The organism is Ruminococcus sp. XPD3002, from assembly GCA_900119535.1.
In the GTDB taxonomy this organism is placed as follows: Bacteria; Bacillota; Clostridia; order Oscillospirales; family Ruminococcaceae; genus Ruminococcus; species Ruminococcus flavefaciens_H.
In genome coordinates, this window is sequence record FPJT01000009.1 from 115,344 (window position 1) to 158,145 (window position 42,802).

Below are 42,802 nucleotides of genomic sequence, written 5' to 3' on the forward strand. Positions count from 1 at the left end.
GTTCTACAAGAAATCGGGAATACAGCCTTCGATAGTAACTGTATATAACGAAAAATGGAATGAGCGTTACGGCGACCTTGAAAGCTATGCATATGACAGGTATCTCGATGAATTTGACGATGAAATGCACTGGCTGATAGTGTATTCGATCCCGAAGTATGACGGTTCGGAGAACTGGTCATGGGAAGGTATGCAGGGCGATGATACGGACAATGTCCTCGATGCACATGTTACAGCTCGTTTCACAAATTCGATGCAGAATAAACTGGAAAACTCCAACAGCGATGTGGGACAAGCAATAAATGATTCGCTTCAGATGATACTTCCTGATGTAAAGAAACCCGGCATCTTTTCCGCATTGGGAAAAATGGTGCCAAGTCTGCTCGTTTTGCTTTTTGTTACATTCCATGCCTACATTATGACGGGTATCGGTAAGCTTAAGTACAGGCGAGCTGTACTTGATGAGGATGACAGCAGCTACTATTCAGGCGGTTCCGGTTATACAGCTGACAGGTTCGGAACGTCATCGGGATACGGCTCATCCGACAGATTTGGAACATCGTCAAAGTACGGTACATCGGACAGCTTCGGAACATCATCGAAGTATGGTACATCCGACAGATTTGGAACATCGTCAAAGTACGGTACATCGGACAGCTTCGGAACGTCATCGAAGTATGGTACATCCGACAGCTTCGGAACGTCATCAAAGTATAGTACATCAGGCGGTTATGAAACTCCTGTGAAGTATAGCTCGGATGATGGACTTACATGTTCTTACTGCGGAGCAAAATATCACAAGGGCGACAAGCGGTGTCCAATGTGCAAGACAAAAATAGACGATTTTTAAGGTGATTTAATGAAGGATGATCTTAAGAAAAAACTGAATAAAAGGTTACATCCGGCGCTTCTTCCCAGGAAGAAGCGCTTCCTGTTATTAATATTCACAGGTCTGCCTGCGGGTTTTGTGTATGCATTGATAAGCGGCACTGGTGTGAAACTGGCGGCTTTATTTACTGCACTGGCAGGAGTAGTAGTATTGGGAGGCTTTGCACTGGAGATAGTTTCGGAGAAAGGTCAGAACAACAAAAAAGCCGCTATAGAAAGCGGCGAGTACTACACAAGTGATAAGTGGCGTGAGAAGTACGAAAAATACGCAGGTTCACATGAATTTGAAACAGTAAGGACAAAGACCATGAAGGCGGACCTTGACAGGCGCTTTCTGAGACCTGCGGGAATTGTCTTTATACTGTTCTCACTTGTTTTCTTTCTTCCCTCTGTGTTCTGGAAAAGCGGGGATATCGCCATTAACGTGATACTTGCGGTAACAGGCGGCATTTTCCTCCTGTGGGGGATAATGAAGCTTAAGCGTACTCCTGTGAGGGCGTTTCTACGTTCCTGCGGAGATGAACTTCCCTATATCGAACGCTCTTACCTGAACGGCAGGATGCTTTCATTTCACTATAACGGACTTAAAAGCGAAAACAGCGGTATCAATATCGGCGGAAATTACACAGTTGTTTACAATCAGACTGAGATACGCGCGATAGATAACCGCTGTATAAAAGATGTAAGTAAAAAGATACGCCATATAAAGAACTACAAGGGCGGTATCTATGCAGGTTCAGAAACCGAAAACTACCTGATGATCGGATATACCGATTCGGAAGGCAATGAGTTGAACTTCAGGATATGGATGAACGAATTCCAGGTAGAAATGGCTTATCGTGCCCTCAGTTCAGCACACTCCGAAACAAGCTATGATGAGCACATCAACAACGAGATCTGAACGTTCAGGCTTTATTAGCGGACTCTTTGGTGATCGCCTTTTCAGAATTATCATCTGTTTTGCTGAAAAGCAGCTTAAGGAATATCGGAGTTACGATGCTGGATACGATTATCAGAAGGATAACTGCTGTGAAGTAGGAAGAATCGATTATACCGAGTCCGAGACCTTTGTTTGTGATGATGAGTGCAACTTCGCCTCGTGTCATCATTCCGACGCCTATTTTAAGGCTGTCAAGCCATGAATAGCGGCAGAGCTTCGCAACAGTTCCGCAGCCTATTATCTTGCTGAGAAGTGCGACAACTACGAATCCCAGAGAGAATACTATCATGCTGGAGTCTACTCCGCTGAAATCGGTCTTAAGTCCGATACCCACGAAGAACATCGGAGCAAAGAACATATAGCCGTTGATGTTTACTCTGCGGTCGATATATTCAGCGTCACGGACATTGCAGAGGATGATGCCTGCAATATATGCACCTGTGATATCTGCGATACCGAAGTATTTTTCGGCAACATAAGCCATTGCAAGACACAGTCCCGTTGCGATGATAGGTATACGGCGTGTGTGTGTGTGGCGTTCGTCGTAGTACTTGAAAAGGCGATAAATAATATAGCCGAGTATTGCCGAGAGTACCAGGAAAAGCACTATCTTTCCCGTAACAAGGAGGGTGTTGCTGTTCGGATCCTTGAATCCGAGTACGAATGTGAGTACAATGATACCGATGATGTCGTCTATAATAGCGGCGCTGAGTATAGTTTGTCCCACGCGGCTTTTAAGGTAGCCCATTTCCTTCAGCACCTCTACGGTTATACCTACGGAAGTAGCTGTCATGATACAGCCGATGAAAACAGCCTTGAAGAACTCGTCACTTCCGAAAGAAGCGAATCCGTAAACTGCCATATACATCAGACTTCCGCAGACAAGGGGGACGAGTACTCCTATGCAGGCTATCAGCAGCGCGATAAGTCCCGACTTTTTCAGCTCCTGAAGGTTTGTTTCGAGTCCTGCCGAGAACATGATGAGAATAACACCTATCTCAGCCATTTTGTTGATGAAGTCGGTAGGCTCCACGATATTCAGCAGGCATGGTCCGATAATAAGACCTGCGATTATTTCTCCGACTACCATAGGCGCTTTACATTTTCTTGCGAGAAGGCCTCCGCCCTTTGCACATATCACGATGATGGCAAGGTCTCTGAGAATCTCATAGGTTTCCATTTTAAAGTTCCTTTCCTCATAAATAAAGAGAGCCTGTAAGCTCTCAACTAAGACTATTATAGTACGTTTTTTGATCTTTGTCAATATGTTCAGAAAGCGGCATGGATGTTTGTTGGTTATTCACAAAAAAGTTGTCTGAAAGCAGTAGTGTTGCCTTATTTTTTTATCCGGATATTATCAAAGGCAAAATTCTTTTTGGCTATGAAAAAGGCAGGTCACACAATGACCTGCCTTATATTTTTGAAAGTCATAAGAAACAGTGTTAGGTTATGCATCTTTCTGACCGGCGATAGCCTGACGCAGAAGGACCTCATCATATACGTTTATTTTTTTGTCATTGTTGAGGTCAGCGGCAGATGCAAGAGTTATTCCCGATTTATTGCCGAGAAGCCAGCTGTTAAGAGCTACACAGTCCGCAATGCCTATTTCCTTGTCGCAGTTGACATCACCTTTTTCAACCGCTTTCAGTACTACTTTAGTACGAAGATAATCCTGATTCTCATCATTAGAGTAAACACAGCAAAGTATTTCTCTTCCGTCATCCTGGGCATTTAGTCCGCCGTCATTCAGTCCGCTGTAAGTGTAATAACCGTCCGTAGAGCAGTCCACCCATGTTGTTACGCCGCCGACCGAAACGAAATCTGAAAAACATGTATATCTCTCATCGCCCTTTGGTTCTGCATCTGCACGGAAATTGACCGACTCATCGCCTATAACGAAATAAACTACAGAAGATATTTTATCTGTGAAATGCAGTCGCTGTTTTTTAGTCGGGAAGACGTAGTCAAAAGTCTTTACGGGAGAAACACATTCATCTGTAGTCTTGTCAAATGCAGTTACGTTAAGGGCGAATCTCTTTCCTCCAAGACTGTCATTTTCATCGTTCAGTTCTAAGATCTTTTCGTATATATTACAATAATTATCTGTGTCCTTATACGAAACGAGAACATTACCTTCTTCGTCAACTATTTCTATTTTGTACTCTGTCCAGGTCTTTTCGGTGTATATATCATAAAAATCCCATGAGACCTCACCGCACATCATTCTCATATCAAATAAGTCCCAACTATTCGGCTTGGGTTTAACGATATCATCTTTATAGACAAATGGCTTGGAACGGAAACTAAGAGAATAACCGTCCTCACTTACTGAAAACTCGGTATCATCTGCCGGACGTACAAGTGTCTCGTTAACGTAAACCTCAGTGTTCTGAGAAAGCTTGGCATCAGGATAATTTTCCTTATCTACGGTCAGTGTTCCGACAAATGTGTATTCCGCATCGATAAAGGGTACGTCTTTATACGGCACCCATTCTTTACCGTTCCATGATTCCCAGTGACAATCTGCATTATTCAGTCTGTCATCGCGAGCATAAATATCAAAGGAATCAGCTATCTGATCAGGATAGAACCAGTTTTGCAGAAAGAACATTGAAATGTCCACGTATTCTATAACATCGCCCTGAACTGTGTCAACATCTGTATCTGAGACAACAGTAACGTCATCTGCGGCAAAAGCAGTGAGCGAAGAGAGCGGAGCGAGTGCAAGGCAAGCTGACAAAAGTATTGCATTTAGTTTCATCATTATTATTCCTCCTTAAAATTTAATTCATTACTTATATTATAATCGAATTAAGTATGTGTTTCAATCGGTATAAGTGACAAATACTGACAGAGTTTTTTAAACATAATAGCTACTCCTGACTGCTGTTCATTCTTATCGTGAAAAAAGCGGGATTAACGGAAAACATCATGATTGTGCTATAATTAAATCGATTGTGTTATCTTTCCGCGGCTGATTCAGATATAATAATATCAGGGAAAATAAATCACACAGGAGGAATTTTATGAATATCAAAAAAACTGTTTCCGCTGCGGCTGCTGCTTTAATGCTGATGAATGCTGCATCATGCGGAGAAAAAAACACTTCCGAACCCGCTGCTTCATCCGAACAGCCTGAGACTTCCGCAGCTTCCGAGACTTCTTCGGAAACTACCTCAGCGGTTGAGGAAAACAGCGATGTACCTGAGATCTCGGGTTACGATCTGCTGTGGAATGACGAGTTTGACGGTGCGGAAATGGACGAGACAAAGTGGAATTACGAACCCCACGAGCCCGGCTGGACAAACGAGGAGCTTCAGGAGTACACCACTTCAACTGACAACGTTTTCGTCAGGGACGGTAAACTCGTTATCAAGGCGATAAAGTCCGAAAAAGACGGCAAGGACTACTATACATCGGGCAAGGTCACGGGACAGAACAAGACAGATTTTACCTACGGAAAGGTCGTTGTAAGTGCCAAAGTTCCCGAAGGACAGGGACTCTGGCCTGCAATATGGATGATGCCGAAGGATGAGAGCTACTATGGACAGTGGCCTAAGTGCGGAGAGATCGACATAATGGAAGTGCTTGGAAGCAGTGTGGATACTGCATACGGTACCCTTCACTACGGTGAACCTCATGCGGAACAGCAGGGGACATACGTCCTTGAAGGTACGGACTATTCCAAGGATTTCCACGAGTATTCGGTAGAATGGGAACCGGGAGAGTTCCGCTGGTACATCGACGGTGAACTCTACCACACCGTAAATGACTGGTTCACTGCGGTAGAGGGCGAGGACGAAAAGCCTTATCCTGCACCTTTCGATCAGCCGTTCTTTGTGCAGATGAATCTTGCAGTAGGCGGTACATGGCCCGGAGATCCTGATGATACCACTGATTTCGACAAGGCAGAGTTTGAAGTGGACTACGTAAGAGTTTATCAGAAACCGCAGTACGATACCAATGTTACAAAGCCTGAGAAAAACTACCGTGAACCTCTTGAGGACGGAAACTATATCTACAACGGAGATTTCGCTGAGAACGAGGACCTTACCGATGACGTGAACTGGAAATTCCTTCTGTTTGAAGGGGGCGAAGGTTCAGCAGAGATAAGCGACAATACAATGATAATCAAAACAGAGAATGAAGGTACTGTTGATTATTCGGTACAGCTGGTACAGCCTGAACTTCCAATGATAAAGGGTAAGAAGTACAGAGTCACATTCGATGCAAGAGCAGATGAGGAAAGAGATATAGTTGTATGTGTATCTGCACCGACTGCCGGATGGATACGCTATCTGGAAGACACAAAGCTCACTGTTCCCACAGAAAAGACCACTTTCACATACGAATTTGAAATGAAGGACAAGGATGATCCTAACGGACGCCTTGAATTCAATCTTGGACACAGAGGTTCTTCCGCAACTGTATACATTTCAAATGTCCGTGTTGAAGAGATAAGCTGACAAGTAAATATAAAATAAAGAGGGTACTGCCGGAGCAGTACCCTTTTCTATGGAGATTGTTTGAAAATGTCTTGTAAAAATCAAGCAATAGCAGCGCCGAGTGCCTTGCACTGAGCAACAGCATCGTCGTCGGGAGCTTCGTTTACTGTAAGTGAATCAGCAGCGATATCTGCTCCTGCATTCTTTGCATCGTCCTCCCAGTTACGCATCCATTCGCCGTCGCCCCAGCCGTATGAACCGAAGAGAACTACCTTCTTGCCTGCGAGACTGCCCTTTACAGCATCCCACATAGGCTGGAATTCGTCTTCCTCAAGAACCTCTGCACCCATTGCAGGGCAACCGAAAGCAAATGCGTCATAATTTGCAACTGAATCGGCATTGAAGTCAGAAGCGCTGATGAGCTCAGCCTCTGCACCCTTCTCCTTAGCTCCGTCAGCAACGGCATTTGCCATAGCCTCTGTATTGCCTGTACCGCTCCAGAAAACAACTGCGATCTTACTCATGATTAATTCCTTTCTGTTAGCCTTGGCTAACCCTTGATCAAAATAAAAAGTGCTGTATACACTTTAACATTGTTATTATATCAGATGCAGAAGGCTTGTTCAACTCCATTGCGGCTTCTTCTGCTCCATAAGGACTTTCGTTATTGCTCCGCAAATTAACTCTTGAAGAATTATACGAATGACAAGCAAGAAAAAACATGAGTTTGTCGTGGTGCAATACTGAAAAAAACTATATGCCCCGCTCATTTGAACGGGGCATATATGGATGAGAGAATGTTGGAAAATTTCCGTAGTCAGCTTAAGTATTATTCGTATCTCAGAGCATCGATAGGATCCATCTTTGCAGCCTTTCCAGCAGGATAGAGTCCGAAGAAGATGCCTGTGAGAGTTGAGAATATAAGCGAGATAACTATTCCGCCGATAGAAGGTGTAATAGATACGTTTCCGAGGAGATCCGCATAAGTCGGATCAGACTGGATAACGCTGTTTGCGATAACTGCAACGATCTCGCCGTTGAGGAGTCCTACGATGATTCCTATGATACCGCCGATAAGGCAGATGATAATAGCTTCTGTAACGAACTGTGATTTAATGGTACTCTTTTTAGCACCGAGTGCTTTTCGTATACCGATCTCACGTGTTCTCTCTGTAACGCTTACGAGCATGATGTTCATAACTCCGACACCGCCAACGAGAAGTGAAAGTGCAGCGATAACAGAGATGATAACTGTAAGGATAGAGATAGCAGATGACATAACCTTCATTACCTGTTCATTTGTAACAACTCTTACACCGCAACCCTTTATCTGCTCATACTGCTCATTAAAGTAGCTTTCCATTTTACTCTGTGCTTCGCTTGGAGTGAGAGAGTTATCAAATGTAAATACACAGTAATAGAAGTATTCATCATAATCTGATGTGCCCGAAAGCTCGCTTGCTATAGTGTAAGGAATGTACATAGGAGTTTTAATATCCTCTTCCTTAGTGTTTCCTGTACCCATACCCTGAAGCATTTCGTTATACTTGTAAACACCGACGATAGTGAATTCTACAGGGAGAGATTCGTTGACAGTGAGACTGATCTCCTGTCCGATAGGCTCTTCGTTGTCCTTGAAATACTGCTTTACGAATACATCTGAAACAACGCAGGTATGGCGGTCTTCAAGGCTGTCTCGGAAGGATATCTTTCTTCCTGAGAGCATTTTTACACTATAGTAATCAAAAGTACCTTCTGCACCACCGGTGAGAGAAACGTTTACTGTCTGCTTCTGTGAGTTGATAAGGTTTCCTTCACCGCCCTGTACATCCTGACCGAAATAGAATTCGCCGGGATATTTATCAAGGAATCCCTTGATCATATCCATTGTTATCCAGTCTTCAACATCGGGTTCTTCATCCGGATTATCAGGAGCAACTATTACTTCCATAAGGTTTGAAGCACCGAGATTCTGGAATGTATTGCTGAATGTAGAGCTGAGTGTATTACCGAGTGTAGTGATAGTTATAACGGCGCTGATACCGATGATGATACCAAGCATTGTAAGAAGCGAACGCATCTTGTTGGACCAGATAGAGCTCAGTGCCATTTTAAGGTTTTCCCAAAACTTCATTATGCGTTCACCTCCGTTTCCGTGCTGTCGGGATCCTTATATCCCGTATCGGAGACGATGTTTCCGTCGCTGATAGTGATGATACGATCAGTTTCAGCGGCAAGCTCCGGGCTGTGGGTGATGAGGACTATTGTTTTGCCCTCTTCCTTGTGGAGCTTATGGAAGATATCCATAACAAGGTGACCTGTTTTACTGTCGAGAGCACCTGTAGGCTCGTCGGCGAGTATTATAGAAGGATCGTTAGCCATAGCACGTGCGATAGCCACACGCTGTTTCTGACCGCCTGAAAGCTCATTTGGCTTATGGCTCGCACGATCGGACATTTCAACCAGTTTGAGAAGCTCGAGAGCTCTCTGACGGCGTTCCTTACGTGATTTTCCTGCATAGAGCATAGGAAGCTCAACGTTTTTCAGTGCATTTGATTTTGAGATAAGGTTGAATGTCTGGAAAACGAAGCCTATCTCCTTATTTCTTATCTGACTGAGCTGCTTATCGTTAAGACGGCTTACGTCAGTACCGTTAAGGTGGTATGTACCTTCGGTAGGTCTGTCGAGAGCGCCGATTATGTTCATAAGAGTACTCTTACCAGAACCGGAAGCGCCGACTATAGCTACAAACTCGCCCTCATGAACGGTTATATTCATGCCGTTGAGTATCTGAAGCTCATTAGGCTGACCTATATAGTAGCGTTTGATGATGTTACTCATCTCAATGACTCTTTTGCTCATAATTACTCACCGTCATCCTCAGCTTCCGTAGTTATAGCTTCATAGTAGCTTCCTGAAACTCTGACGCTCTTTCCGTCCTCGACATTCTTTGGATCAGTGAGGATGCGGTCGCCGTCCTTGAGTTCGGATGAAGAAATTTCAGTGAGATAAGAAGTCTCCATACCTTTTTCTACTTCGACCTTCTTAGCAGTGCATTTTGAGCCTGTACCCTCAGCGAGGTATACATAGCACTTGTCGTCCTCTTCGATGATAGAATCATAAGGAACAGCAAGAACATCGTCCTTTGATTCGAGAGCGATCTTTACCTTTGCGTTCATACCGATAAGAAGGCCTGATTCAGCATTGTCAACAGCGATCTCAGCTTCATAGCCGTTGTTCTTTGTTTCGCCTGTGATAGCGTTTGCGGAAGTGCTTGAGATGTTTATAACTCTTTCGACTTTACCGTTGAACTCCTTATTTCCTGTAGCGTTTGTAGTGATAACAGCGCTCTGTCCCTCGTGTACGCTGAGGATATCTGTTTCCTTGACAGTAACCTTTATGCGGAGTGAAGAAGTATCTTCAAGAGTCATGATAGCGTCTGTAGTAGGGATGCTTCCCTCTGAAACGCTGAGTGTAGTAACTATACCGTCCTTAGGAGCCTTTACTGTACACTTGTTGATCTTGTCCTGAAGCTTGTCGAGCTGAGCCTGAGTTGAGCTGTCTGTTTCAAACTTCTCTGCGTTGATAGTATCCTGAGCAGCCTGTACAGCCTGATCTCCGCTTGAAACAGCACGGTCATAAGCAGCATTTGCTTCGTCGATAGCGCTGTCGTAAGTGCTTAAGCTGTCGCCGAGAGTATTGTATTCGCTCTCAGCCATTTTGTACTGTTCATACAGTGCAGAAGCCTGAGCCTCGGCAGTTGCATCGCCTGTTGAGTAAGCAGCGTTGTAAGCCTGTTCATACTGTGAATAGAGCTCGTTCTTTCTGCTTTCAGCCTGATTGTATCTGCTGTAAGCCTTGTCACGGGCACTTATTGCGTTGTCGATAGCACGCTGAGCAGCGTTGACAGCAGCATCTCTGTCTGACTTTGCAGTGTTGAGAGCACGCTGATTGATCTCGTGGAGACTCTGCTGTTTCTCGCCTGTCTTGTCAAAGCTTGCCTTAAGGTTGTCGTACTCTGTCTGAAGATCGGAGCTGTCGAAGACGCATAATACGTCGCCCTCCTTGACGCTGCTGCCGACCTCAACGTTCAGCTGCTTGACCTTTGTATTAAGGTCGCTTGTGATCTTTACTTCGTTTGAGCCCTCAACTGAACCTGTAACGTTGATATAGTTCTCAACTGTCTGGTGCTCGAGCGTGTAAGCTCCTGATGTAGGACCGAGGTCAACGGTCTGTGAAGCGCAGGAAACTGCGCCTGAAAGCATTAAAGCAGAGGCAGAAACTACAGCCAGTGCCTTTAAGATGTACTTATTGTTCATACGAACAATTCTCCTTTCCAAATCCAACATTCGTTTTAACATTAGTTTTAATGTATGAAGCGCTATAGTTCAAACAGTTCGCAGTTCGTTGATGCTTAGTGTAATATGAACTAATATCATTGGTACGATTTGTAAGAACTGCTGAAAAACCAACGCAAATTGTATCATACGCTTAATACACTAATATATTAGCACATAAATTCAGTTTTGTCAATAATTATTTGCATAAGAATTTCTGAAATATTTCTTAAGCTAAAAAAATATAACTTTAAGAATTGTCAATGAAAGGATAATATTTGTGCGTGTGTAACGGATGAAGATTGAAATGGAACTGCCTGAATGTGAAATGTGACGAATAATAACATTTTAGAATTTTAATATTACTTTTTTGTAATATTAAAGGAATCCCCCTGAAAGATACGAAATAATCGTTCTGACAGGGGGAAACTGTATTAATCTGTTATTTTTCTTGCCTCGATATAGAAGCGCTTGTCGTCAGCGTGTCCCATAGAGAAAGTCTTGCGCGGGAGAGCGCCGTCCTTGATGACTGTCGGGAAGAGCTGTGACTTATCCATGTCTGGGAGTATGAAGGCGATACCGTTATGCTTTGCAGCAAGTGACTTTACGTTCTCTTTACCGTGGATATAGTCTATCTTACCGCCCTTTGACTTTATGTATCCGTCAAGGAAGTTCTGGAGTGAGCCTACAGAGAGGTTCGATGAGGTCTTTCCGATGAAATACTTCTTTTCACCTTCTGAAGTACAGCAGGTGAAATACTGCTCGGATGCATTTTCGCTGAGAGCAAGAGCAGAAGTCATCTCACTGATGAGCCCGTTTACGTCAACATCGTATACAAGGCGGTGTATAGCCTCGAATTTCAGAGCGTCGCTGTGGAGGTTCACTATCTCGGCAAGAGCATATCTTGCAGGGTGGTTGGAGAAGTCCTTGTCGGGAGCGGACTTCTTAAGCTGTTCGTAGTATTCCTTAGCAGTTGCAAGGGAGTGGTTTCCGTCGCCCATAGCGTAAAGGAGTACAGGTGTATTTTCAAGGCCGTACTTCTTATTGAATACATCGGGATCAGCAAGTGAAGCAAGAGCCTTGTCGATGCACTCCTGAGTATCCTTGTCAACGAGATAACCGCTGATGCTTCCACCGTTCTGCATGAGCTCAGTTGAATAGAGCTGCTTCATATCTGAAGGCTTAAGCTGGCCGATGACCTTATCCTCGGGATCGTCAATAAGTATCATTATGTGTGGAAGCTCCAGTGCGGCACCCTGTCTGACCTTAAGACGGGGAGGTATACGCTCGACTACAGTTGCCTCGGTAGCACGAACCTGTGAAGTGCTTCCCTTTGAGAAGTCGTACTGTTCAAGGTCGATAGCACCTACGATACCCTTACGGATTATGCCGTTGCTCTGAACTCGCTCAACGTAGATCATTGAGTCTTTATACTTGTCGAATATGTTTTTTGCGAGGTAATCATCCATAGCGGAATGAATCTTGTCGATACGCTGAGCGACATCTTTATCCTCCAGGAAGATCTCGGGAAGGATGAGACGCAGTGTGGAGCGGGCATCGCCTACTTCTTTTTCGGCAGCCTCCCAGTATTCGGGTTCGCTTGTGTACTGATCGCATGCGATAACGGACCATTTATGCATGTCGGCAGTACTTTTCGGGATAAGGATATCCGCAGAGTGGAAAGCAGTTGAATTCATATATATTACTCCTTTACAGAATTTATGAACGAGTTTAGTTCTCGGTTGAGCATGGATACAGGAAGTCCCACAACGTTGAAATAGTCGCCGAAAATGGACTCGATAAGAAGTGCGCCCTTACCCTGTATACCGTATCCTCCTGCCTTGTCGAAGGGTTCTCCCGTGGCGATATATCTTTCGATATCATCATCGGAGAGCTCCAGGAAGTTAACGTCCGTAGAGCAGCTGAATGTGCGCTTGTTGCCCTTATATATAAGAGTGCATCCTGTAATTACACGGTGGGACCTGCCCGAAAGCAGCGAAAGGAACTCGCGGCACTGAACTTCTCCTACAGGTTTTCCGAGGATGAAGTCATCCACGATAACAACAGTATCGCAACCTATGACAAGGGCGTCAGGGTACGAAGCAGCGGCAGCCTCGGCTTTAACGCAGGACAGGTATTCGGAAGCCTTGTCGGGCTGTATTCCTTCGGGGAGAGTCTCGTCGGCGTCAGTTGAGACAGCAGTGAAGCTCTCGGTTATAAGCTTCATAAGCTCGCGTCTGCGCGGAGATGCAGAGGCAAGTATAATATCCATAACATCATTCCTTTGTTTCTAAGATCCTACAAAACATTTTAACATATTACATCATTAGTGTCAACAGAAAAAGTTAACGGAAATAGAAACTTATTTCCGCATATAGTTGACAGTGCTTTATTAAAATGATATAATTGAACTCAAATAAGGAGGATAACATATGATAAAAAATAAAAAACTGACAGCCGTACTTATTATATATACGGTATTGTTCTACGGTGTATGGGCGTGGTTCGAGCTGTTTGCTGCTGAGAAGCTGTCAGCGCATTTCGGAACGGAGTTCATGACCGAGCTTGCAAAGTGCGGAGTAAAGCTTGCAGTATGGGCACTGCCTGCATTTATACTGATAAAGATTTTCAACAAGAACATGTATATAAAGATGCCGAATATGTTCAGCAATCGGTTTATGGCAAGGTGGTGGCTGCTGTTTGCGGCAATGGTGGGATATTTTCTGTTTGTATCCTACAGGGCACACGGCACTGTAAAGCTTGCCGACAATATCCGCTGGGAGATGCTGATACCGTATATTCTGGTTGGACTGTCGGAAGAACTGGTATTCCGCGGCTGGCTTCTCAACGCCACTATGAAGGAATCGGACAAGCTGATACTTCCCGTAGCAGTAAATGCAGTGATGTTCACCCTGATACACTTCCCGATATGGTATCATATGGGCGTTCTCGAACAGAACCTGACGCATTTCCTGTTCCTTCAGATCATCGGACTGAGTGTACTTTTCAGCTGGACATTCATACGAAGCAGGAATATAGTTTTTACTATGCTTCTTCACTCGGCGTATGATATTCTTGTACTGCTTTTTCTGGGTTCGTGATAAAAACTTTCAGCCTGACAGGCTGCTCCGCAGATCATGTATGGAGCGTCCTGTCAGGCTGTTATCGTTATATAGGTTTTCAGGTGGTCTCTTCGGGAACGAGGTCTGCACGTACAGTAACTCTGCTTTTACCGCTGAGCGTACATGTAAAGAGCGTAAGATCCCATTCTTCCGACTGACCGCTGAACATCTGGGTGATATCTTCACCGTCAATGACTTCGGTATAAGCAACGGTGTAGATGTATTTTTTTCCGAGTGTATTTGTGAATACTATCCGGTCTCCTGAAACAAGGTCATCAATCTTGCCGAAATGCGAATAGAAGTTGTGTGCGGCGATGATGAGGTCGTTTGTTTCTGCCGAACCGCTGTACCTGCATGGCGAGATATTGAGCTTATCGTAGCTCCAGTCGCTCATTACGGGAAGTTCAAGTCCGAGGGAGGGGAGACTGATATATCCGCAGTAGGAATTTTTGTCGATAACGATACCTGCATCAGACTTGCTTTCGGGTTCGTCTTTTTCGTATTCTGCGAACAGGTCCTCTTCGGTGCTTGGCGGAGTGGCTTCGGTGATATCGACGTATTCATCGGGTATCTTGTTTTTCAGTATCTCGATAACGCTTTCGGAAGCATCTGCGGCGTCTTTACTCTGACGGACGTTGTGCCAGCAAAGCAGGAATGCTGAGAGGATGCATAATACTCCCAGTGTTACGACTAAGATCCATGAATTACTTTTCATCGTTTTTCTTTCTGCCGCGGAGTGAGATACCTGCGCCTATAAGCAGGATACCGCCTAATGAAAGAGGAAGTACAGGCCACCAGAGCTGTCCTGTCTGAGCCAGTTTTCCGCTTGTTGTGGTAACTGTTGTCTGCGGAGGCGGTGCTGTTGAAGAGGGGACGGTCGACTTCGGAGGCTCTGTTGTTCCGGGAGGAGGCGTTGTAGTCTCAACATTTGTAGTAACGGCAGTTACTGTAGTTTCAACGTGAGGTATGGTAGCCTCGGGAACTGTTGTTGTGACTTTTTCGTCTCCGCCGTCAACTACTAAGTTCGGGTTGTAGGAGTTCTTTATAAGGTACTGAGTCTGGTTGTAATCGATAATAACTTCGTAATGAACGGGTATCTCCCTTTCGACTACCAGCCACTCGGACATTTCGTCCAGAGTATTCCACGTATATTTCCAGTCGTTTTCTTCGCTGAGAGTTACGGTATCGTTAAGAGCACCGTCCTTATAGAGGTCAACTGTGATGTCCACGGGACGCTTCAGATAGGAGTCGTCATCGTCCACCCATACCTTTTTGACAGTGTATACTCTTGCTTCACCGCTGAGTGTAGCGTAATAGAACTTAGGGTATGCATCATAGCTGAAATCAGTATCCGAGCCGTCAACATCGATAAGCAGAGTAGAAGGAACGTAGTATTTTTCGTTGACGCGGGTAGTCTTACCTCGTGCAAGATAGAGACCGTTATCAAGTCCGTCGAATACGAGTTCGCCCTGAGTATCGGTAGTTCCGACCGCTGTAGGGGCAACATCTGCGGCTACGATATAGCTTTCGATAGTTTTAGCGGCAGCGTTTACTCTTTCGGCTGACATATCTCCGAGACTTATAAAAATGTTATTAAGTTCGGGGATGAATTTTATTTTATTGCCGTTTCGTTCGCCTACCCGATACAGAGTCCACTCCATACCGTTTAAAATAGTATCATCCTGTCTGCAGGAAAGGGTTATCTTTTTATTGCTTTCCGCTGCTGTCTCGTATGGGCGGAACATGGGAACAATAAGCAGGATCCCTGCTATAATTGACAAAGCAGATAAAGCTTTTTTATTTTTGACCTGCATCTTTTTCACCGTGCCTTTCATTAATGTCTATATATTTTTTTACAGTATATCCTGACATATACTTTTTATTTTTATATTTGCCTTGTTTTATCCAGACGAGGATAAGGATAACTATCAGAGGAATGATAATAAACGGAAGTGTGGTCATATTATCGATGATAACAGCATCCGCAGGTATCCTTACAACTTCATGGTTCTCGTCCTCGGCAGTTACTGTATCCACACGGCGTCCTCTTACGAGAAGTCTGTGGGTATTGATGCCGTAAGGAGTACAGGTCATCAGAGTTACTATATCCATATCGGGTTCTGCCCTGAGAAGGCTGTTTTCCGTAGGGAGTACCACGTTTATCTGGTCTATTTCGTAAGTATACACCTCATCGAGGATAGTGATACTGAATCTGTCGTCTTCTGTAAGCTGGTCGAGGTCGGTAAAGAGCTTTGCTGAAGGAAGACCTCTGTGAGCTGATATTACCGAATGGTGACCGATCTCACCGATAGGGAGATACGAACCCTGAAGATGTCCTACCGCAACGTTGAGCACCTCGGGACTTGTACCGTGGTATATAGGGAGATATACGTTTATCTTAGGTATCTCGATATATCCCATGATGCCTGTGCCTGTGATATCAAGGATATCTTCATAGCCTGAAACATTTTCGTAATCGGCAAGAGGATCTGCAAGTTCGTCAAGAGCAGAATTGTATTCCCTTGCCTTTTCGAGCAGTTTCTCCTTCTCCGAGTTATCGAGGTTTCCGACGGCTTTGTTGTAGTTATCGATGATCTGAGTCTGAACTCTTGCATTCCACCAGTTGCTGAAAGCTGGATAAAAGAAAACTGCAACACCGATGAGCATTATAACGACAAGAAATATCGTTATGAGGATATCCGATCGCTTTTTTTTCATTTTAACCACCTGCATCCTCAAGGAAGTGCGGCTGATCGAAAGGAAGCATTCTGAATTCGACGACTCCGAGGATATTCTCATCGGGCACACAGCCGAAAGCGGAATATCTGCTGTCCACGGATAGTTCGCGGTTATCGCCCATTACGAACCAGCGGTTTTTCTTGACGGTGTATGGGAATTCGATGTCACATTCGCCGAGAGCCTGGGCTGAAACGTAAGGTTCATCGAGTGTTTCACCGTTAAGTTTTACTGCACCGTTTTCGTCGATATCAATGGTGTCACCTGCAACTGCAATAACTCTTTTAAGGAGCAGCTTCTTATTATAATAGAGAGCGATTATGTCTCCCCGTTCTGCTGTTCTGAATTTATTGCAGAGGACTATCTGTGAATTGGAAAGCACAGGTTCCATGCTCGAACCTGTGACTCTGACCACTGGCAGAAAGACCTCCGACAGAATTATAGCTGCTGCAGCGGTAACTGCCAGAGAACTGACTGTACTTTTCAATGTTTTGAAAAATCCTTTTTTATAACGTATCCTGTTAAGTTCGCGTTTGAACTGATCGGCGGAAGGTATGTCTTCGAGAGAATTAAATCTGTTCATTGTCTTCACTGGGAGCAGATTCTGCGATCAGGAGCTTTGCCCTGAGTGCAGTATTTTCTTCTTTCAGTTCGTCTACTTCTTTTCTCAGAAAGTAAAGCATCTCAATAAGCTCATCCTTTTTTGCTTTGCGAAGTTCTTTATTAGTCATACATACCTCCGATGGGATAACATATATAAAAATAGAAATTCTCTTTACCCATTATACAACCAAAGGGCGGATAAAGTCAATCAAAGTGGGAAAAACACTTTGTTAAAATTAAAAAAACTGTCAAATCTGATAAAAACGAGAGTGATGAGTTGTGCACATTCACGTTGCGGAATGGTACAAAATGTATGTTTAATGTTTTTATATACCAATTGTAATACTAACTAAAAGGCTTGTAAAGTCAACTGCATAGCACTATATATACTATTTGTAAATAATCTGTGCGCGTAGACAGATTGTAAATTGATTTTTGGTGAATCGGAAAAACATATAGTCATGTTGCACAACAAGCGGCGTTTCTATTGGTATGTAATGCATTAAATTCGGTCGTAAACGTAAAAAAATGCCAAAATAAATTGACAAAACATAGCGTCGGTGATATAATGAAAAAGTAATTTAAGGGGGAACAAGTAAACAATCTGTAGTAAAACTTTAATCGTTCAGCTTTTTGTTGATGAGTAAACAAAATCACGATTTCTACAAATTGTAAACAGTCTCTCCTAACATCATATTATTTTTATATAGGTGAACCACATGACTGATAAGGAATTCAAGAAACTTCGCCGCTCTGAACTGATAGAGATCATTTATGAGTATCAGAAAAATGAGGAGCAGATGAAAGAGGAGATAGATTCTCTCAGAGCCCAGCTTGATTCCAAAGAGCTTAAAATAAAGAATTCGGGTTCTATCGCAGAGGCTGTTGTAAGTCTTAATGAACTATTTGAAACAGCGCAGAAAACTGCTGATGATTATATCGATCAGGTGAAAAGAAAATGCACCGAAGAAATAACCGATGCAGCAAAAAAAGAAGCTGATGATATTTTGAGCAATGCCAGAAAAAAGGCCGACGAAATACTCGCTAAGGCTCGTAAGAATTCTTCTAAAAATAAAAAATAGACATATCAGAAAAAGGTAATGTTGAATGTCATTGAAAAAGAAAGCTGATGTCACGCTCCCATCTGTTGAACAGGTGGAATCAGAGCTTAATAAGATAAAATACAGGAAAAGATTCGTAAGGACTCTCATCAATACTCTTTCAGTGCTGATAGTCGTTGCAGCGGCTGCGGTCCTTGCATCTACTTTGCTTTTCCCCGTTGTTCAGGTTTCGGGAGACAGCATGAAACCTACACTGAATGACGGCGATATCCTTGTCACTGCAAAATCAAATAGCGTTTCATACGGAGACCTTTGCTGCGTTTCGTGGCAGAACAAAATGCTCCTGAAACGTGTTATCGGAAAACCCGGAGATGTCATTTCAATAGGTAATGACGGCAGTGTTTACGTTAATGATGAACTTATCGATGAACCTTATGTTATAGAGAAAAGTATGGGAAAATGTGATCTCACTTTTCCTTATGAAGTGCCTGATAACAAGTACTTCATTCTCGGAGATAACCGTTTGCTTTCTGTGGACAGCAGAAATGCAGACATAGGATGCATCGGTAAGGAACAAATAGTCGGAAAGGTCCTCTTCAGGATCTGGCCGATGAATTCAACGAAGGGAGGGACGGATTCTCAATGAAAAATAATTTTTATGAAGGAGTGAGTAAGAAGAGAAGCAGACGACGGCGCTTTACTTCGCTTGTACTGGTGCTTTCACTGTTTGTAACTTCCGGAGTTTCATGGTCGCTTCACGGCGTTGGTATTACAATGGCTAACGAGTCGGAATGCGGTCAGGAAGAACACAAACATACCGATGAGTGCTATGAAAAACAGCTTGTGTGCGGCCTTGAAGAGGATGAAAACCATATTCACAGCGATGAATGCTATGAAACCAAACTTGTCTGCGGCAAGACGGAACATGTTCATGATGAGGAATGCTATATTGATTCTGAAGGACGTGAACTGTTGAGCAATGACGACTTGGATGAGGTCGTTATCGAAGGTGCTGTTATCAATCCAAACGGCGATATAGTGATAGGCGATAATAAGGATGAGGAAAACAGTCAGGCTGAAGAAGCTGCTGTTGAAGCAGCAACCGAGTTTGCAGAATCGTCTCCTGAGAATGAGATAACTGCGACGGATATCGCTGCTGAGAATATTCAGCCAATGCTTCTTTCAGATTCTGTTGATATCCCGAGTATGTTCGCTGAGGGCGATTCAACAAGTCTTCCTCCTACTATTAATACGGTGGATAACATTGCAGAAGGTATCAAGTTCACACTGTTTGATTACGGCGACTCCAATTTGGAAGCCAAGACGAACAGCTATGAGTGGCAGTGGGTTGAGCCGGTAAAGAATGATGCAGGAGAAGTAATTGAACCGGGATACTGGACGCATCCAAAATGGTCAAGTGACAATGTGGATCGGAACGGCTGGAAAGATTACGGTATCAACAGTGGAAGAAATCCCGCAGATGATATCCTGTTCTTTGCTTATGGTACACCTGTAAGCAGATATTGTGGCGATCCTGATGTCCATAATATTAATGTACCTGTCTATGATGACGATGGTAATAAAATCGGATATCGAGTTACAGATTATTTGCCTGATAAAAACAGCTATGCAGGCGATTATAATGCCAATCCTCAGTATTCCGGAAACAGAGCTGTTCAGGGCATAGTGCAGTCTGATCTCGGAGCAGACGGTTATCCTCATATAGTAGGTTCGGATAACAGTCTCAAGTACCTCTTTTCTCCCGATACTACCGTAGACGGTGTGAATATGAGCGAATACAAGAAGGTATATAACGGAGTAAAAGATCAGGGCGTAAATCATCTGCTCAGGAAAGAGACAAGCGTAAACGGCGTAGATCATCTTATATTTAACAGTAACGAGAATTACGCTTACTTCAATAAGGATACCAATAATTTTGAAGTATACAACACCACTTTTGATATCGTCAATGACGCTCACCATAAAGCCGGTGATGTAAACAACATCAAGTTTGACACTAACGAAAATCCGATCAAATATGATAAAGACGTCAATCCCGGATTCAAGATAGGCTTCTTCCCGTTTGACGAATATGATGAGAGCAGAAAAGACCCTAACTATGACGGTAACGGTTATAATCATCATTTCGGAATGACTATGGAAGCTTCCTTTGTCAACAACAAGTTCGACAGAGTCAATGTCAAGGAGCCAATAACTTTTAAGTACAGCGGCGACGATGATATGTGGGTTTTTGTTGATGGAAAACTTGCACTTGATCTGGGCGGTATCCACGAGCCTGCAGGCGGTATGATAGACTTTTCAAACGGCCTTGTATGGACACAGGATAACGGCGCCGCAGGCGACGGAGTGCCCTTGAATGAATTAAGGGGCAGGCTTACTGATTCTGATCCTGATGCGGATAATTCACTTTATAGTTATTTTCTACAGCATTCACCCGAGCTCATCGATGGATATATAGTCTATGATGAGCATGGAAATAAGGTAGGCGAGAAAACTGCTGAAGATGCTTGGGATGAGCTTCCAAAGCCCATCAGCATAAATACTTCTCAGACGAGCAAAGATAAATGGATAGTAAAGCCCATAACGGATTATATACCGAAGTGGTATGAAAATGCCAATGGCGAACACGATATTAAAATGTTCTATCTTGAGCGAGGAGGCTGTTATTCAAACCTTGCAATGGAAATGAACCTTCCTACACTGAAGCCACTGTCGGTAACCAAGGATGTTGATTACAAGCAACACCTTGACAAGACATACGATAATACCTATTACTGGTTCCAGGTATATGAATGGGATAAGACAAATGAAACGTGGGTAATACCACAGAGCGAACATCCCGATTCTCCTTTTTATCTGAAAGACAACCGTTTCAAGATAAAGGCAGGAGAAAGAAAGAAGTTCGATGATCTCGGACAGGACAGAAAGTTCAAGGTCGTTGAAATAGGTTACGGTAACAATCCTCAGAACAACGGACCTGAAGTTGAGATGAGTTCCGAGGTATTTGAAAAGGTAACTGTCACAGATCAGAACAATGAGGAAACAACGCTTTCGATCATCGACGGTGCAGCCGAAACAGAAGGAGCTGCACTGAAGGATATGAACAGTTATAATTTCAAGAACACCATTCAGGAAGATTTTACCAATATAAACGTAAAGAAGAAATGGTCACCTAATCTTAAACCGGAAAGCTCGCTTAATGACTTTGTTGTAAAGTTCAAGATCATGCGTACCGACTCCGTTACAGGAGAGACCAAGCAGGTAGCGCTCAAGAAAGACGGCGTTAAGAAAAGAACGTTTACGATATCTTCACAGGAGTGGGACGAAGGTGTCACTATCACGAATCTTCTTTCACGCTATGGTGATCACATTTACACATACACTGTTGAAGAACTCAATGTTCCGAAGGGATACAAGGCTTCATACAGTGAAAGTACAGAAATTGTTGATGGCAAAGAAGTTAAAGTGCTTCAGGTGACCAACACAGACACAACAAAGACTGATATTTACGTCAAGAAGGAGTGGGAAAACACTTCTTCTAATGATAAGAAGGTAAAGCTTCGCCTGACACGTCAGAGAGTCGGTTATAAGGACAGCACTCCTACATGGGTAAAGGTAAATATCGTTGATGAAGCAGGTAATCTCATACAGAGCTACTCCACCGAACAGTATGACGGAGTGGATATTAAGAAATACAAGGGCGTATATGCAGGAGGAGCTGCGGAGATAAGGTGCAAACTTCCCGAGGGAGTTGAGGTCATTGATCCCGATAATCCCGTGAAGAGCCCGAGCACTCTCAGTGCAAAGTACGACGACGGATTTGTTGTTCTCGATAATCTTGCTCTGGAGAATACAGAAGATCCTGCAAGCACTGCTCCCAATGAAGTGACTATAAAGGTAACTTCAAACACGGCGAAGGATGTAAAAATGATACTGCATCATTCCTTCACACGGGGAGAAAACGGCTGGCTGCCCAACGGCAGTACCTTATCGTATACCTCTGATGCGGGAGCGTATGCTAAGCAGGATTGTCTTGAAGTAACGGACAGATACAAGGCATGGAGCGGCGCAAGACTTAATCTTGATCCGGCGCTGTTCAAGGTAAACAAGACATATACCTTCAGTGTGTATGTCAAGAGCCCGGCAGCAACGCGCTTTAAGATGACGTTCAATAACGGACTTGGTCATTTTGAGCCGATCACAGACCCGTTTGTTGACGCCCCGCGCAATGGATGGGTACAGCTTACAGGAACCATAAAGCTTCCTGCTGAGATCGACCCGTATGGTATGTACCTGCTTGTAGAGACTGTTCCCGTGGGGGATGATTATGATAATTATCCTTGTGAAGCGGATACCTTCTACATGGATGAATTCATAGCCATCGAAGGCAGAGACGGTATCAGAGTAAACAGTCCCGACAAGACAGACGAACCTGACGGTACAGTTGAGATAATTCCCGACAGAACGGTTTACAGTATTGCATTCAACGATACTATTGGTGACTGGGAGCCGAGAGCAGGCAGTGAAAAACTGACAAACGATCATAATAGCGGATTTGATTATATGGTAGTAGATAATAGAACCGCTGGCTGGCATGGTGCAAAATTGAATGTACCTTTTTTACAAAAGGGACATACATATCTTGTTGAAGCTACTGTTCAAGGAAATGGAAGTAGCAATATGAGGAATGTAGATTTAAAGCTTGATACAGTGGACCATCCCAATGGTAATGAGCAATATATTCTCATTGGTTCTGCGGCTGTAACGGATAGCAGTGCGCAGTATCCTAATTATGTAGTTAATCATATCAGTGGTTCTTTATTAGTTCCTTATTATGCTAAGCCAAATGAAATGAATATCTTCTTTGAAGCTAATCCCGCTAATAATCAGATCGATACATTTGGTTCGTTCAGAGTCCATAATATCACCATCACAGATGTCACCGAGCCGTTTATACCGCCTGCAATGGATGGCTATCATGTGGCAAACGGCAGGTATTATTCCGATAACAGCTTGTATGAATTAGAGCTTGAAAAGGCTTCGGTAACCAATCCTATGCATCTTCTTAGTGATTACACTCCTGACAGAATCAATAATGATGATCCAACTTCACCACTATGGGAAAGAGTTGTAACTCTTGATAACACTACCGGCTGGAAGTACTACTGGAATAATACGACTGATGATCGTAACCATCGTATAGATGAGGATGCACAAAACTACCTCTACAAGTACTACATCGAAGAGGTGTCTATCTACGATGAAGCAAAGGGTCAGTGGATAAATGTTACCAATGATGCAAAGCTTTTGACAGGTGAATCCAATGATACGGATAAAAGCTATCTCGTTTCCTACACAGGTAACGGTGTAGCAACAAATGATGCTGCTAATCCGATACTTATCAAAAACAAATACATATGGTACAAGCTGCCTGCAACAGGCGGAATAGGAGTAGACTTTATATATGCAATAGGTTTATTCCTTATGATCACAGGTTTAATTGGCGGTACAGCCTTAATAAGACGTGAAAGGAGGTCCGATTGATGTGGCCTTCTGATAACACATCAAAACAAAAGACGTCCGCTGACAAAAAATATATTTATAATGGAGGAAAATATTATGAGAAAAAATAGAAGAATAGCTGCTTTATTAACAGCCGGTTTATTAGCACTTACCCCTTGCGTTTCTGCTGGAATGATGTTTGCATCAGCTGCAGATGATAACTCAATCTCAATTACACCTGCAATAAAAGGAACACATAATTATGCCGCTTATCAGATTTTCAAGGGAACACTGAGTGGAACAGGTGCAGTTGATAATCCTGCTACAACAGATGTTGATGAGTCGGATCCTTATGTGCTTTCTGACATAAAGTGGGGCGATAATGCCGCTGATGATTTCCTTACAAAACTGAAGGCAGACACAGTATTTAATCTTGTTGCTCCTGCTGAAGAAGGCGGTGCTAAGACAAGCATATTTGCTGATGCAGAAAATGCAGAAGATGTTGCTAATGTTCTGGAGCAATATACCGATAACAGCGATGTAGCAATTGCGTTTGCAAAGTTTGCAGGCAATCACCTTAAGGGTGATGTTAAGGGTTCGGCTAATTCATCTCCTTATCAGATAGGTTCTCTTGCAGCAGGTTATTATCTTGTTGAGGACACAGCGACCATAACAGACGGTGAGAATGCTAATCCTCGTACTCTCAATATGCTCAGGGTAGCTGGTGCAGTGTCAATGACGACTAAGGAAGATCTTCCTACTATCGATAAGAAGATCGATGAAAAGGGTGGAATTGCTGCTAATACAGCAAGTGTTGGTGATGTAGTTCCATATATCATTACATCACATGTTCCTGATATGACGGGCTATACCAAGTACTTCTTTGAATTGAATGATACTCTTTCAAAAGGTTTAGATTATAATTCCGACAGTTTAAGTATAACGATTGGTAATAAAACATTAGTAGAAGGTACCGATTATACTATAGATACAGAAAAGGATGATTCAACTAATGTTACTTCGATTGACATTGTATTTAAGAATTTTATTCAGTATGATGATGACAATCTTGATATATTCTTCAATGAAGACGATGCAGGTACATATTATAAAGTTGATGGAAAATATACAACAACCGCACCTGATCCTCTGTCTTCTTCAGAGAAAAAGTATACTAAAGATACTGGTATAGTTGTTAAGTATACTGCAACAGTAAATGAAAATGCAGATATGACACAGACAGGTAATATCAATACCGCTCAGCTCACATATTCAAATAATCCTAATCAGGATGCAACAGGCGATCCAGGTAATCCTGATAAACCAAAGCCACCGGTAAAGGATGATCCTTCCACTCCTGATGTTGATGAGTCAGAGCCAGGCGATCCTACAGGTCAGACACCTGAGATCAAGACAGTAACATACGTTACACAGATCGACCTGACAAAGACAAAGGCTGATGGAACAACACCGCTTGCAAACGCAACCTTCACCCTTGAAGGCTACCTGAAAACAGTAGGCGTTGCATCAGGTAAGTATTATGTAGAAGATGCAAGCGGCACATTCTATCGTCTTGCTGACGGCACATACACAGAAACAGATCCTACCACTAATAGCAAAACAGCTTATGAGAGTACAAACAAGAAGTATAAGCAGGTTGAAGCATCAGCTATTCCACCAGCTTCTAAGATATCCAAGGAAGTAACAACAGGTACTGATGGAAAGATCAACTTTGCAGGACTTGGTGAAGGTACTTACACAATCACCGAGAAAGCAGCTCCTTCTGGTTTCAACATGCTTAAAAAGCCTATAACTGTTACTATCACAGCTTCAGGCGTTTCTATCACAGGTTGTGAATGGGGTTATGACTTGGTTGATGAAAATAACGCAACAATAGAAGCTGATTTTGAACAGGGCGATAAGGATGGCAATGCGTCTTATCTTCCACTGACAGTTAAGAATACCGAAGGTTCAACCCTCCCATCAACAGGTGGCGTAGGAACAAAGCTGTTCTACCTCTTCGGTGGAATGTTAGCAGTTGGTTCAGGCGTAGTTCTGGTAACAAAGAAGAGAATGTCATACGAGAAGTAAAAAACATTCATAACCACAAACCATAAACGCTAAATTGCAGCGGGAGGGGAAACTCTCCCGCTGCAAAGTCATATCCGAAACAAGGGATCATAAATGAAACGGAACATATTGAAATACCTGCTTATCTTCATATTTTTCTTAGGCATCGCACTATTGTTATATCCTGCGGTAAGCGACTATGTCAATTCGAGGCATCAGTCAACGGTGATACAGAGCTATCAGGATGCGGTGGAAAACATAGGCGACGATGAAAAGGAGCGGATGATAAAACAGGCTGAGGAATACAATAAAAGACTCGCTCAGACGGCAGGAGCATTTTATGATCCTGATCTTGTTGAAGGGTATATGGAAACGCTTGATATTACGGGAACGGGTATAATGGGTTATCTTAATATAGACAAGATAGACCTTGAACTTCCCGTATACCATACGGTCGGCAGGGATGTGCTCCAGGTAGCTGTGGGACACCTCCCAGGTACCAGTCTTCCCGTAGGCGGAAAAGGCACTCATACCGTACTTTCGGGACACAGAGGACTTCCGAGTGCAAAGCTGTTCTCGGACCTTGACAAAATGGAGATCGGTGACCGCTTTACAATAACGGTACTTTCCGAGGTCTATACATACGAGGTTGAACAGATAAAGACTGTTGAACCCTATGAGGTAGATGATCTTCAGATAGATCCCGAAAAGGACCTGTGTACGCTGTTTACCTGTACGCCTTACGGAATAAACACTCAGAGACTTTTCGTGACTGCTGTACGAGTTCCCACGGAAAAGATCGATGAGGTACGTGTTCATTACACTAATGAAGCCTACAGGGTAACACCTGCGATAGTTGCGCCGATAATGGCGGTGCCTGTTCTGCTGATACTATACATAATAATGCTGGTATCAGGAAGAAGGAGACGCAGGTCGGGAAGTAACGAACACAAGAATTGATGAACGTGGTATTTATGCCGGAAAAAAGCTCTCCGAAGCGCTTATAATGCTTCGGGGAGCCTTTTGTTTATCTTGCTTTAACTGTTATAAGAGTAACTTATGGCTTACAAATATTGAAATAGTCCGTCTGACGTGATATAATAGATGTATAGTTTTACGTAAAAACTGTTTAGGGAGGTACTAATCATGAAACGAACACTGGCACTTATATTATGTATGACCGCACTTGCTTCTTCGGGTACAGCCTATGCTGAAGACAATACAGTAAAAGCTGCAGATATCGATAAAACTGCATATGAGTACATGCTGAAGAATCCGAATTTTGACTTTGAAGCTGATACAGACGGGGACGGGATCATCAGTGAAAACGAACTTAAAGCGATGCCAAAGCTTCTTCTTGATCTTACGGGAGTAAAAGATATATCATGGCTGAAAAGAATGGATTCGCTGAATACTCTGTACCTCGAAAACGGAGATTTCACCGATCTTTCTTTCCTGACCGGGATGAGTTCGCTTAAAAGTCTGATACTATCCCGTGTACCTGTTGAAGACATAAGCTTTGTCAAGGACATGGAACTTGACGAGTTTGTCATTCAGCTTGATGATGATTATCCTCCTGAGAAGCTGTTTGATATTATCAGGTGGAAGGACTGTCAGGTGGATGAGGGATATGCTGCACTTGCGGGAGGACTTCCCGAAGGAATTATCGATTACGGATACGGCGAGAAAAATGATATCGTTTTCAAGATAGAGGATACTGAGATCGCAGATATTCTCTCAGGTACATCATCACCGTGGCGTTACGCATCTGCTCAGATATTCGGAAAGAAAGCAGGTACTACGAAGTACACAGTGGAATGCGGCGGCAAGGCAGTACATACGGGAACAATAACCGTTGCTCCTACGAAGAATACTTATGATCCTCCGCTGGAAGAACCGAAGGACATAAAAGTCTATAATGAGCTTTCAATTGTGATCGGTGACAGCATTTACAACCTCACTGAGAACGGCTGGGAGAAAAAATATGATGACGTTCTGTGCAGGACTGATCTGAGATATCTTAACCTTAAAACTCTGGCGACACCTAACGTTGATGTACTTGTTTTCAAAGACGGAAAAGTACTGATAGAGGATAAACCTGTTGAGCTCGGAATCGGAAAGATAGTGTATGCTGATAGGAGTTTCCTTGTGGACGAGAAGGGAAGTGCGTACATTCTCGAAAAGGACGAATCAGGCGAGTTCAGAACTTTCAAGGTCGGGGATAACTTCGAGTGCCCGATAAAGGGGACGGATAAGGGATATCTGGACAGATCGGGCAAGTTAGTATACGTTGACAGACAGGAAGAAAAAGGCTGGCCGACTTCCATAACATCGCCAATATCCGCTTTGAGCGATTATTTTGTGGACGATAAAAACATACTGTGGCATGTTGAACCAGGTGTTAAGGGAGCTATAGTTAAAAAGATAGCTGAAAATGTGGTATCGGTGGCATATACACATTATGACAACAAGTACTACGGTCCGCTTTATACCGATAAGGACGGTATCAGCTATACCCTTGAAAAGGGAACTGTCGCAGTACCTGACGGTATTTCTTCATCTTCCCGTACAGTACGTGTTTGCGGACTATTTATTCCTTACCAAAAAGGTCCGGTTAGTTATCAGACTGCCGGCGGTTCGGGCGGAGTAACATATGATTACATTATTTCAAATGACGATGTGATGTATATCAATAACGGCGAAAAGAAGAACTCAATAACCAACGTGGAGCGCTATATCAACTGCATTAATAACGAAAAAGGGAAAACTGTATTCTTCATGCGCAAGGACAATACGATCTGGCAGTATGATACATATACCGACGAATTTACCAAGACGGATATCACTGTTTCTGTATCAGATAAAAGGGGAGATATCAACGGTGATACTGCCCTGGACGGAAAGGACCTTGAACTTCTTGCACAGTTCATAACTCAGCCGCAGTCTACGGTCAGAGCAGAAGATATCAACGGCGACGGAAAGATAAATACATTCGATATCGTTGCCCTCAGACGCATGATCGCAGAGGCAAAATGATGTATACAAAGGAAGAGATAAGAGCGGTACGCTTTTACACAGGTGACGTCGAGGGCAGTGAACCTTTCTGGAGTGATCCGAAAGCGTATGTGGTGCTGAATTCGCTGTTTTTTGACGGGATCGGAACAGAAACAGCAAGGGCAGGTGAGGGAAAGTACCTTGATCCCGACATAATTGCGGATATTCCTCGACTTGCAGGCTTTTTCAACGCACTGTTCTCTGTATTCGGGAAGAACCGCTCCGAAACAGAAAGACATACTTTCCGTGTTGAGCGTTTTTCGGACTACTCGGTAATGAAGCAGAAAGGACACACAGTTTCTTTCACCTCCACATCCGAGGCAGGCTTTCTCAGCGAGTACCGTGACAGGACTGGTATCGCACTTATGAAGTTTATCATACCGCAGGGAACTCCATGTATACCGATGGGAGAGGTACTGAGCGAATACGTTAAATCCTCCGAGGCGGAGGTCCTTCTTCCGCCGTTTATGGAGCTTGATATTACTGAAAGTGCAGTGAGTCCCGGGAATATGTGCATAACCGACAGGAACGGCGCTCCTCCTGTAACGGAGTGCAGGGTGTTATGCGGAAAGTACCGCCGTATTACCGTGAACGAAAACAGTGATAAATACGGTGCAGAGGCAGGGATCAGGGTATTTAACGCACTGAACGAGGGCAGAGAACCTTCGGCTGAGGATATAGCCCTGTACATCGCATGGAAACGTGAATTGTTCACGGTATCAGAAAGGACAGATAATGACTAAAATAGACCTTATTACGGGTATACTCGGTTCGGGTAAGACCACATTCATACGCCGATATGCAAGACACCTTATTGACAAGGGAATGAGGATAGCTATACTCGAAAACGATTTCGGAGCGGTAAATGCTGATATGCTGATGCTTCAGGATCTGAAATGCGATAACTGTCAGCTTGCAATGATAACAGGCGGCGGTGATCCCGACTGTCACAGAAGACGTTTCAAGACTCAGCTCATATCACTGAGTATGCAGGGATTTGACCGTGTTATAGTCGAACCTTCGGGCATTTTTGATATGGACGAATTTTTTGACACCCTCCACGAACCGCCTATAGACAGCTGGTTCGAGGTAGGATGCATACTTACCGTTGCGGACGCCGAGACCGATGACATCCTAACCGATCAGATGGAGTATTTTCTTGGTTCAGAGGCGGCATGCTGCGGAAAACTTCTTCTCAGCAAGTGCAGGGAAGGGGACAGGGAGGTGGCTTCCGAGCGTATACTTGCACATATAAACCGTGCCCTTGAATTTATCCGCTGCGACAGAAGACTTTCTTCAAAGGACGTATTCTCTGCGGACTGGGAGAATATGACGGATGCGGACTACGAACTGCTGATGAATTCGGGTTATCGCAATTCGGCATACGTAAAGCAGTTCAGCTTCGAGGACATACACAGTGAAGTACACTACTTCATGAATATAAGAGTTCCTGAAAGCGAAGCGGAGAAGATGATAAACGGTATAATGGCGGATGAGCGCTGCGGAAAGATATTCCGCATAAAGGGCTCACTGCCTGCTGAGAACGGCGAGTGGCTGAGGATAAATGCCATGAAGGAAAACACCGTTATCAATCGTGTGCGAGAGGGGCAGGCAGTGCTTATAGTCATAGGCGACGATATCGACCGCAGTGCAGTTGACAGTCACATTGTTCCGCTCAATACCGACAGTGAATATATATCGATATGACATAAAAGATTGAGATCAATAATTCGGGGATCCAAAAGGCAGAGCCCTGCGATACGAAGTGCCATGCAAGAGAGGGCGTTCCCCGATGAAGCCATACTTTTTGATAAACTGAAGCCATAGCATTATGTCAATGCTATGGCTCAATTACAGTTTGCGGACTGAAAAAAATTTTTTCGGCTCACAATGAAAAAAGTCCCGGAAATGCCGATTTTTCGGGAGAAAAAATTTTTTGAAATTTTTTGTAACGAATCCTTGCTTTGTCCGTCTAACCTACAGAAGCAGGAAAGGAGGTGTGATGATTGGATAAAAAGACTGCAGAACAACTGTATGAGACCTGCTATATGAAAGTCTACTCTTATGTGATGACTCTTGCAAAGGACAAACATGCTGCTGAGGAGATAACGCAGGAGACCTTTTTCAAGGCAATGACTACTCAGCATACTTTCCGCGGCGAATCGGAATCGTATTCATGGCTTTGTGCTATCGCCAAGAACGCATTTATAGATTCAACAAGAAAGCAGTCCCGTTTACAGGAAGAACCTGATGAACCTCAGGCTGATATAGGTACCGATATCGAGCAGAGCATAACAGATCAGGATACATCATTCCGTATACATCTTCTGCTTCATTCAATGGAGGAACCATACAGGGAAGTCTTTGAACTAAGAGTGTTCGGGGAACTGTCCTTTACCCAGATAGGTGCTATTTTCGGAAAGACAGAGACCTGGGCGCGAGTCACCTATCATCGTGCCAGATTAAAGCTTAAGGAAAGGATGGATAAAAATGAAATATAATTGTGAAATGATACGTGATCTGCTTCCGCTTTACAAGGATCAGGCTTGCAGTAAAGCCAGTGCAGAAGCGGTTGAAGAGCATCTTGCAGAGTGTCCCGATTGTACGGGACTGCTGGAGGAAATGAACAGCTTCAACATCGAGGAAACAATAAAACAGGAACGAAACGACGTTATCAAAACTCAGGCGAAATACTTCAAGCGCAAGAGTGCGATCGTTGGAACAGTAATAGGTGCGGTATTTTCGCTGCCTATACTTATCTGCCTGATAGTGGACCTTGTATCGGGTTCGGGACTCAGCTGGTTCTTTATCGTGCTTGCGGCAATGCTGATACCTGCTTCGTTGATAGTAGTGCCGCTTATGGCTGAAAAAAATAAGGGACTCTGGACTATCGGCAGTTTTGCCGCAAGCCTGACCGTTCTGCTTGCCGTGTGCTGTATTTATTCTGGCGGAAGCTGGTTCTTTACCGCAGCATTTTCGGTAATTTTCGGATTAGCGCTGATATTTACTCCGTTTATCGTAAGAGCGGAGCCTGTAGCGAAACGACTCGGTAATAATAAGCTTTTCACTGTTGCTGCGGTCTATACTCTAACTTTTGTATTGATGATGTTAAGTATCGGACTTAGCTACGGTAAACCGGGATTCTTCCGTACAGCTGCAGCTTGCTCGCTGCCTGCACTGGTATACGTCTGGGGAATGTTCCTGCTGATACGTCTGCCAAAGTGGAACGGTTATCTTAAAGCAGCCTGCTGCATAGCATTCTCGGCTCTGATGTATTTCTTTTCGGATGCACCTGTGCTGATGATGCTCGGACAGGAACCAAGACTGCCGCAGTTCGGAGCAGGATTTACTTCGGCAAGCGGCATTAACGACAGCATAAGCTGGATAATATTGATATCGGGAGCAGTTATAGCAGCTGTAATGGCTGTTATAGGTGCAATTAAAAACAATTCTGGGAGGAATAACAAATGAAAATCATTAAAAAAATATCGGTGACAATCGCTTCTTGTATTATGCTCAGCAGCCTTGTAAGCTGCATGAATATCGGTTATTCAACAAATGGGGTTTACAGCAATCCTGATAAGTATACCGCAGGAGACTGCGAGATCAGTCAGACAGTGAACAATATAGACATAAACTGGACTTCGGGCAAGGTTGACGTTTACAGACAGGAGGAAAATACAGTCAGCATCGTTGAGACTGCTGCCCGTGAACTCAGTGAGTCCGAACAGGTACATACATGGCTGGATAACGGAACTCTCAGGGTTCAGTACTGCGAGTCGGGATATAACTGGAAAGGATCCGAAGCTGATAAGCACCTTGAGATAAAGATACCAAAGAACATTCAGCTTTCTTCACTTACGATCGACGGAGCTTCCTGCGGATTTGATGCCGAGGAAATAACGGCTGATACTATAAATGCGGATATGGCATCGGGTGCGGTAAAGCTCAATAACTGCTCTGCGAAAAAATTTGATGTTGATACTGCTTCCGGTACTGTCGATATCATTCAGAATGGTGAATCCGAAAGCATTAAGGTTGATACAGCGTCAGGTGCTGTAAATATAACAGCAGATCAGGTGGGAGAGATCTCAACAGATACTGCATCAGGAAAGCAGACTATGACTGTATCTTCCGCTAAAACCGTTAAAGCCGGTACTGCAAACGGAAATGTTACTCTTACTGCTGCTGAAATGCCTGAAAATGTATCGATCGACAGCGCTTCAGGTGACGTTATGATCTATGTTCCGGAAAATTCAGACTTTACAGCTAATATAGATACTGCTTCAGGTGATTTCAACACGGATATCCCTCTTACACATAAAGGGGATAAGTATATCTGCGGCTCAGGTAATAATAAGATCAATATAGATACTGCTTCGGGTGATGTTTCAATAAATAAAACAGCCTGATGTCCATGAATTGATGTTTGAGCCGGAAGGCAGATAAACATCGCGTGTTATTGCGCTTTAATGACTTGAGATCGGCTGGAACTGCTATCTACAGCATGTTTTAGCCGATTTTCAGTTGTTGTGCAGAGTTATGTAAGGAGAACAGGATATGAAAAAAGCATTGAAACTCACAGGGAAGATATTACTCGGAATACTGATAACACTTGCGGCAGCAATAATCATACTGCTTGTTGTACGGATGATCGGCAAAACGGTAAACAGCAGAACGCCAGACGGCGGCATCAACGAATCTATGTATGTCGATATAAACGGAACGAAGCAGTGGATAAACATCTACGGGCAGGACAAGGATAATCCCGTTCTGCTGTATCTGCACGGAGGGCCCGGTTCCGCAACAAGCCATCTTGACTATGCGTTCACAAGAAAGTGGAGCGACGTTTATACGGTGGTAACGTGGGATCAGAGAAACTGCGGAAAAAGCTACGACACCTCAAAGACAGATACCATAACCGCAGACATCATGATGCAGGACGGCAAGGAAATGACCGAATATCTGCTCGACTACATGGGCAAGGATAAGATTACCCTTCTGGGACATTCGTGGGGTTCGCTGTTCGGTGCAAACTTAGCTCTCGAATATCCTGAATACTACGATGCTTTTATCGGCACGGGGCAGTTCATCGACGATCAGGAGAATGAAAAGAGGCTTTACGAAGCGGCGCAGAAGTGGAGCGAGGGCGACGAAGAGGGAAAGGCACTGCTTGCAAAATGGTCTCCCGACAATGCAGATACAGTGGAGGCTCTTATGGCAAGAAACGAGATCATGGACAGATACGGCTACGGCGCGATGAAGGATGGCACAGATTATAGCGTATTCACTACGATACTGTTCAACCCGAACTATACGATCAAAGATTTTATCGGGTATGTCAAAAACAGCGAAGTATCATTCAAGCCGTATATGGATTTCTTCACAGGCGATATGGCAAAGCTGTCACTGACGGGTCAATACGATTATCAAGTACCCTACTACAATATAAACGGAGATATGGATTATCAGACAAATTACTGGCTTGCCTGTGAATACTTCGAGCAGGTGAACGCTCCCGAAAAGGAAATGTTCGTGATGAAAGATGCGACACACGGTCTGCTTGAATCCCGTTCGGAAGAATTTTCGGAGATATTACATAAAATCGCAGAAAGGCAGAAAAACTGACAATACGATAGGAGAGTACACATGAAAAAAGCATTGAAACTCACAGGGAAAATAATACTCGGACTTCTGATACTGTTATCAATATTACTTATCATAATGACGATCTACAATCAGATAATGCTGAGAAAGAACAAAGACCTTTACGAAACACCCCTCGGACAGCTTGTGGAGGTGGACGGTCACAATATGAGCATATACACCGAGGGCGAAGGAAAACACACCATCGTGTTCATGTCGGGCTGGGGTACTTCCTCTCCTATACTTGACTTCAAACCTCTTTACAGCAGGCTGAGTGATGAAAATAAAATTGCCGTTGTGGAGAAATTCGGTTATGGATTCAGCGATATCGTTGAGGGCGAGCGAGATTTTGATACCATACTCCGCCAGGACAGAGAGGCTCTGCAAAAGGCGGGGATAGAAGGTCCCTACGTGCTGTGCGCACACTCTTTCTCCGGATATGAAGCTACTCTTTGGGCACAGAAATACCCCAACGAGGTAGAGGCTATATTCGGACTGGATATGTGTACAGCGAACTGCAAAAGCGAGGAGCTTTACAAAAAAGAGCAGAGTCTTATGAAGCTTGCTATCGGGATAAATAAATTTGAAAAAGCAACGGGACTTTTACGTTTGGGAAGTCTCGACCAATCCGGGACGCTGACAGAGGAAGAAAATAATATATTCACCGAGATGACCTGTCACAATCTGCTTAACGAAACGATCATGAACGAAGGCAAACAGGATATCGAGAGGGCGGTAAATGCAGAGATAAACGGTTCTGCGCTGCCGACTGTACCAATGATACTGTACCTTTCTCCCGACAGCACACAAGCCGATGAAAGCTGGGAAAAGGGCGCACAGGCAATGGTGGATGCTTCCTCAGACGGAAAGCTCATAAAGCTCGACTGCGGTCACTATGTTCATGACTTCGAGTATGAACGCATAAGCAAGGATATGAAGGGATTCATCGAGGGACTTGACTGAAAAATGATCATCTGTAAAAGAAGCTGATCGTATGTGAACATAAAGGGATGAAAAATGAAAAACAAACCGTTTAAATCGATGAAGACTTCGTTGGGGAATATGACGAGAAAAAGTTTTTCATTTCAATAAAGATTATTCTAAAGTCCGCCATAGTTAACTTACGTTAGATACTATGGCGGTACTTTATTGCATGAGTTACGACTGATAAAAGTGATTGATAACAATTTATTTCGTTATTCAACGAGCAAATATGTCTTGTTTTTACGAAATATAGTTAAAACAAAAAAATAACTCCGTTTCTCTTGACAGATACTCCTTTATATGATATAATAATTAAGTCGTATGACGAATGTATATCGCGGTGTGGAGCAGCTAGGTAGCTCGTCGGGCTCATAACCCGAAGGTCGTTGGTTCAAATCCAGCCGCCGCAACCAAATTGAAAAGTGCTATGCAATTGTTTTGGGAAATGGCAGTAAAAACCCGCAACTTTTGCATAGCACTTTCATACAATAACTACTCAGAATACAATAGTTTGTGTGCTGGGTACTTACTATATTAAGAAAAACAATTGACATTAGGATTGTTTCGTGCTATAATAATTTTATGCATGAACATGTTTAAGGTTCAGAGGTCTATGATAAAGCAGTTAATAAGCTGCACAATAAGTACAGCTTATTGTTCAACTACTTTAAATCTGAATTGATAACTCTTGTTTGTACTCGGTAAGCGTTTACGCTATTTCACATCACGCTTCCGCATTACTCATAACTTCGTGGCTTGTGAGATCAGGTTGATATTTGTATCAACGAGACTGCTGCCTTATCCTGACAAACACAGGAATTGATTCAGTTATCTGAACAGGCTCACATTAACGGCTCACTCCCCCGGTTCGTCCTCTCTCCGAATGGTTACGGATTTGAAGAAATCGAACAAGAGTAAGCATGAGTAAATTCGCTTCAAATCTTGGTATTCAGTTATCAAGATTCTATACTACAAAAAACAAACCTTTCAGACGATGCGGACACATTCCTGAAAGGCTTGACAATACTATATTAAACGTGATATAATAATACACGCAAAATAGTCATCTTGCTAAGTCATTCAGATGCTCACTACATCTGTCTGATTACGGGGAGTGTCGGGATTGCCGTCCTTACGCTCCCTGCGAGGTGATTTTTTATTAAGTATGTAACCATTATATCACAAATAAATGTGATTGTCAATAGGTTTATATACTAATATATGAAAAAATAATATCTCTATTTTTTGAGTTGAATTCAAATTATTTCCGATCTTTTCATCCTGAAAATTCAGCTTAGAAACGTTTGATCGTTGATACAAATATCAACGCTGTTCCTAATTTAACACTATAAAAATAGCTTGCTTTCGGCAAGCTATTTTTTATGCCTCTTCAATGTCTATAATGCTATTTAGTTTTTCTCTTAAATCCGGAAAATCCATAACAACGGTATTGTATACATCCTCCATTCTAAGAGTCTGATACTTATGTGCTGCAATGTCCCTCATCCCAGCAATAGCCTTCCAAGGAATTTGATTGTAAGATAGTCTTGTTTCCTCAGTAATGTTTTTCACAAGTTCACCTATATTAATAACCGTCATTCCGACAGCTCTTTTCAGCTTTTCGTCAACAAGAAAGCTGTCTAAATCCGCATTGCCCAGCATTTCAAATGCAATATCTATTTCTGAAAGTATTTTCTTCAGAATAATCAGATCTCTACGCTGCATATATCTCTATCTCCTTATCTATGTCCAAAAGGTCAGTGCTTTGGATCGGTCCGTGTATAACGTCGACATTCTTGTTCAGGAGATTTTCTAAAAACTGTGTGACTTTAGCTAAAGTGATTAGCGTAACAGGCTTACTAAACTCTACTATTAAATCGATATCGCTTTTCTCGGTAGCAGTCCCGTTAGCCTGTGAGCCGAAAAGAATAACTCGTTTAATAGGAAACTCTTCCGCAGCTTTCTGTACAGCTAATTTAATTTCATCGAGATTCATAGTATTTCCTCCTTTTGGGATCTATAGTTGATATTTGTATCAACGAACTATTTTGAAAAAAGAAAATTACTCGCATTTAGCTCTGAGTTCCTGATTCTCCCTTTTCAGCTCGTCTATCTCATTTTGTTTTTTCTTCAAAAGTTGAACAAGCTGTTCTTGATTCTGCTTAAGGAACTCCTGATCTGAGTCAGTAAGATTATTTTCTGCTGATATTTTTTCAATATCAGAGCGATTATCTAATTCCTGAACTACTTCTCTGCCCATGATGTAATCAAGGGATACGTTATAATAATCCGCAAGTTTAGTAAGAACAGAGAGTCCTATTTTCCTTCTGCCATTCTCCAAATCAGATAGGTTCGTTTTATGAATATCTAATTTCTCAGAAAGTTCTCCAAGAGTTAATCCGTTCTCAGTTCTAAGTTTCTTTAAAATATCATTGGTTTCCAATTATGAGTTCATCTCCATTCTAATAAATGGTATTATTCTATTTAATTGTACCATGTATTTTCTTATAATTCAATATTTTTTTTGAATTTTGTAATTATCTACAGATTTTGCTTTTTTGAGTATTTGCGTAATTGATAAGAATAACAAAAAACTCATTTTTGAGCATTATTTTTTTAATTTTTATTGACACATACTCAAATTTGAGTATAATATAAAATATCAACTTCCATGAAAGGGTGGTAATAAACATGGCAGAATTAAAATACATCACACTATTTCTTGACAGGCAGAAGGAATTCAATATGCTGTCTGATGAACAGGCAGGAAAGCTTATAAAAGGCATTTTTGAATACAGCGCAACAGGGGAAGAGCTGAATTCCGATGATCTTACTGTCAATGTACTTTTCAGCGTTATCAAGGCACAACTTGATGAAGTGGCTAACAAGTATGACGAGAAATGCAGGAAGAACAAAGAAATAGCCACTACTCGTGAACGGAAAAAACGTGAAGCCAAAAACACGAACGTTGACGAACGTGCTTTTGATACCACGAACGTGAACGAGCGTGATTATTCAAGCACCAGAAGCACCAATACAAAGACAAAGACTAATACAAAAACAAATACAAAGACAAATAATGCTGGCGCATTAATATACGGCGAATACTCACACGTCACACTCACAGATGAAGAATACAATTCTTTGCTCGCTGACTATGGCAAAAAAACAACTACAGACTACATAGAACGTGTTGATGAATACTGCGAACGCACAGGAAAGAATTATAGCAACTGCTATCTTACTATCAGGGAATGGCTCAGAAAAGACGGAATCAAGGCTGATGATACATGGAAGTATGAATTCGTCATTAATCAGTTTCCTGATGTTGTGTAAGGTTCCTGATGTTGTGTAAGGAGGGGAGCTGCCTATGGATGAATATATCTTCTTTGCTGTATTTTGGAGTTGCTTCGCATTTCTTGTGTGGAAACACTATAAGCGCAAACAGAAGCATCTATCACCACGTCAGATCATACAGTATCTTGACAGCATCGATGATCTTTATGATACGGCACAGAAATACAGAACTATAGAGAACATGATCATTGATCTCAATAACACTGACTGTCGGCATCTGAAGAATGTCACCATTGACGTTCCAACACTGTATGACGGAAAGGGAAGTAAGTATGACTTTCTGTGCAACGGAAAGAACGTCAGCACCAAGCAGCTGAAAGTCATTGCTGAGAACGAACGAGAGCAACTCCTTATTGACCTGTTCGAGAAGTCAGAGCAGTTGCATAAGAGACACGTTACTGCTGTCACTCTTAGACGTTGGGGAGAGCTTCCGTATGATTCAGACGATGATGAATCAGAGGAAACTGTTACAGAATAACAGGGGAGTTGCCCTCCCCTTGATGTACCTCTCTCCCCTGCCGGGAAGAAAAAAGCCTTCTCTGTATACCAACGTAACGCAAACGTAACGCAAAGGTTGAAGAAGAACCTTTGCGTTACATAACGGAAAGGATGATTTGTATGATTAAAAACAACAGGAAATCCGCTGACCACTTCTGCATTATCTGCGGTCAATGGATTGGCAATCATGACACAGGAGCGACACCTTACGGAAAGAAAAGTTACTATAGCATTATCAGAGCAAAGTATTGTGATGAGTGTAGACCTATGATAATCGATCAGCAAATGAACATCAGATTGCATAATCTTAGACAACGGCAGAAGTATGAAAGAAGAGAATTGAAAGAAAAATTATCTCTCACACAGGAAGAAAACGAGCTTCTCCGCAAGAGAGTAATGCAGCTTAACGCTCTGGTTTATGGTTCAAAAGATTGACACCGTTCTGTTTTGCTGCTATAATAATAGTATTCCATAGAGACATATACACCACCTTCATAAAAAGCTCCCTGACAGATTTAATCTGAAAGGGAGCCTGTTTCTACGTTGATACAAATATCAACTATGGTTATTGTTCAATTGAGAAATATTCACTTAACGAAGTGATAGGAACTTTATTTGTACTATTATATGCATATATACTCAATATAATGGAAGCGTCTGATGCATCGACTTTTCCATCGCTGTTCGCATCAAGTCTGTCTATATCATCCAGTATAGAACTTGGTTCAGCTTTTAAGCGTTCCAATTCTTCTGTAAGTTCACGATTTTTTTGTTCAAGCTCAGCAATATATTTTTCTTGTTCAGTTAATTGAGGCGTTGCAACGATATGAGAAGAAAGAATATCAGGTGAAACAGTAATATCATGTCCGAGGAATCTGATATTATAAGTATCAAGCGGATCAACATTTGGAGTAAAAACGACCATAGATTTTTCACCAACAGCCATTTGGGGGAGCGCTCCTTCATAACCATAATGCAACAGACATGAACTTACTCGACTTCCCAATTCCGAATAGAAATAATATCTTTCGTTATTGCTGAATCCAGTCTTATGAAAATTACTTAGGCACTCGTACACACCATAACTTTTAGGATTAGAGCTAATATCCTGGTGTTGCCAAAAAGAATAATCTTCAATAGGATCTTGTATTTTATTTTCATAGCTCTCTTTTGATATAGCATACTCTTTATTTTTCCCATTTGTTGAATAATAAGCATTCTGATTTTTAAACGCATATTCCCTTGAATTTTCACTTACTGGCACAGAATTAATTATTATAGCGCGATGACTAACAGTTGCAAATCCATCCCACTCATGTGTATTCCAAAAATAACATTTTACGGTACCGTCATTATAGATATCAGCCTGACAGTCAATATATGGATATAATGTATCAATATCATCATCAATATAATATGAAGTTGTCCACGTTTCTGTCTTTACAATTTCAGGTTCTATAACAGCTGCATCTGAAAAAGAAAAATTAATTCCCATAGTTACGAATAATGCTGATAAAACAGCGGATATAACTTTTTTGTTTTTCATGATAATACCTCCTTGCGTTGATACAAGTATCAACGGCTTTATTTTATAAATAATTTGAAGTCCATATCTCCACCTGTAGAGAGGTACGAATAGTACTGAAGAATCAGAGTAGCATCAGAAGCATCTATCTTTCCGTCGCCGTTTACGTCTGCGGCTTTCTGCTGACTCTCTGTCAGCTGCATCTTTTCACCCGTTGACAGCAGCGAGTAGTTGACAAGGACAAGTGTAGCATCGTTTGCGTCTATTTTGCCGTCGCTGTTAAGGTCGCCTGACTCTGTTACGGTATTTGTGGGAGCTGCGCCGAGGGACTCGAATTTATAGTTGTATTTCTCTGCATAGGCTTGCGCTGTGGAGTTGTCATAGCCTTTTATTATGCCTGTAAACATCTCATTTTTATTTTCATCAATGTAATTAGTTATTGTATATGCATAATCAGCTATTTCACATTCAGGATTCAGTATGGTTATTGATTCAAGGGAAGAACAATGTAAAAACGCGAGTGTTCCGATGTTTGTAACTGAACTTGGAAGAGTTATTGATTCAAGAGATTCGCAACTAGAAAACGCATAATTTGCAATTCTTGCAACAGAATCGGGAATTAATATATCACCAGAGCATTTTTTTCCGTCGATAAGAATACCATTAACAGCAAACAGAGGCGTTTTATCAGTGTTCTCTTTAAGCCATTTTGTTCTATAAAATGGATTATCGCCAATGCTTGTAACAGAATTTGGGATAGTTACTGATTCAAGAGATTCACAATCGCTAAATGCAATACTACCGATATGTGTAACAGAATCAGAGATTGTGACTGATTCAAGAGTGGAATTGTCAAGAAATGTGCAGTCGGAGAATACCCAAAATCTTGGATAGGCAGGAGTCAGGCGGCGTGATGAGCCAGCCCAGTTGAAGTTCTTAGTGCCACAGGTGGGAGGCCGCCCTCGTTGAAGCTGTTGATCCTCTGGGTGTTGTAATAACCGAAGATGTATCGAAATATGACAGTTTTGACTTCTTCACGTTTCATTCTGTAGGTCGGGATCTGATACAGCTTTTCTTTTTTCAGCGTGGCAAAGAAGCTCTCCATACGAGCGTTGTCATAGCAGTGAGCAGTACCGCTGAGGCTTTGGATGAGCCCATTTGTTACAAGTTCCCTGCGAAAAGCGTAGCTTGTGTACTGGCAGCCACGGTCGCTGTGAAGAACAGTTCCTTCGAGTCTGCCGTACTTTTCACGCAGCTGTTTTACGGTGCCTATGCAAAGTTCCTTCTTCATGTTATCACGCATTTCAAGAGCAATGATCTCACCGTTGAAGCAGTCGAGAATCGGTGAAACATAGAGCTTTCCGTCAGCGCACTGGACCTCGGTAATATCAGTCAACAGTTTTTTCAGCGGTTTGTCTGCAGTGAAGTTTCTTTTGATCAGATTCTCTCTGTCCTGAGTTTCAGTATCAGCTTTTGTGATACCGTGAGGTCTGCGATGTCTGTGGATAAGCCCGACTTCGCTCATAGTCCGGTATACTGTTCTGAGACTGACATGAGTGCCTTTCTGTGCAAGAGCTGACTGCATCCTTCTGACTCCGTAATTCTTATTGTCAGGATGCTCTGAAAGAATTTCCTGTATTTTGACCAGAAGAAGCTGCCTTGCACCTATCTTGCCCTGATTCCTGAGCCAGCGATAATAGCCTGATTCGCTGATTTTCAGAAATCTGCATATTGCTTTCGCTCCGTACTTGCTACGGAACTCATTGACGAACAGGTGACGTTCGCTTGTCTTTACTTCTTCCGGTCTTTTGCGAAAAAACCGAGTGCGTCCTTGAGAATATCATTTGCTTTGCGAAGCTCGGCATTTTCGCGCTCAAGCTCAAGATTACGCTGCTTAAGCTCTTCGTCGGTCATCTGATACTTCTTAGCTTTGGCAGCGGCATTTCGCTTTGTACGCCAATCAGACAGTGTGTAATACTGGATACCTAACTGCTGAGCAGCCTTTTTCAGTCC

Annotated in this window: 40 protein-coding genes, 1 tRNA gene and 1 pseudogene (1 of these 42 running past the window's edge); 21 read left to right on the forward strand and 21 right to left on the reverse strand. The window is 42.8% G+C overall.

Going from position 1 to position 42,802, the window contains the following annotated elements; genetic code table 11:
* Positions 1 to 850: the 3' portion of an RING finger protein gene (locus BT127_RS09790; RefSeq protein ID WP_075424823.1), read on the forward strand. It extends 383 nt beyond the left edge of the window; the window shows 850 of its 1,233 coding nt (coding positions 384-1,233); its start codon lies off the left edge, out of view; its stop codon occupies positions 848 to 850.
* Positions 851 to 859: 9 nt separating this feature from the next.
* On the forward strand, positions 860 to 1,789 hold the full coding sequence (locus BT127_RS09795) for a hypothetical protein (protein ID WP_075424824.1): 930 nt from the start codon (positions 860 to 862) through the stop codon (positions 1,787 to 1,789).
* A 4-nt stretch (positions 1,790 to 1,793) separates the two neighbouring features.
* Here the strand turns inward: BT127_RS09795 and BT127_RS09800 are convergent, their stop codons facing one another.
* Together BT127_RS09800 and BT127_RS09805 are read right to left on the reverse strand one after the other, a co-directional pair.
* Complete coding sequence (locus BT127_RS09800) at positions 1,794 to 3,008, reverse strand: cation:proton antiporter (RefSeq protein WP_075424825.1); 1,215 nt, start codon at positions 3,006 to 3,008, stop codon at positions 1,794 to 1,796.
* Between the two features lie 267 nt (positions 3,009 to 3,275).
* Positions 3,276 to 4,592, reverse strand: coding sequence for a dockerin type I repeat-containing protein (locus BT127_RS09805; RefSeq protein WP_075424826.1), 1,317 nt, complete (start codon positions 4,590 to 4,592; stop codon positions 3,276 to 3,278).
* Between the two features lie 262 nt (positions 4,593 to 4,854).
* Between BT127_RS09805 and BT127_RS09810 the strand changes: the two genes are divergently transcribed.
* Positions 4,855 to 6,294 (forward strand): family 16 glycosylhydrolase, encoded by a 1,440-nt coding sequence (locus tag BT127_RS09810; protein ID WP_075424827.1) that lies wholly within the window; start codon positions 4,855 to 4,857, stop codon positions 6,292 to 6,294.
* A gap of 80 nt (positions 6,295 to 6,374) precedes the next feature.
* Here the strand turns inward: BT127_RS09810 and BT127_RS09815 are convergent, their stop codons facing one another.
* From BT127_RS09815 to BT127_RS09840, 6 genes are all read right to left on the reverse strand, one after another.
* A complete protein-coding gene (locus BT127_RS09815) occupies positions 6,375 to 6,797 on the reverse strand; it encodes a flavodoxin (RefSeq protein ID WP_075424828.1) in 423 nt (140 codons plus the stop codon).
* A 305-nt stretch (positions 6,798 to 7,102) separates the two neighbouring features.
* Positions 7,103 to 8,407 carry an ABC transporter permease gene (locus BT127_RS09820; RefSeq protein WP_075424829.1) on the reverse strand — a complete coding sequence of 435 codons (1,305 nt, stop codon included), beginning with the start codon at positions 8,405 to 8,407 and terminating at the stop codon, positions 7,103 to 7,105.
* Positions 8,407 to 9,135 carry an ABC transporter ATP-binding protein gene (locus BT127_RS09825; RefSeq protein ID WP_075424830.1) on the reverse strand — a complete coding sequence of 243 codons (729 nt, stop codon included), beginning with the start codon at positions 9,133 to 9,135 and terminating at the stop codon, positions 8,407 to 8,409. Before BT127_RS09825 ends, BT127_RS09820 begins: the two co-directional genes overlap by 1 nt.
* A gap of 2 nt (positions 9,136 to 9,137) precedes the next feature.
* A complete protein-coding gene (locus BT127_RS09830) occupies positions 9,138 to 10,592 on the reverse strand; it encodes an efflux RND transporter periplasmic adaptor subunit (RefSeq protein ID WP_075424831.1) in 1,455 nt (484 codons plus the stop codon).
* Positions 10,593 to 11,044: 452 nt separating this feature from the next.
* Positions 11,045 to 12,307: a DUF1015 domain-containing protein gene (locus BT127_RS09835; protein ID WP_075424832.1), complete on the reverse strand. Its 1,263-nt coding sequence runs from the start codon at positions 12,305 to 12,307 to the stop codon at positions 11,045 to 11,047.
* Between the two features lie 5 nt (positions 12,308 to 12,312).
* Positions 12,313 to 12,882, reverse strand: a complete 570-nt coding sequence (locus tag BT127_RS09840; protein WP_075424833.1) for a Maf family protein — start codon at positions 12,880 to 12,882, stop codon at positions 12,313 to 12,315.
* A gap of 160 nt (positions 12,883 to 13,042) precedes the next feature.
* Here BT127_RS09840 and BT127_RS09845 point away from each other — a divergent pair, with 160 nt between their 5' ends.
* A complete protein-coding gene (locus BT127_RS09845) occupies positions 13,043 to 13,711 on the forward strand; it encodes a CPBP family intramembrane glutamic endopeptidase (protein ID WP_075424834.1) in 669 nt (222 codons plus the stop codon).
* A gap of 79 nt (positions 13,712 to 13,790) precedes the next feature.
* Here the strand turns inward: BT127_RS09845 and BT127_RS09850 are convergent, their stop codons facing one another.
* Genes BT127_RS09850 through BT127_RS16835 form a run of 5 tightly spaced genes read right to left on the reverse strand, consistent with a single transcriptional unit; the run spans position 13,791 to position 17,199 of the window.
* A complete protein-coding gene (locus BT127_RS09850; protein WP_075424835.1) occupies positions 13,791 to 14,447 on the reverse strand; it encodes a sortase in 657 nt (218 codons plus the stop codon).
* Positions 14,437 to 15,546 carry a Cna B-type domain-containing protein gene (locus BT127_RS09855; RefSeq protein ID WP_075424836.1) on the reverse strand — a complete coding sequence of 370 codons (1,110 nt, stop codon included), beginning with the start codon at positions 15,544 to 15,546 and terminating at the stop codon, positions 14,437 to 14,439. The genes BT127_RS09850 and BT127_RS09855 overlap by 11 nt, the downstream gene beginning before the upstream one ends.
* Positions 15,530 to 16,450, reverse strand: a complete 921-nt coding sequence (locus BT127_RS09860; RefSeq protein ID WP_075424837.1) for a class C sortase — start codon at positions 16,448 to 16,450, stop codon at positions 15,530 to 15,532. The genes BT127_RS09855 and BT127_RS09860 overlap by 17 nt, the downstream gene beginning before the upstream one ends.
* A gap of 1 nt (position 16,451) precedes the next feature.
* Positions 16,452 to 17,051, reverse strand: a complete 600-nt coding sequence (gene lepB / locus BT127_RS09865) for a signal peptidase I (protein WP_075424838.1) — start codon at positions 17,049 to 17,051, stop codon at positions 16,452 to 16,454.
* Complete coding sequence (locus tag BT127_RS16835) at positions 17,038 to 17,199, reverse strand: hypothetical protein (protein ID WP_175541951.1); 162 nt, start codon at positions 17,197 to 17,199, stop codon at positions 17,038 to 17,040. The genes lepB (BT127_RS09865) and BT127_RS16835 overlap by 14 nt, the downstream gene beginning before the upstream one ends.
* 591 nt (positions 17,200 to 17,790) lie before the next feature.
* Here BT127_RS16835 and BT127_RS09870 point away from each other — a divergent pair.
* The 14 genes from BT127_RS09870 to BT127_RS09935 all read left to right on the forward strand — a co-directional run bounded on the left by BT127_RS09870 (position 17,791) and on the right by BT127_RS09935 (position 35,822).
* Positions 17,791 to 18,153, forward strand: coding sequence for a hypothetical protein (locus tag BT127_RS09870; RefSeq protein ID WP_075424839.1), 363 nt, complete (start codon positions 17,791 to 17,793; stop codon positions 18,151 to 18,153).
* Between the two features lie 25 nt (positions 18,154 to 18,178).
* Positions 18,179 to 18,778: a signal peptidase I gene (gene lepB / locus BT127_RS09875; protein ID WP_075424840.1), complete on the forward strand. Its 600-nt coding sequence runs from the start codon at positions 18,179 to 18,181 to the stop codon at positions 18,776 to 18,778.
* A complete protein-coding gene (locus BT127_RS09880; RefSeq protein WP_075424841.1) occupies positions 18,775 to 23,697 on the forward strand; it encodes a carbohydrate binding domain-containing protein in 4,923 nt (1,640 codons plus the stop codon). The genes lepB (BT127_RS09875) and BT127_RS09880 overlap by 4 nt, the downstream gene beginning before the upstream one ends.
* Positions 23,698 to 23,772: 75 nt before the next feature.
* Positions 23,773 to 25,746 carry an isopeptide-forming domain-containing fimbrial protein gene (locus BT127_RS09885; RefSeq protein ID WP_075424842.1) on the forward strand — a complete coding sequence of 658 codons (1,974 nt, stop codon included), beginning with the start codon at positions 23,773 to 23,775 and terminating at the stop codon, positions 25,744 to 25,746.
* 93 nt (positions 25,747 to 25,839) lie between these two features.
* Positions 25,840 to 26,685 carry a class C sortase gene (locus tag BT127_RS09890; RefSeq protein WP_075424843.1) on the forward strand — a complete coding sequence of 282 codons (846 nt, stop codon included), beginning with the start codon at positions 25,840 to 25,842 and terminating at the stop codon, positions 26,683 to 26,685.
* A 186-nt stretch (positions 26,686 to 26,871) separates the two neighbouring features.
* A complete protein-coding gene (locus BT127_RS09895; RefSeq protein ID WP_075424844.1) occupies positions 26,872 to 28,761 on the forward strand; it encodes a dockerin type I repeat-containing protein in 1,890 nt (629 codons plus the stop codon).
* Positions 28,758 to 29,522, forward strand: a complete 765-nt coding sequence (locus BT127_RS09900; RefSeq protein WP_139275489.1) for a hypothetical protein — start codon at positions 28,758 to 28,760, stop codon at positions 29,520 to 29,522. The genes BT127_RS09895 and BT127_RS09900 overlap by 4 nt, the downstream gene beginning before the upstream one ends.
* On the forward strand, positions 29,515 to 30,486 hold the full coding sequence (locus tag BT127_RS09905; RefSeq protein WP_075424846.1) for a GTP-binding protein: 972 nt from the start codon (positions 29,515 to 29,517) through the stop codon (positions 30,484 to 30,486). The genes BT127_RS09900 and BT127_RS09905 overlap by 8 nt, the downstream gene beginning before the upstream one ends.
* Positions 30,487 to 30,785: 299 nt before the next feature.
* Entirely contained in the window at positions 30,786 to 31,280 is a 495-nt protein-coding gene (locus BT127_RS09910; protein ID WP_075424847.1) for an RNA polymerase sigma factor, read from the forward strand.
* The gene (locus BT127_RS09915) at positions 31,270 to 32,250 is read left to right on the forward strand and encodes a zf-HC2 domain-containing protein (protein WP_075424848.1); all 981 of its coding nucleotides are present in this window, start codon (positions 31,270 to 31,272) and stop codon (positions 32,248 to 32,250) included. The genes BT127_RS09910 and BT127_RS09915 overlap by 11 nt, the downstream gene beginning before the upstream one ends.
* Positions 32,247 to 33,191: a DUF4097 family beta strand repeat-containing protein gene (locus BT127_RS09920; protein ID WP_075424849.1), complete on the forward strand. Its 945-nt coding sequence runs from the start codon at positions 32,247 to 32,249 to the stop codon at positions 33,189 to 33,191. The genes BT127_RS09915 and BT127_RS09920 overlap by 4 nt, the downstream gene beginning before the upstream one ends.
* Before the next feature lie 148 nt (positions 33,192 to 33,339).
* A complete protein-coding gene (locus tag BT127_RS09925) occupies positions 33,340 to 34,407 on the forward strand; it encodes an alpha/beta fold hydrolase (protein ID WP_075424850.1) in 1,068 nt (355 codons plus the stop codon).
* Positions 34,408 to 34,428: 21 nt separating this feature from the next.
* Positions 34,429 to 35,388 (forward strand): alpha/beta fold hydrolase, encoded by a 960-nt coding sequence (locus BT127_RS09930; RefSeq protein WP_082334989.1) that lies wholly within the window; start codon positions 34,429 to 34,431, stop codon positions 35,386 to 35,388.
* Between the two features lie 357 nt (positions 35,389 to 35,745).
* A tRNA-Met gene (locus BT127_RS09935) sits at positions 35,746 to 35,822 on the forward strand.
* A 967-nt stretch (positions 35,823 to 36,789) separates the two neighbouring features.
* Here the strand turns inward: BT127_RS09935 and BT127_RS09940 are convergent.
* The 3 genes from BT127_RS09940 to BT127_RS09950 form a co-directional block, all read right to left on the reverse strand.
* Entirely contained in the window at positions 36,790 to 37,134 is a 345-nt protein-coding gene (locus BT127_RS09940; protein ID WP_075424851.1) for a HepT-like ribonuclease domain-containing protein, read from the reverse strand.
* Complete coding sequence (locus tag BT127_RS09945; RefSeq protein ID WP_075424852.1) at positions 37,124 to 37,405, reverse strand: nucleotidyltransferase family protein; 282 nt, start codon at positions 37,403 to 37,405, stop codon at positions 37,124 to 37,126. Before BT127_RS09945 ends, BT127_RS09940 begins: the two co-directional genes overlap by 11 nt.
* 66 nt (positions 37,406 to 37,471) lie before the next feature.
* A complete protein-coding gene (locus tag BT127_RS09950) occupies positions 37,472 to 37,852 on the reverse strand; it encodes a helix-turn-helix domain-containing protein (protein WP_075424853.1) in 381 nt (126 codons plus the stop codon).
* Positions 37,853 to 38,100: 248 nt separating this feature from the next.
* On the opposite strand from BT127_RS09950, the gene BT127_RS09955 reads away from it, so the two are divergent.
* From BT127_RS09955 to BT127_RS09965, 3 genes are all read left to right on the forward strand, one after another.
* Positions 38,101 to 38,745 carry a DUF6291 domain-containing protein gene (locus BT127_RS09955; protein ID WP_075424854.1) on the forward strand — a complete coding sequence of 215 codons (645 nt, stop codon included), beginning with the start codon at positions 38,101 to 38,103 and terminating at the stop codon, positions 38,743 to 38,745.
* A gap of 34 nt (positions 38,746 to 38,779) precedes the next feature.
* On the forward strand, positions 38,780 to 39,244 hold the full coding sequence (locus BT127_RS09960) for a hypothetical protein (protein WP_075424855.1): 465 nt from the start codon (positions 38,780 to 38,782) through the stop codon (positions 39,242 to 39,244).
* Between the two features lie 140 nt (positions 39,245 to 39,384).
* Positions 39,385 to 39,699, forward strand: a complete 315-nt coding sequence (locus BT127_RS09965) for a hypothetical protein (RefSeq protein WP_075424856.1) — start codon at positions 39,385 to 39,387, stop codon at positions 39,697 to 39,699.
* A gap of 130 nt (positions 39,700 to 39,829) precedes the next feature.
* On the opposite strand, the gene BT127_RS09970 is transcribed toward BT127_RS09965, so the two are convergent.
* The 5 genes and pseudogenes from BT127_RS09970 to BT127_RS09995 form a co-directional block, all read right to left on the reverse strand.
* Positions 39,830 to 40,810, reverse strand: coding sequence for a hypothetical protein (locus tag BT127_RS09970; protein ID WP_075424857.1), 981 nt, complete (start codon positions 40,808 to 40,810; stop codon positions 39,830 to 39,832).
* Between the two features lie 38 nt (positions 40,811 to 40,848).
* Positions 40,849 to 41,196: a dockerin type I domain-containing protein gene (locus tag BT127_RS16490; protein WP_075424858.1), complete on the reverse strand. Its 348-nt coding sequence runs from the start codon at positions 41,194 to 41,196 to the stop codon at positions 40,849 to 40,851.
* A gap of 30 nt (positions 41,197 to 41,226) precedes the next feature.
* Positions 41,227 to 41,805 (reverse strand): annotated as a pseudogene (locus tag BT127_RS17355) (leucine-rich repeat domain-containing protein); the annotation flags it as partial.
* A complete protein-coding gene (locus tag BT127_RS09990; protein ID WP_139275449.1) occupies positions 41,691 to 42,563 on the reverse strand; it encodes an IS3 family transposase in 873 nt (290 codons plus the stop codon). The pseudogene BT127_RS17355 and the gene BT127_RS09990, both read right to left, overlap by 115 nt.
* Before the next feature lie 17 nt (positions 42,564 to 42,580).
* Positions 42,581 to 42,802, reverse strand: a 222-nt coding sequence (locus BT127_RS09995; RefSeq protein WP_075424229.1) for a transposase, incomplete at its 5' end; no start/stop codon positions are given.

Excerpts from the sequence above, each read along its gene's own strand:
- BT127_RS09895 (WP_075424844.1), top strand. The coding sequence starts at position 26,872 with ATGAAACGAACACTGGCACTTATATTATGTATGACCGCACTTGCTTCT.
- BT127_RS09890 (WP_075424843.1), top strand. The coding sequence starts at position 25,840 with ATGAAACGGAACATATTGAAATACCTGCTTATCTTCATATTTTTCTTA.
- BT127_RS09915 (WP_075424848.1), top strand. The coding sequence starts at position 31,270 with ATGAAATATAATTGTGAAATGATACGTGATCTGCTTCCGCTTTACAAG.
- BT127_RS09805 (WP_075424826.1), bottom strand. The coding sequence starts at position 4,592 with ATGATGAAACTAAATGCAATACTTTTGTCAGCTTGCCTTGCACTCGCT.
- BT127_RS09905 (WP_075424846.1), top strand. The coding sequence starts at position 29,515 with ATGACTAAAATAGACCTTATTACGGGTATACTCGGTTCGGGTAAGACC.
- BT127_RS09880 (WP_075424841.1), top strand. The coding sequence starts at position 18,775 with ATGAAAAATAATTTTTATGAAGGAGTGAGTAAGAAGAGAAGCAGACGA.
- BT127_RS16835 (WP_175541951.1), bottom strand. The coding sequence starts at position 17,199 with ATGACTAATAAAGAACTTCGCAAAGCAAAAAAGGATGAGCTTATTGAG.
- BT127_RS09840 (WP_075424833.1), bottom strand. The coding sequence starts at position 12,882 with ATGGATATTATACTTGCCTCTGCATCTCCGCGCAGACGCGAGCTTATG.
- lepB (WP_075424838.1), bottom strand. The coding sequence starts at position 17,051 with ATGAACAGATTTAATTCTCTCGAAGACATACCTTCCGCCGATCAGTTC.
- BT127_RS16490 (WP_075424858.1), bottom strand. The coding sequence starts at position 41,196 with ATGTTTACAGGCATAATAAAAGGCTATGACAACTCCACAGCGCAAGCC.
- BT127_RS09920 (WP_075424849.1), top strand. The coding sequence starts at position 32,247 with ATGAAAATCATTAAAAAAATATCGGTGACAATCGCTTCTTGTATTATG.
- BT127_RS09955 (WP_075424854.1), top strand. The coding sequence starts at position 38,101 with ATGGCAGAATTAAAATACATCACACTATTTCTTGACAGGCAGAAGGAA.
- BT127_RS09835 (WP_075424832.1), bottom strand. The coding sequence starts at position 12,307 with ATGAATTCAACTGCTTTCCACTCTGCGGATATCCTTATCCCGAAAAGT.
- BT127_RS09930 (WP_082334989.1), top strand. The coding sequence starts at position 34,429 with ATGAAAAAAGCATTGAAACTCACAGGGAAAATAATACTCGGACTTCTG.
- BT127_RS09885 (WP_075424842.1), top strand. The coding sequence starts at position 23,773 with ATGAGAAAAAATAGAAGAATAGCTGCTTTATTAACAGCCGGTTTATTA.
- BT127_RS09855 (WP_075424836.1), bottom strand. The coding sequence starts at position 15,546 with ATGCAGGTCAAAAATAAAAAAGCTTTATCTGCTTTGTCAATTATAGCA.
- BT127_RS09965 (WP_075424856.1), top strand. The coding sequence starts at position 39,385 with ATGATTAAAAACAACAGGAAATCCGCTGACCACTTCTGCATTATCTGC.
- BT127_RS09860 (WP_075424837.1), bottom strand. The coding sequence starts at position 16,450 with ATGAAAAAAAAGCGATCGGATATCCTCATAACGATATTTCTTGTCGTT.
- BT127_RS09870 (WP_075424839.1), top strand. The coding sequence starts at position 17,791 with ATGACTGATAAGGAATTCAAGAAACTTCGCCGCTCTGAACTGATAGAG.
- BT127_RS09845 (WP_075424834.1), top strand. The coding sequence starts at position 13,043 with ATGATAAAAAATAAAAAACTGACAGCCGTACTTATTATATATACGGTA.
- BT127_RS09970 (WP_075424857.1), bottom strand. The coding sequence starts at position 40,810 with ATGAAAAACAAAAAAGTTATATCCGCTGTTTTATCAGCATTATTCGTA.
- BT127_RS09810 (WP_075424827.1), top strand. The coding sequence starts at position 4,855 with ATGAATATCAAAAAAACTGTTTCCGCTGCGGCTGCTGCTTTAATGCTG.
- BT127_RS09820 (WP_075424829.1), bottom strand. The coding sequence starts at position 8,407 with ATGAAGTTTTGGGAAAACCTTAAAATGGCACTGAGCTCTATCTGGTCC.
- BT127_RS09925 (WP_075424850.1), top strand. The coding sequence starts at position 33,340 with ATGAAAAAAGCATTGAAACTCACAGGGAAGATATTACTCGGAATACTG.
- BT127_RS09800 (WP_075424825.1), bottom strand. The coding sequence starts at position 3,008 with ATGGAAACCTATGAGATTCTCAGAGACCTTGCCATCATCGTGATATGT.
- BT127_RS09795 (WP_075424824.1), top strand. The coding sequence starts at position 860 with ATGAAGGATGATCTTAAGAAAAAACTGAATAAAAGGTTACATCCGGCG.
- BT127_RS09940 (WP_075424851.1), bottom strand. The coding sequence starts at position 37,134 with ATGCAGCGTAGAGATCTGATTATTCTGAAGAAAATACTTTCAGAAATA.
- BT127_RS09830 (WP_075424831.1), bottom strand. The coding sequence starts at position 10,592 with ATGAACAATAAGTACATCTTAAAGGCACTGGCTGTAGTTTCTGCCTCT.
- BT127_RS09850 (WP_075424835.1), bottom strand. The coding sequence starts at position 14,447 with ATGAAAAGTAATTCATGGATCTTAGTCGTAACACTGGGAGTATTATGC.
- lepB (WP_075424840.1), top strand. The coding sequence starts at position 18,179 with ATGTCATTGAAAAAGAAAGCTGATGTCACGCTCCCATCTGTTGAACAG.
- BT127_RS09815 (WP_075424828.1), bottom strand. The coding sequence starts at position 6,797 with ATGAGTAAGATCGCAGTTGTTTTCTGGAGCGGTACAGGCAATACAGAG.
- BT127_RS09900 (WP_139275489.1), top strand. The coding sequence starts at position 28,758 with ATGATGTATACAAAGGAAGAGATAAGAGCGGTACGCTTTTACACAGGT.
- BT127_RS09825 (WP_075424830.1), bottom strand. The coding sequence starts at position 9,135 with ATGAGCAAAAGAGTCATTGAGATGAGTAACATCATCAAACGCTACTAT.
- BT127_RS09960 (WP_075424855.1), top strand. The coding sequence starts at position 38,780 with ATGGATGAATATATCTTCTTTGCTGTATTTTGGAGTTGCTTCGCATTT.
- BT127_RS09945 (WP_075424852.1), bottom strand. The coding sequence starts at position 37,405 with ATGAATCTCGATGAAATTAAATTAGCTGTACAGAAAGCTGCGGAAGAG.